Source organism: Bacillus sp. REN10 (genome assembly GCF_016820555.1).
Taxonomy (GTDB): Bacteria; Bacillota; Bacilli; order Bacillales; family Domibacillaceae; genus Bacillus_CE.
In genome coordinates this window covers 71,736-129,406 of the sequence record NZ_JADHDW010000002.1, presented here as the reverse complement: position 1 = coordinate 129,406, position 57,671 = coordinate 71,736, and the positions used below count along the sequence as shown (strand labels likewise).

55 protein-coding genes and 3 riboswitches (1 of these 58 only partly in view) are annotated in these 57,671 nt (G+C 39.5%); of the genes, 24 read left to right on the top strand and 31 right to left on the bottom strand.

The annotated features are described in order from the left end of the window. From IRB43_RS03900 to IRB43_RS03885, 4 genes are all read right to left on the bottom strand, one after another. Positions 1–2,013 carry the 5' portion of an efflux RND transporter permease subunit gene (locus tag IRB43_RS03900; protein ID WP_203362135.1) on the bottom strand. 1,056 nt of this gene lie to the left of the window's left edge, so the window shows 2,013 of its 3,069 coding nt (coding positions 1–2,013); its start codon is at positions 2,011–2,013; its stop codon lies beyond the left edge, outside the window. A 163-nt stretch (positions 2,014–2,176) separates the two neighbouring features. Further along, positions 2,177–3,556 (bottom strand): Na+/H+ antiporter NhaC, encoded by a 1,380-nt coding sequence (gene nhaC / locus IRB43_RS03895; RefSeq protein ID WP_203362134.1) that lies wholly within the window; start codon positions 3,554–3,556, stop codon positions 2,177–2,179. 164 nt (positions 3,557–3,720) lie between these two features. Beyond that, positions 3,721–5,295 (bottom strand): peptide chain release factor 3, encoded by a 1,575-nt coding sequence (locus IRB43_RS03890; protein ID WP_203362133.1) that lies wholly within the window; start codon positions 5,293–5,295, stop codon positions 3,721–3,723. A gap of 79 nt (positions 5,296–5,374) precedes the next feature. Next, positions 5,375–5,617, bottom strand: coding sequence for a YueH family protein (locus tag IRB43_RS03885; RefSeq protein ID WP_203362132.1), 243 nt, complete (start codon positions 5,615–5,617; stop codon positions 5,375–5,377). 163 nt (positions 5,618–5,780) lie between these two features. Here IRB43_RS03885 and IRB43_RS03880 point away from each other — a divergent pair, with 163 nt between their 5' ends. From IRB43_RS03880 to IRB43_RS03870, 3 genes are all read left to right on the top strand, one after another. Next, positions 5,781–6,998 (top strand): NupC/NupG family nucleoside CNT transporter, encoded by a 1,218-nt coding sequence (locus IRB43_RS03880; RefSeq protein WP_203362131.1) that lies wholly within the window; start codon positions 5,781–5,783, stop codon positions 6,996–6,998. A gap of 63 nt (positions 6,999–7,061) precedes the next feature. Next, entirely contained in the window at positions 7,062–7,304 is a 243-nt protein-coding gene (locus IRB43_RS03875; protein ID WP_203362130.1) for a YkuS family protein, read from the top strand. A gap of 244 nt (positions 7,305–7,548) precedes the next feature. Continuing rightward, positions 7,549–7,803 (top strand): GlsB/YeaQ/YmgE family stress response membrane protein, encoded by a 255-nt coding sequence (locus tag IRB43_RS03870; protein WP_203362129.1) that lies wholly within the window; start codon positions 7,549–7,551, stop codon positions 7,801–7,803. A gap of 60 nt (positions 7,804–7,863) precedes the next feature. On the opposite strand, the gene metC is transcribed toward IRB43_RS03870, so the two are convergent. Both metC and IRB43_RS03860 read right to left on the bottom strand, forming a co-directional pair. Continuing rightward, positions 7,864–9,039, bottom strand: coding sequence for a cystathionine beta-lyase (metC, locus tag IRB43_RS03865; protein ID WP_203362128.1), 1,176 nt, complete (start codon positions 9,037–9,039; stop codon positions 7,864–7,866). A gap of 2 nt (positions 9,040–9,041) precedes the next feature. Further along, positions 9,042–10,151, bottom strand: coding sequence for a methionine biosynthesis PLP-dependent protein (locus tag IRB43_RS03860; protein ID WP_203362127.1), 1,110 nt, complete (start codon positions 10,149–10,151; stop codon positions 9,042–9,044). Positions 10,152–10,228: 77 nt separating this feature from the next. Beyond that, positions 10,229–10,334, bottom strand: a riboswitch (SAM riboswitch). A 292-nt stretch (positions 10,335–10,626) separates the two neighbouring features. On the opposite strand from IRB43_RS03860, the gene IRB43_RS03855 reads away from it, so the two are divergent. Then, the gene (locus tag IRB43_RS03855) at positions 10,627–11,883 is read left to right on the top strand and encodes an NAD(P)-dependent malic enzyme (RefSeq protein ID WP_203362126.1); all 1,257 of its coding nucleotides are present in this window, start codon (positions 10,627–10,629) and stop codon (positions 11,881–11,883) included. Positions 11,884–11,957: 74 nt separating this feature from the next. On the opposite strand, the gene IRB43_RS03850 is transcribed toward IRB43_RS03855, so the two are convergent. From IRB43_RS03850 to IRB43_RS03825, 6 genes are all read right to left on the bottom strand, one after another. After that, positions 11,958–13,166, bottom strand: coding sequence for an NRAMP family divalent metal transporter (locus tag IRB43_RS03850; RefSeq protein WP_203362125.1), 1,209 nt, complete (start codon positions 13,164–13,166; stop codon positions 11,958–11,960). A 14-nt stretch (positions 13,167–13,180) separates the two neighbouring features. After that, positions 13,181–13,939 carry a 5-oxoprolinase subunit PxpA gene (pxpA, locus tag IRB43_RS03845; protein WP_203362445.1) on the bottom strand — a complete coding sequence of 253 codons (759 nt, stop codon included), beginning with the start codon at positions 13,937–13,939 and terminating at the stop codon, positions 13,181–13,183. Beyond that, positions 13,920–14,936, bottom strand: a complete 1,017-nt coding sequence (locus IRB43_RS03840; RefSeq protein ID WP_238941821.1) for a 5-oxoprolinase subunit C family protein — start codon at positions 14,934–14,936, stop codon at positions 13,920–13,922. The genes pxpA and IRB43_RS03840 overlap by 20 nt, the downstream gene beginning before the upstream one ends. Beyond that, positions 14,930–15,625, bottom strand: a complete 696-nt coding sequence (pxpB, locus tag IRB43_RS03835; protein WP_203362123.1) for a 5-oxoprolinase subunit PxpB — start codon at positions 15,623–15,625, stop codon at positions 14,930–14,932. Before pxpB ends, IRB43_RS03840 begins: the two co-directional genes overlap by 7 nt. Continuing rightward, entirely contained in the window at positions 15,597–16,382 is a 786-nt protein-coding gene (locus IRB43_RS03830) for an IclR family transcriptional regulator domain-containing protein (protein ID WP_203362122.1), read from the bottom strand. The genes pxpB and IRB43_RS03830 overlap by 29 nt, the downstream gene beginning before the upstream one ends. 167 nt (positions 16,383–16,549) lie before the next feature. Further along, on the bottom strand, positions 16,550–17,392 hold the full coding sequence (locus tag IRB43_RS03825; RefSeq protein ID WP_203362121.1) for a TetR/AcrR family transcriptional regulator: 843 nt from the start codon (positions 17,390–17,392) through the stop codon (positions 16,550–16,552). A gap of 217 nt (positions 17,393–17,609) precedes the next feature. Here IRB43_RS03825 and IRB43_RS03820 point away from each other — a divergent pair, with 217 nt between their 5' ends. The 6 genes from IRB43_RS03820 (at position 17,610) to IRB43_RS03795 (ending at position 23,602) form a co-directional block, all read left to right on the top strand. Then, on the top strand, positions 17,610–19,070 hold the full coding sequence (locus IRB43_RS03820) for a DHA2 family efflux MFS transporter permease subunit (protein ID WP_238941819.1): 1,461 nt from the start codon (positions 17,610–17,612) through the stop codon (positions 19,068–19,070). Between the two features lie 203 nt (positions 19,071–19,273). Then, positions 19,274–19,549, top strand: coding sequence for a hypothetical protein (locus IRB43_RS03815; RefSeq protein ID WP_203362119.1), 276 nt, complete (start codon positions 19,274–19,276; stop codon positions 19,547–19,549). Positions 19,550–19,649: 100 nt separating this feature from the next. Continuing rightward, positions 19,650–20,324, top strand: coding sequence for a response regulator transcription factor (locus IRB43_RS03810; RefSeq protein ID WP_203362118.1), 675 nt, complete (start codon positions 19,650–19,652; stop codon positions 20,322–20,324). Further along, complete coding sequence (locus IRB43_RS03805; RefSeq protein WP_238941796.1) at positions 20,321–21,718, top strand: sensor histidine kinase; 1,398 nt, start codon at positions 20,321–20,323, stop codon at positions 21,716–21,718. The genes IRB43_RS03810 and IRB43_RS03805 overlap by 4 nt, the downstream gene beginning before the upstream one ends. 127 nt (positions 21,719–21,845) lie before the next feature. Further along, complete coding sequence (locus IRB43_RS03800) at positions 21,846–22,925, top strand: ABC transporter permease (RefSeq protein ID WP_203362117.1); 1,080 nt, start codon at positions 21,846–21,848, stop codon at positions 22,923–22,925. Beyond that, on the top strand, positions 22,925–23,602 hold the full coding sequence (locus IRB43_RS03795; RefSeq protein ID WP_203362116.1) for an ABC transporter ATP-binding protein: 678 nt from the start codon (positions 22,925–22,927) through the stop codon (positions 23,600–23,602). Before IRB43_RS03800 ends, IRB43_RS03795 begins: the two co-directional genes overlap by 1 nt. Positions 23,603–23,637: 35 nt before the next feature. Here the strand turns inward: IRB43_RS03795 and IRB43_RS03790 are convergent, their stop codons facing one another. Next, complete coding sequence (locus IRB43_RS03790) at positions 23,638–24,882, bottom strand: AraC family transcriptional regulator (protein WP_203362115.1); 1,245 nt, start codon at positions 24,880–24,882, stop codon at positions 23,638–23,640. A gap of 133 nt (positions 24,883–25,015) precedes the next feature. Here IRB43_RS03790 and IRB43_RS03785 point away from each other — a divergent pair, with 133 nt between their 5' ends. Both IRB43_RS03785 and IRB43_RS03780 read left to right on the top strand, forming a co-directional pair. Next, positions 25,016–25,375 (top strand): hypothetical protein, encoded by a 360-nt coding sequence (locus IRB43_RS03785; protein ID WP_343070796.1) that lies wholly within the window; start codon positions 25,016–25,018, stop codon positions 25,373–25,375. Continuing rightward, positions 25,372–26,940, top strand: a complete 1,569-nt coding sequence (locus tag IRB43_RS03780; RefSeq protein WP_203362114.1) for a sodium/solute symporter — start codon at positions 25,372–25,374, stop codon at positions 26,938–26,940. The genes IRB43_RS03785 and IRB43_RS03780 overlap by 4 nt, the downstream gene beginning before the upstream one ends. Before the next feature lie 52 nt (positions 26,941–26,992). On the opposite strand, the gene IRB43_RS03775 is transcribed toward IRB43_RS03780, so the two are convergent. The 11 genes from IRB43_RS03775 to IRB43_RS03725 all read right to left on the bottom strand — a co-directional run bounded on the left by IRB43_RS03775 (position 26,993) and on the right by IRB43_RS03725 (position 37,870). Further along, positions 26,993–27,889 (bottom strand): diacylglycerol/lipid kinase family protein, encoded by an 897-nt coding sequence (locus tag IRB43_RS03775; protein ID WP_203362113.1) that lies wholly within the window; start codon positions 27,887–27,889, stop codon positions 26,993–26,995. Between the two features lie 103 nt (positions 27,890–27,992). Beyond that, on the bottom strand, positions 27,993–28,751 hold the full coding sequence (locus tag IRB43_RS03770) for a yteA family sporulation protein (protein ID WP_203362112.1): 759 nt from the start codon (positions 28,749–28,751) through the stop codon (positions 27,993–27,995). 130 nt (positions 28,752–28,881) lie between these two features. Next, entirely contained in the window at positions 28,882–30,702 is a 1,821-nt protein-coding gene (locus tag IRB43_RS03765; protein ID WP_203362111.1) for a PAS domain S-box protein, read from the bottom strand. A 356-nt stretch (positions 30,703–31,058) separates the two neighbouring features. Beyond that, on the bottom strand, positions 31,059–31,700 hold the full coding sequence (thiE, locus tag IRB43_RS03760; protein WP_203362110.1) for a thiamine phosphate synthase: 642 nt from the start codon (positions 31,698–31,700) through the stop codon (positions 31,059–31,061). Next, a complete protein-coding gene (gene thiD, locus IRB43_RS03755; protein WP_203362109.1) occupies positions 31,701–32,504 on the bottom strand; it encodes a bifunctional hydroxymethylpyrimidine kinase/phosphomethylpyrimidine kinase in 804 nt (267 codons plus the stop codon). After that, entirely contained in the window at positions 32,491–33,330 is an 840-nt protein-coding gene (gene thiM, locus IRB43_RS03750) for a hydroxyethylthiazole kinase (RefSeq protein ID WP_203362108.1), read from the bottom strand. Before thiM ends, thiD begins: the two co-directional genes overlap by 14 nt. Before the next feature lie 30 nt (positions 33,331–33,360). Continuing rightward, a complete protein-coding gene (locus IRB43_RS03745; protein WP_203362107.1) occupies positions 33,361–34,380 on the bottom strand; it encodes an ABC transporter substrate-binding protein in 1,020 nt (339 codons plus the stop codon). After that, positions 34,377–35,129, bottom strand: a complete 753-nt coding sequence (locus tag IRB43_RS03740; protein ID WP_203362106.1) for an ABC transporter permease — start codon at positions 35,127–35,129, stop codon at positions 34,377–34,379. Before IRB43_RS03740 ends, IRB43_RS03745 begins: the two co-directional genes overlap by 4 nt. Next, positions 35,126–35,887 carry an ABC transporter ATP-binding protein gene (locus IRB43_RS03735; RefSeq protein WP_203362105.1) on the bottom strand — a complete coding sequence of 254 codons (762 nt, stop codon included), beginning with the start codon at positions 35,885–35,887 and terminating at the stop codon, positions 35,126–35,128. Before IRB43_RS03735 ends, IRB43_RS03740 begins: the two co-directional genes overlap by 4 nt. After that, on the bottom strand, positions 35,880–36,554 hold the full coding sequence (gene tenA, locus IRB43_RS03730) for a thiaminase II (protein ID WP_203362104.1): 675 nt from the start codon (positions 36,552–36,554) through the stop codon (positions 35,880–35,882). Before tenA ends, IRB43_RS03735 begins: the two co-directional genes overlap by 8 nt. A gap of 41 nt (positions 36,555–36,595) precedes the next feature. Next, positions 36,596–37,870 carry an acetylornithine deacetylase gene (locus IRB43_RS03725; protein ID WP_203362103.1) on the bottom strand — a complete coding sequence of 425 codons (1,275 nt, stop codon included), beginning with the start codon at positions 37,868–37,870 and terminating at the stop codon, positions 36,596–36,598. Between the two features lie 88 nt (positions 37,871–37,958). Next, positions 37,959–38,062, bottom strand: a riboswitch (TPP riboswitch). Positions 38,063–38,201: 139 nt separating this feature from the next. Between IRB43_RS03725 and IRB43_RS03720 the strand changes: the two genes are divergently transcribed. Then, positions 38,202–38,567, top strand: coding sequence for a YuzC family spore coat inner layer protein (locus IRB43_RS03720; RefSeq protein ID WP_203362102.1), 366 nt, complete (start codon positions 38,202–38,204; stop codon positions 38,565–38,567). Here IRB43_RS03720 and thiW read toward each other — a convergent pair. The 3 genes from thiW to IRB43_RS03705 form a co-directional block, all read right to left on the bottom strand. Further along, entirely contained in the window at positions 38,542–39,051 is a 510-nt protein-coding gene (gene thiW / locus IRB43_RS03715) for an energy coupling factor transporter S component ThiW (RefSeq protein WP_203362101.1), read from the bottom strand. The two genes, IRB43_RS03720 and thiW, sit on opposite strands and share 26 nt — an antisense overlap. Before the next feature lie 72 nt (positions 39,052–39,123). Then, a riboswitch (TPP riboswitch) is annotated at positions 39,124–39,231 on the bottom strand. A gap of 45 nt (positions 39,232–39,276) precedes the next feature. Next, positions 39,277–40,134 carry a superoxide dismutase gene (locus tag IRB43_RS03710; RefSeq protein ID WP_203362100.1) on the bottom strand — a complete coding sequence of 286 codons (858 nt, stop codon included), beginning with the start codon at positions 40,132–40,134 and terminating at the stop codon, positions 39,277–39,279. A 99-nt stretch (positions 40,135–40,233) separates the two neighbouring features. Beyond that, positions 40,234–41,688, bottom strand: a complete 1,455-nt coding sequence (locus IRB43_RS03705; RefSeq protein WP_238941794.1) for an aldehyde dehydrogenase family protein — start codon at positions 41,686–41,688, stop codon at positions 40,234–40,236. 237 nt (positions 41,689–41,925) lie between these two features. Between IRB43_RS03705 and IRB43_RS03700 the strand changes: the two genes are divergently transcribed. Genes IRB43_RS03700 through IRB43_RS03690 form a run of 3 tightly spaced genes read left to right on the top strand, consistent with a single transcriptional unit; the run spans position 41,926 to position 45,669 of the window. Then, the gene (locus IRB43_RS03700) at positions 41,926–43,032 is read left to right on the top strand and encodes a GerAB/ArcD/ProY family transporter (RefSeq protein ID WP_343070795.1); all 1,107 of its coding nucleotides are present in this window, start codon (positions 41,926–41,928) and stop codon (positions 43,030–43,032) included. Next, positions 43,022–44,515 carry a spore germination protein gene (locus IRB43_RS03695; protein WP_203362099.1) on the top strand — a complete coding sequence of 498 codons (1,494 nt, stop codon included), beginning with the start codon at positions 43,022–43,024 and terminating at the stop codon, positions 44,513–44,515. Before IRB43_RS03700 ends, IRB43_RS03695 begins: the two co-directional genes overlap by 11 nt. Next, positions 44,515–45,669, top strand: coding sequence for a Ger(x)C family spore germination protein (locus IRB43_RS03690; protein ID WP_203362098.1), 1,155 nt, complete (start codon positions 44,515–44,517; stop codon positions 45,667–45,669). Before IRB43_RS03695 ends, IRB43_RS03690 begins: the two co-directional genes overlap by 1 nt. Before the next feature lie 53 nt (positions 45,670–45,722). On the opposite strand, the gene IRB43_RS03685 is transcribed toward IRB43_RS03690, so the two are convergent. Continuing rightward, positions 45,723–46,877, bottom strand: a complete 1,155-nt coding sequence (locus tag IRB43_RS03685; RefSeq protein ID WP_203362097.1) for a saccharopine dehydrogenase family protein — start codon at positions 46,875–46,877, stop codon at positions 45,723–45,725. A 286-nt stretch (positions 46,878–47,163) separates the two neighbouring features. Between IRB43_RS03685 and IRB43_RS03680 the strand changes: the two genes are divergently transcribed. The 6 genes from IRB43_RS03680 to IRB43_RS03655 all read left to right on the top strand — a co-directional run bounded on the left by IRB43_RS03680 (position 47,164) and on the right by IRB43_RS03655 (position 52,213). Then, positions 47,164–47,874: a response regulator transcription factor gene (locus IRB43_RS03680; RefSeq protein ID WP_203362096.1), complete on the top strand. Its 711-nt coding sequence runs from the start codon at positions 47,164–47,166 to the stop codon at positions 47,872–47,874. Continuing rightward, positions 47,871–49,328, top strand: coding sequence for a HAMP domain-containing sensor histidine kinase (locus IRB43_RS03675; RefSeq protein WP_203362095.1), 1,458 nt, complete (start codon positions 47,871–47,873; stop codon positions 49,326–49,328). Before IRB43_RS03680 ends, IRB43_RS03675 begins: the two co-directional genes overlap by 4 nt. A gap of 17 nt (positions 49,329–49,345) precedes the next feature. Next, a complete protein-coding gene (locus IRB43_RS03670; protein WP_203362094.1) occupies positions 49,346–49,528 on the top strand; it encodes a hypothetical protein in 183 nt (60 codons plus the stop codon). A gap of 12 nt (positions 49,529–49,540) precedes the next feature. Further along, positions 49,541–50,446 carry a LolA family protein gene (locus IRB43_RS03665; RefSeq protein WP_343070803.1) on the top strand — a complete coding sequence of 302 codons (906 nt, stop codon included), beginning with the start codon at positions 49,541–49,543 and terminating at the stop codon, positions 50,444–50,446. 151 nt (positions 50,447–50,597) lie between these two features. Next, a complete protein-coding gene (locus IRB43_RS03660) occupies positions 50,598–51,080 on the top strand; it encodes an RNA polymerase sigma factor (RefSeq protein ID WP_203362092.1) in 483 nt (160 codons plus the stop codon). Then, positions 51,077–52,213 carry an anti-sigma factor gene (locus IRB43_RS03655; protein ID WP_203362091.1) on the top strand — a complete coding sequence of 379 codons (1,137 nt, stop codon included), beginning with the start codon at positions 51,077–51,079 and terminating at the stop codon, positions 52,211–52,213. Before IRB43_RS03660 ends, IRB43_RS03655 begins: the two co-directional genes overlap by 4 nt. 41 nt (positions 52,214–52,254) lie before the next feature. Here the strand turns inward: IRB43_RS03655 and IRB43_RS03650 are convergent, their stop codons facing one another. The 3 genes from IRB43_RS03650 to IRB43_RS03640 all read right to left on the bottom strand — a co-directional run bounded on the left by IRB43_RS03650 (position 52,255) and on the right by IRB43_RS03640 (position 55,031). After that, positions 52,255–52,950 (bottom strand): YfjL-like protein, encoded by a 696-nt coding sequence (locus tag IRB43_RS03650; RefSeq protein ID WP_203362090.1) that lies wholly within the window; start codon positions 52,948–52,950, stop codon positions 52,255–52,257. Next, on the bottom strand, positions 52,947–53,411 hold the full coding sequence (locus IRB43_RS03645; RefSeq protein WP_203362089.1) for a helix-turn-helix transcriptional regulator: 465 nt from the start codon (positions 53,409–53,411) through the stop codon (positions 52,947–52,949). Before IRB43_RS03645 ends, IRB43_RS03650 begins: the two co-directional genes overlap by 4 nt. Before the next feature lie 414 nt (positions 53,412–53,825). Further along, complete coding sequence (locus IRB43_RS03640; RefSeq protein WP_203362088.1) at positions 53,826–55,031, bottom strand: DUF418 domain-containing protein; 1,206 nt, start codon at positions 55,029–55,031, stop codon at positions 53,826–53,828. Positions 55,032–55,181: 150 nt separating this feature from the next. Between IRB43_RS03640 and IRB43_RS03635 the strand changes: the two genes are divergently transcribed. Beyond that, entirely contained in the window at positions 55,182–55,895 is a 714-nt protein-coding gene (locus IRB43_RS03635) for a response regulator transcription factor (RefSeq protein ID WP_203362087.1), read from the top strand. After that, complete coding sequence (locus IRB43_RS03630; protein WP_203362086.1) at positions 55,892–57,628, top strand: sensor histidine kinase; 1,737 nt, start codon at positions 55,892–55,894, stop codon at positions 57,626–57,628. Before IRB43_RS03635 ends, IRB43_RS03630 begins: the two co-directional genes overlap by 4 nt. Positions 57,629–57,671: the final 43 nt, after the last annotated feature.

Genomic DNA, 57,671 nt, shown 5'->3' with positions numbered 1-57,671 from the left:
CTCCTTGCTTGCGTCTCGAACGTTAAACGTAAGTGTTTGCGGGCTTGTCCCTGACGCAGACTGCAAGTTAAAAGTCACTTCTGCTGTATTATTTACATTTTCCGCGGCTGTTATTACCTCGTTTTTAATCTCATCCACAAAAGCAAAAACAGATCGATCTCTTTTTTCTAGCGGATCTAACTTCACATAAAGTTCAGCCACATTGGCTGATCCTGTCCCTCGGAAAGAATCCTCCTGAGTAGATCCAACTAAACTAACGAACACATCGACATCCTTCTGCTTCTCTAACTTTTGCTCAATCGCTTCAATCACACGATTGGTCTCCTGTAAAGCTGTTCCGTTCTCAAGTTTGACTTTAATGTTGAAAAATCCTTCGTCTGTCGGCGGCAGAAATTGTGACCCAACCGTCGTTAATCCAAAAGCTCCGCCTATAAACAACACAAAGGAGATTGCTAATACGAGAAAGCGATGATGTAAGGACCAGCGAACCGCTTGTTCAAAGCGTGACATAGCAGCGGCTTGCTTCTTACCTGTCGATTCTGACATCTTTAACCAGCGGCTTGCCATCATTGGAATAACAGTCAACGCGACCACTAATGACGCTAGTAAACTAAAGGAAATCGTTAAAGCAAACTCTTTAAAAATTTGACCAAGAATACCCGAGATGAATACAACCGGCAAAAAGACAGCAACCGTTGTTAATGTGGAAGCGGTTATCGCTCCACCTACTTCTTTGGCTCCATCACGCGCCGCTTGCTTGGCGTCTTTCCCCATTGATAAATGTCGATAAATATTTTCAATCACTACAATCGCATTATCAACAAGCATTCCAATGCCAAGAGCCAATGCCCCAAGCGTCATAATATTTAAGTCAAAGTCAGCAAAATACATTAAAACAAAAGTAACAATAACAGAGTAGGGAATTGCGACACCTATAATAAGCGGACTTCTTACATTTTTAAGGAAAATAAATAAGACAAGCATAGCAAACATACCGCCAAGAAGAAGAGAATTTCCGATATTGCCGATGGACAGGCGAATATAATCTCCTTGGTCGAATAGGATATCTGCATCGATTTTTTTGTAACGATCTTCCTTCAAAAGTTCATTTAATTTTTCTTGAAATTGTTTAGAAACTTCCGCTGTATTCGCATCTGCTTGTTGCAATACACTCAGTAAAACGGCAGAATGCTGATTCGCTCGTGTGATCGTTCCTGTCTCTTTTTCTGTTAATTCAACGCTCGCTACATTACCTAACGTAACTTCTTCTCCATTCAGCGGATTCACCGTCAATACTAATTGTTTCATTTCATCGACACTCGTTAATTGACTAACAATCCTCGTCGTTAACGACATTCCATTTGATTCGACTGTATCGCCTGGAAGAGAAATATTATTTGCTTGAATGAGCTGCACAACATCGGATTGCGCTAAATTATATTTTTTCAGCTTTTCTTCTTTTAATTCAATCCTTACTTCTTTTTCTAAAGAACCTGTCACGCTAACACTGGCGACTCCTTCGACTGTTGTTAAGTCTTTCTCTAAATCAGATGCTAACTTTTTTAAATTCTCTTCGTTATCTGTTGACTGAAGTGACAACTGAATAATCGGAAATTGCGATGGATCAAACTTAAAAAACTGCGGTTTACTTGCCTCGTCAGGAATAGGAGTGCGATCAATTCGCTGCAATACATCTGATTGAACGTCATCAATTTTCGTACTCCAAGAAAACTCGAGTAACAATAAATTCGATCCTTCCCTCGTAGTCGAAGTAATATTTTTAATTCCCGGAAGTGTTGATAGGCTTTCTTCTAATGGCTTCGTTACTTTCTCCACCACTTCTGTCGGACTCGCTCCTTCATAAGAAGTGACCACAACAGCAATCGGTGGATTAATATCTGGTATAAGCTTTAATGGAATTTTTAATAGAGACACAATCCCTAAAATAATGACTAAAAACATAATCACCGTAGTGAAAACCGGTCTCTTGATGGAAAAATTACTGATTTTCAAAAAAATTCTCCTTTCCCAATATGCTAAATCTCAACCTTATCCTCCTAACTATAATGTACACATTTACAACGTACAACTTTAATCACTCTTCTATCAAACAAGCCACCCATCCTCTAAAATAAAAGGAGATTAACAGTAAAGTTTGTTAATCCCCTTTTCAGCTTTATTTATTTTTCGTTAATGTCCAGCCTGTTATTCCAAATAAAACAGTTAACATTGGACTTAATAAACAAAAGAAGGCAAAAGGTAAGTAGTCAATCGTAGGAACGCCAAGCATTTTCGTAATAAACACCCCACACACACTCCAAGGAACAAGCGGATTGATGACGGTACCAGCATCTTCAAGTGTTCGTGATAAATTTTTCTTTGCTAAACCTACTCTTTCAAATTGCCGTCCAAACGCTTCTCCTGTTAGCAAGATCGATAAGTATTGTTCGCCAATAATCAAGTTCACGCCAATCGCGGAAGCAGCCGCTGCTGCGATTGTGCTCCATACTTTTTGCAAGCGGTGCTCAATCGCTTCAAATAGTCGGGGAATAATGCCAAGGGAAAACAACAAACCTCCTAAACTTAAAGAAAGCAAGACGAGAGAAACGGTAAACATCATACTTTCCATACCGCCCCTTGATAACAATGCATCTACTTCGGCATTTCCTGTCTCTGCTTTATATCCAGAAAAGATCACTTTCAATACATAAGCGACCGCATGATCCGAATGAATAAATGATAACGCAATCCCTAATATAGAACTTAATGCCAGCGTGACAAAAGGAGATACTTTTTTAATAGAAAGGATAAATAATAGAACAACAGGTAACCAAGAATACCAATGAACTAGATTCATCTCCAACAGCGTCGCTTTAATCCCTTCTATTTTCGGGAAATCAGCTGCCGTCATTTCAGGTGAAATCCCTGCAAATAACAAAACAGTTATGAAAAATGCGGGGATCGTCGTCCATGCCATATTGCGAATATGTTCAAATAAATCAACGCCGACAATGGAAGCAGCTAAATTAGTCGTATCTGATAAAGGAGACATCTTATCTCCAAAAAAAGCGCCAGAAACAACTGCACCAGCTGTCATAGCCACAGAGGCATCCATCGCCTGACTTACACCGATAAAGGCGACTCCAAGCGTGGCTACCGTCGTTAAAGAGCTGCCGATGCCTAAGCCCACAATAGCCGTGACAAGAAACACCACACTATAAAAAAACTTAGGGGTCACTAGCCCAAAGGCTGCGTGAATCATCGTTGGAATCGTTCCGGATAAAATCCAGCTGCTTACTAAAATTCCTATAAAGAAAAAAATAAAGACCGCACCCATTCCACTTTTCGCGCCATCTAGCATGCCTGCTTCAAGCTTTTGAAATGGGATTTTTTTGAGTAGCCCAAAAGCTAACAATAATAAAATCGAAAGAAGAATAGGGATATGTGGCACAGACTCCAATTTAATAATGGAGGTGCTGATGACTGTAATGATTACTCCAATTAATACAAAAGCTTGCATTAACGAAGGTTTCATTAATGGCTCAATTTTAAACATTTTGTACACCTCTGATGTATTCAATCACTTTTTTACTTGAACGCTTTTCTGCATTGAAGCACATAACTCTCATTATTATCTAATCGGACACTTGTGTCAATCAATTCTTTCACATAAATAAAAACCAGCTAGAAAATAAGTTTTCTAACTGGCTTTCATTTCATTTATTCCATAATATTATATAATTTCAAGTGTTCATTCTTATCACTGAACCAACGCAAAGCAAATTCATTTTCAAATAAAAACACAAGGCGGTCATACCGGTCTCTTACAAGCAGACTGCGGGAATTAGACAAACTTTCTTTCACATCTTGTTCATTTTCGATCCAACGAGCAATTTTCGACCCCATCGGCTCCATAATCACTTCTGAGTTATACTCGCTTTTCATTCGATGCTCAAATACTTCAAATTGAAGCTGACCGACCGCTCCTAGAATATAATTTTCTGTGTGTAACGTTTTATAAAGCTGAATCGCGCCTTCTTGGACAAGTTGCTGAATACCTTTATGAAAACTCTTTTGCTTCATCACATTTTTCGCGGATACTTTCACAAAGAGCTCTGGTGTAAACTGCGGTAATTTTTCATATTGAAAGAGCGGTTTTTCTCCGACTAATGTATCGCCAATTTGATAGGTGCCCGTATCGTATAGCCCGATAATATCTCCACTCACCGCTTCATTAACAGTGCTACGATCATCTGCTAAAAATTGTGTCGACTGTGACACTTTAGATGTTTTTCCTGTTCTTGTTAACGTCACGCTCATACCTCGTTCAAATTTTCCTGAACAAATTCGAAAGAACGCAATGCGATCTCGATGAGCAGGATTCATATTCGCTTGGATTTTAAAAATAAAGCCAGAAAATTGTTCGCTAACAGGATCAATCTCTCCCTTGTCCGAACTACGTGGCTGTGGTGGCGGAGCAAACTGCAAATACGTCTCTAAAAAGGTTTGCACACCAAAGTTGGTTAACGCACTACCGAAAAACACAGGTGTTAGCGTACCGTTCGCAATTCGTTCTTTCGAAAATTCATTGCCTGCCTCTTCAAGCAGCATAATTTCCTCCAACGTTTGATCATATAAAGCCGATTTCGTAATTTCATGATCAACCGCTAACTCTCCCTCTTCATTCAAAGGCAGAAAACGATCTTCTTCATTTTCCACACGAAATTGTTCAATCCGCTGATTGAAACGATCATAAATTCCAAAAAACTCTTTCCCCATTCCAATCGGCCAGTTCATCGGATACGACTCAATGCCTAGCACCTCTTCCAGCTCAGCAAGAAGTTCAAGCGGCAATTTCGCTTGTCGATCCAATTTATTAATAAACGTAAAAATAGGAATGCCTCTCATACGACATACTTTAAATAATTTAATCGTTTGGGCTTCGATCCCTTTCGCTGCATCAACAATCATGACCGCACTATCTACCGCCATTAATGTTCGGTACGTATCTTCACTGAAATCTTGATGCCCAGGTGTATCCAAAATATTAACTTTATAATCCTCGTATTGAAATTGCATCACAGAGGAAGTAACGGAAATCCCCCGTTGCTTTTCAATATCCATCCAGTCAGATGTGGCATACTTCCCTGTTTTTTTCCCCTTTACTGTTCCAGCATCACGAATGGCGCCTCCAAACAGTAATAATTTCTCTGTTAATGTTGTTTTTCCCGCATCTGGATGGGAAATAATCGCAAATGTTCTTCTAGAGAGAACTTCTTCTTTTAATGAAGCCATGTAGTAGCCAAATCCTTTCAAAGTTAAAATCCGTCAATTGCCATGAAAAAAATATAGCGAAAAATAATGTGAATGTCTATTACATTTCACACGTCCATTGATAAATTCGATGAGCTAATCCTTCAGCAGATTCCTGATCTAATCCTGTGTTCATTAATGAAGAAAACAGTTTATTGACAAAATGCTCCCCATTTTCTTCATACGTAAAGGAAATCGACCACTCTTGTGTAGGCACCGCCACAACAAAGGTTTCTTCTTTTTTGTTCTCATATATATATACTTTTATTTCTTTTTCGTGCAACAATGTTTTTCTGATTTTCATGTTTATGCTCCTTCATCTAAGACAATTAATTAATAATAGAGTCCCATATTCCCTGTTAAAATTTTCTCTTAAAAATGGACTACTTTATTATTGTATATCTGTTAATCCCATTATAAACTATACAACGGCGCGTACAACAAAGAAATACAGAGAGGTGAGTCAATTGACTTATATTTGGGGTTTATTGGGGATCATCATTGTCCTTGGAATAGGCTATATCTTTTCAACAAACAGAAAAATGATTAAATGGCGGACGGTGCTTGGCGGACTTGCTATTCAGCTTTTGTTCGCTTTCATTGTTTTAAAATGGGACTGGGGTCAAGCGAGAATGCAAGACTTCACGATGCTAGTCAATGCTATTATTGACTATTCAAGAACAGGTATTGACTTTTTATTTGGTGGATTATATACAAAGGAATCAAACATCACCTTTGTCTTCGCTTTAAATGTGCTACCAGTCGTCATTTTCTTCTCTTCTTTAATTTCCGTTCTATATTATTTAGGGATTATGCAAGTGTTCATTAAATTTATTGGAGGGGCACTTGCTAAAGTACTTGGTACAAGAAAAGCAGAATCAATCTCAGCAGCAGCTAATATTTTCGTTGGACAAACAGAGGCACCTCTTGTGATCAAGCCTTATATTAATAAAATGACGGAATCGGAGTTATTTGCCGTTATGACAGGTGGATTAGCTTCTGTCGCTGGCTCTGTTCTTGTCGGTTATTCCCTTCTTGGAGTGCCGCTCGAATATTTATTAGCTGCCAGTTTCATGGCAGCACCTGCAGGACTAATCATGGCTAAGTTATTTGTTCCTGAAACGAACACTGACCCTGAACCGAAAGAATTCGAAATGGAAGTGGATTCTGATTCCACAAACGTCATCGACGCTGCAGCTAGAGGAGCTGCGGTCGGCTTACAGCTTGCTTTGAACATCGGTGCAATGCTGCTTGCTTTCATTGCATTAGTCGCAATGCTCAATGGTTTATTAGGCGTCATCGGAAATGCAGTAGGATTAGAACATTTATCACTTGAGCTCCTGTTGGGCTATATCTTTGCACCGCTTGCTTTTGCCATCGGTGTTCCGTGGGAAGAAGCAATTCAAGCAGGAAATTATATCGGCCAAAAAATTGTGATTAATGAATTTGTTGCTTATTCCAACTTTGCTCCTGAAATTCCAAACTTATCTGAAAAAACAGTAGCGATTTTAAGCTTTGCTCTTTGCGGATTTGCTAACATTTCATCAATGGCGATCTTGCTTGGAGGGCTTGGTAATTTAGCGCCAAGCCGTCGATCAGATATTGCCCGCTTAGGACTGAAAGCGGTTCTTGCTGGTGCACTTGCTTCCTTATTAAGCGCTGCGATCGCTGGGATGCTTATTTAATGAGCATGAATCAAGCATAATATTTGCCCTTTTGGCCAATGATATCATCAGGAGGTGTTATCATTGGCCAAAATCGGTGTTGAACTAGCTCTGCAAAATGTCAAACAAGCTTTGCAGGAAAAAGGTCATCAAGTCGTGGATTTACGCAATGAATCTGATTTCAAACAGTGTGATTGTTGTGTGATCACCGGATTAGATTCAAACGTAATGGGTATGCAAGAAACACTAACGAAATCATCTATTATTGAAGCAAGCGGGATGAGTGCAGAGGAAGTTTGCCAAGAAGTAGAAAATAGAATTTCATAACGCGTTCATTCGCCGTCCGCCAATCATTAAAAAATATGCGGACGGCTTTTATTATATTTCCTCCCCTTTCAGTTGACAATAAAAGTGAAGCTGTTTCCCTTTCAGGTATTTTTTACACCTATTTTAATCAAATTTTTGTCAGTAATTGACGATTGATATAAACAAATAAGGGAATACATAAAGTGAAACTTCAATCAGTGGGGATTTTTTTCATCCCCACTGATGAAAAGAGGAGGAAATCAAAATGGGATTCATTATGTATTTAATTGTCGGAGGACTGATTGGCTGGCTCGCTGGAGCGATTATCGGTAAAGATATTCCAGGTGGCATTATAGGCAATATAATTGCTGGGATTGTAGGAGCCTGGATCGGTGGCATGTTGCTTGGAGATATGGGCCCAAGAATCGCCGGAATTGCGATTATTCCAGCTTTAATTGGATCATTAATTTTAGTGTTTATCGCAAGCTTCTTGTTAAGACGAATGAAGCATATTTCATAAAAACGGTGAGGGTCTGCTTACATAGACAATCGAATGTAGAGCAGACTCTTCCTATCCATTTTATTTGTATACACTTATCGCTCTTCCTTGCTTCAAAGCTTGACAGCAGTCATCAATTAAGTCTGTTGCAGATTCCAAGCCAACAGAAAACCTCAATAATCCGTCTGTAATTCCCCGTTTCACTCTTTCCTCTTTAAGCATTGCCGCGTGAGACATCTTCGCCGGATAAGAAAGAATCGATTCGACCGCTCCGAGGCTAACAGCAAATACCGGAATATTAATATGCTGCACAAACTGCCTAACTGCCTCTTCATTTTTTAGCTCAAATGAAAGGACCGCTCCTGGTCCGCTTGCTTGATACGAATGCACCTCATATCCTGGATGATCCGTTAACCCAGGATAATAAACTTTTTCAACTAGTTCATGCTTTTGTAAATAATGAGCTAATTCCTTTGCTGTTTTAGAAGACTGTTCTAAACGTACATGAAGAGTTTTCAGTCCTCTTAAAACAAACCAGCAATCATGAGCACTTAGTACAGCACCAAATGTATTTTGAAGTTGATATAACCGATTGCCTAACTCTTCATCTTTTGTTACCGCTAGTCCTGCTAGTACATCACTGTGCCCCGACAGAAACTTGGTAGCACTATGGATTACAAGGTCTACCCCTAACTGCAAAGGCTGCTGCAAGACAGGTGTTAAAAAGGTGTTATCGACAAAAGTTAAACATTGATGCGCTTTCGCTAGTTTGACAATTCCGCGAATATCAGTAATCTTTAATAAAGGGTTAGATGGCGTTTCTATATAAATAACTCGTGTGTTTTCCTTTATACTAGAAGCTACTTCATGCAAATTGCTCATATCCACAAACGTATAGTCAATGCCAAAGCGTTTTAACACAGTCGTCACCATTCGATATGTGCCTCCATACACATCTTCTGTAATTAAGACGTGATCACCCTTTGAAAGCAGTAAAAAAGCGGTGGAAATCGCTGCCATGCCCGATGAAAAAGCAAACCCTCTCGTTCCGCCCTCTAATTCAGCAATTGCTTCTTCCAATGCTTTTCTTGTGGGATTGCCTGAACGACTATAATCAAATTCGCCAAATTGGTCAAAATCTGTTTGATGAAAAGTGGAGGCATGATATAAAGGAACACTCACTGCCCCCGTGTCTTTATCGAATTTATGACGATTATGCAGTAATTTTGTTTGAAAAGAATACGTTTTTCTCACCATAATCACTCCTCTTTCATTTTGTTAAATGCCTGTTTTAAGTCAGCTAGTAAGTCCTCTGTATGCTCAATCCCAACCGAAAATCGAAGCAGACGATTGCAAACCCCTCGCTCGAACCGAATTTTTTTCGGCATATCCATATGAGTCTGCGTAGCCGGATATGTAATAAAACTTTCCACTCCACCTAAACTTTCAGCAAAAGTAATCAATTGCAAATTTTTTAGAAATGGATTGATCCAGTTCTCTGATGAAATTCGAAATGACAACATGCCGCCGCGCCCTGGATAAAACACATCCGTTACTTCTGGACAACATCGAAGAAATTCAGCTATATGTTTAGCATTCTCCTCATGTTGTTTCATTCGAAGCGCGAGCGTTTTCAACCCGCGAATTAACAACCAAGAATCAAAAGGAGATAAAACCGCTCCAACCGTATTTTGGGCTTCCGCTATTTTCGCTGCTAACTCCTCACCCTTCACCACTACTGCCCCTGCGAGCACATCATTATGTCCGCCTAAATATTTCGTTGCACTATGAATGACAATATCTGCTCCATCTAAAAGAGGCCGTTGCAGCCATGGCGTATAAAACGTATTATCAACAATCAGCAGCAAGCCAAATTGCTTCGTAAAAGCAGCAAGCTCTTTTATATTCACTTCTTGCAAAAGAGGATTGGTTGGTGTTTCGATAAAGATGAATTTTGTGTTTGGCGACAACTTCTGTTTCGTTTTGGACAGATCTTGAAAGCTGTCGTAAGCAAATGAAACATTATGCTTTCTCCATATTTTCTCAAACAATCGATAAGTACCTCCGTAAAGATCCGCAGATACAAGCCATTCATCTCCAGGCTCCGTCAATGACAAAAGTGTGTGAATGGCCGCCATGCCCGATGAAAAAGCAAATCCGGCATCTCCTCCCTCTAAATCCGCTATGGCTTGTTCTACGATATGTCTAGTCGGATTTCCGGTACGAACATAATCAAATCCAGTTGAACAGCCAACCCCTTCATGACGGTAGGCCGTCGAAAAGTATACGGGTGGGTTCACTGTTCCTGTCTGTTCCTCACTTCTATTTCCAACTTGAGCCAGAATTGTTTCGATATGTTTATTTCCCATTTCATCATCTCCTACTTATAGCTATGTGTATAAAAAAATAAAAGCCTTCTGAAGAAGAAGGCTTTTTTCATTACTTCTCCTCATCTTTCGGATCATTCATCCGCTGGATTTAGCACCTTGACTTATAAATAGCCGGTTGCTGAAGTATCATCGGGCCAGTCCCTCCACTTCTCTTGATAAGAACTTATTCAATTTTCTCGCTACTAAAGTTTTTTGTTTTTTATTAATGTACAGGATCAATCTTTGAATAGCAAGACTTTTTTTAATTTTCATTTTTCTAGCTCAATCGATGTTAAAACGACAGCTAACTACCCACAAACAATTTGTATTCTTTTGTTAATTTTCTGAAAATTTAGTTGATTATCCTTTTAGGCTGTTATACAATAAAAAACATTAACTTATCGCACAGGCTTTTGAAAGCATTTGTTCATAACTGTTTTAGAAAGCCTAAAAAATAAAAAGGAGAGGGTAAAGTATGCAGAATTTGAGAGAAGATGCTTTAGAAATTCATCGACATCACCAAGGGAAACTAGAAACGTCGGCAAAATTGAATGTGAGGAGCCTCAAAGATTTAAGCCTTGTGTATTCTCCCGGAGTAGCAGAGCCATGTTTAGAAATTCATTCTAACCCTGAAAAGATCTATGAATATACGATGAAAGCAAATACGGTGGCTGTGGTTTCAGATGGTACAGCTGTGTTAGGTCTTGGTGATATTGGGGCAGATGCCTCATTGCCTGTTATGGAAGGAAAAGCAATTTTATTTAAAAACTTTGCGGGCGTTGATGCTTTCCCTATTTGCATTGACACAAAAGATCCTGAAGAGGTAATCAAGACGGTCAAATTATTGCAATCTTCCTTTGGAGGTGTCAACTTAGAAGATATTAAAGCTCCCAATTGTTTTTTGATCGAAGAAAGATTAAAAGAAGAAATGGATATTCCTGTATTTCATGATGATCAGCACGGAACGGCTATCGTGACATTAGCTGGCTTAATTAACTCATTAAAGCTCGTTCATAAAACATTTAATGATATTAAAGTTATTATTAATGGCGCAGGTGCGGCAGGAATTGCTATTACGAAATTGTTATACAGCTTTGGCGTGAAGGAAATCATTATGTGTGATTCAAAAGGAGCGATTTACGAAGGAAGACCTCATGGAATGAACCCTGTTAAAGAAGAAATCGCAACATTCACCAATCCGCATCGCATAGAGGGGTCGCTTGAAGAAGTGATCATTAATAGTGACGTCTTTATCGGAGTTTCTGCTGCTGGAGCCTTAACACAAACTATGGTTCGTACGATGGCACAGAATCCAATCGTTTTTGCCATGGCTAATCCTAATCCCGAAATCGATCCGATCGATGCCAAAGCTGCCGGAGTGAAAATCATTGGCACAGGGCGTTCAGATTTTCCTAACCAAGTCAATAATGTTCTCGCTTTCCCAGGCGTATTCCGTGGAGCACTCGATACTCGAGCAACAGACATTAATGAAGAAATGAAAATTGCCGCTGCTCACGCCATCGCTTCCCTCGTAGCAGACCATGAACTTGCAGATGATTATATCATCCCTTCAGCATTTGATGCCCGAGTCGCACCAGAAGTAGCCGCCGCTGTTGCCGCCGCTGCTATTCACTCCGGTGTCGCGCGCCAACATATCAATGTTGACTCCCTACGCCACAAAACCTACCAGTTATCAGCTATTCAAGTAAAGCCTGCTGAAATCATTTTATAAAAAAAGGTCGATCTGCCTATTTCAATGGGCAATGATCGACCTTTTTTATATCACGCTTTAGCAGAGCTTTTCATTTAAGAAGCAAATAATTTAGGTAGTTCATTAAATAACGTAAAACCGCCCATACCTGCCATTAACAGAACGACGACAACCCCAAACACAGTCATCCACAGTGGATGGCGGTACGAGCCGACAATTGATCGCTTATGTGCTGCAATTAACATCACTCCTAAAGCAATCGGTAAAATTAATCCATTTAACGCACCAGCAAGAATGAGCATTTTAACTGGTTTACCGATAGTTGTAAAGATCGTGGTAGAAACAATGATAAATACAACAATAATTGCTTTATGATGACGCTCCAGCCACGGATGAAAAGTACGAATAAATGAAACAGATGTATAAGCAGCACCAATCACAGATGTAATCGCTGCTGCCCACATGACTACACCAAATAGTTTATAGCCAATGTCACCAGCAGCATATTGGAATACCGATGCCGGCGGATTTGCTTCATCTAAGATAAACCCTTGAGTAACCACACCTAAGGCCGCAAGAAATAGAAAAATTCTCATAATAGAGGCAATCCCAATGGCTGAAACAGAGCTTTTCGTTACTTGAGGAATCGCCTCTATTCCCTTCACTCCTGCATCTAACAAACGGTGACCACCAGCAAACGTAATATAACCACCAACGGTACCGCCGACTAATGTCACAATAGCTAAGAAATCGACTTTTTCTGGAGCAAACGTTCGAATTACTGCCTCTGTAGCTGGCGGATCTGCTTTAAACACAACATACACAGTAAGGGCAATCATAACAAACCCCATCACTTGTGTAAATTTATCCATTAAAATGCCAGCTTCTTTTACAAGGAAAATCCCTACGGCAATCGCTGCGCTAATAATGGCTCCTGTGACAGGAGAAACTCCGAAAATAACGTTCGCTCCAAGCCCGGCTCCACCAACGTTTCCAATATTAAAAGCAATACCTCCAAGAACAATGAGGACCGCAATCACATAACCAAGTCCAGGAAAAACTAAGTTTGCCACCTCTTGAGCACGCTTTTCGGAAACCGTTAAAATTCGCCAAATATTTGTTTGAGCACCGATATCCAAAATAATAGAAATTAAAATAACAAAGCCAAAACTGGCAGCTAATTGCTGCGTAAAAACGGTTGTTTGTGTTAAAAAGCCCGGGCCAATGGCTGATGTTGCCATTAAAAATGCGGCACCAAGCAAAACACTCCAATTTAATGTATTTTCTTTTTTGTTTGAATTCATATTGTTTCTCCCTTCTATTCAATCGTTTGGATGATGATTCCTTGATGTTCAAGCTCTTGACGAATATAGCGGGCAAAAGAGAGGGCATGAGGACCATCCCCATGAATACAAATCGTATCTGCTGAAATAGACACCACTTCTCCGGTAACTGCTTGCACAGTTCCCTCCTTCACCATACGAATAGCTTGCTGAATAGCTTCTTTGTCCGTAGCAATAAAGGCTTTCGGCTCTCGTCTGCTCGTTAACGAGCCATCTGCTTGATATGTACGATCAACAAATACTTCTTCAGCTACCTTTAATCCAGCCGCTTTACCCGCTGTAATTAATTTACTTCCAGACAATCCGTATAATATAAGTGAGGAATCAAAATCCACAATAGCTTGAACAATAGCTTCTGCAAGCTGCTTGTCTTTTGCCGCCATATTATACAGAGCTCCGTGCGGCTTTACGTGATGAAGTTTTCCGCCTTCTGCCTGAACGAAAGCAGATAAAGCACCTAGTTGGTATACAACGGATGTGTAAGCTTCTTCAGCAGAAAGATCCATTGGTCGGCGCCCAAATCCAACTAGATCAGGAAATCCTGGATGAGCTCCAATAGCGACCCCATGATTTAACGCAAGTTTCACTGTTTGGCGCATGACAACAGGGTCTCCGGCATGAAAGCCACATGCAATATTGGCAGACGTAATAAAAGGCATAATCTCTTCATCTGCACCCATTTGATAAGCACCAAAGCTTTCCCCTAAATCGCAGTTAATATCTATTTTCATTATGTTTCTCCTTTCTCCATTGCAGCCAAATAGCTGATCGAATCATTTGCAATTCCCGTTCTCGTTGGACATATAATTGTTGCGCTTCTTCTAGTGTGACATGCTCAAAGTACACCTCAGCTCCGGGAGTCTTTTGAGCGAGACTAGAGATATCAACAGTCGTTACATTCGCTATTTTCGGATACCCCCCCGTCGTTTGCCGATCTGCCATTAATATGATCGGTTGACCTGATGAAGGGACTTGAACCGTGCCAATGGCCACAGCTTCAGAGATCATTTCCTTTGATTGACTCATGTCTAAGCGAGCGCCCTCAAAACGAAACCCCATTCGATCTGACTCCGGCATCATCTTATACGGAGTCCGCCAGAAATCTTGTTGGGAGGCAGCAGTAAAACAAGCATACTCACTTCCCTCTATGCAACGAAAATGAGTGTTTTTTAAACATTGATAAACCGATGAAGAAATTCCCCAGTTGGTTGCTAATACACGAGCACAGGCTGTAGGAATGGTCTGAAGCACAGCTTGGACAGTTTCATTTGGGAGGCCAATTGGAAGACTGTCTCCTTTTTTCAAGGCACGACCCTCAAAACCGCCAAATTGACCTCGAGCATAAGTCGATCGGCTCCCTAATACTTTCGTTACGTCGATTCCCCCAGCGATAGACAAGTACACCCTACTTCCTTCTATAAACCGCTTCACGTGCACTTCATTTCCTGCAGGTATATAGACAGGTCGCCACATTGGAACTGGTTTCCCTTGACATTCAATCGTTGCCTCTGCCCCTGTAAAAGCGACAAAGACAGGATCATCGAATTGAACGCTAGCTCCTGTCATCGTCATCTCGAGCGCGCCAGCTCCGCATTCATTGCCAACTAACCAGTTGCCAAGACGAAGCGACAAGTCATCCATCGCTCCAGACACAACGACACCATACTGTCTACTTCCCGTTCGACCGCGGTCCTGAACAGTCGTAAAAAAACCTGGACGAGTAATCAACATTGCCACGGTGCATTCCCCCTTTCTTTGTTGAATTGGCGTTCATCAATCGCAACAAACTTAATTTTGTCCCCCGCATGAAGTAAGCTCGGAGGCTGGTGTCTCGGATTAAATAAATCCCAAGGCGTCCGGCCGATCACATGCCATCCGCCCGGAGATTGAATAGGGTATACGCCCGTTTGCTGACCTCCAATAGCAACAGAACCAGCAGGAATATACAAGTCAGGTATTTCTTTTCTTGGAGTGTAAAGCTGCTTTGATAATCCTCCAATATAAGGGAATCCTGGAGCAAATCCAATCATGTACACAATATATTCGGGTTCCGTATGAAGACGAATCACTTCCTCCACGTCCAGCTGATGAAAAGCGGCTACCTCTTGAAGATCCGGACCGCTTTCTCCTCCATATAAAACTGGGATATGAAGCAGACGCGGTTCTCTTTCTTCCTCGTGAGCCATCTTCTTTATATCTTCTAAAATGAGTTCCTTTAATTTCTGTAAAGTGGTTTGTAAAGGATCATAATAAAGTGTAACGGCAGCAAATGACGGTACCCATTCTTCTACTCCCGACCACTTCTCTACTTCTAAATGCTTAGTAAAAGCACGGACTTTTCGATGTACGTCCATACTAATCTCTTCACCAAACCGAATCGTGACCGCTCGATCACCAAGCGGAATAATTTGTTCTTGCATCTTCCCCTTCTCCTTTCCATCCCATCTTTTTAGAAATCTCCTCAGCTGATTGCTTTAACTGAATAATTAAGGACTGGATATGAGCTTCATCTTGAAAACGCGCTTCAGGTCCGACAACACTAAGCCCGGCAATCACTTTTCCTGTATAGTCAAAAATGGGGGCAGCGATTGCTGATGAATAGTTTTCTAATTCGGAATGGCTAATCGAATAGCCCTTCTCCTTACTTTCTATTAACATTTGCCGAAGCACATGTTTATCCATAATTGTTCCATCTGCATATTTTTCTATGACCGCTTCGTTAATCAATTCCTCTTTTTGCTCATCTGGTAAAAAAGCAAGCAAAATCCGTGGACACGCTCCAGCGTATAGAGGAGCACGCCGGCCAATTTGCGTATACACTCGCACTCGTTCTGTCGTATCTACCTTTTCGACATACACCGCTTCGTCTTTTTCTCTAATAATTAAATTAACAGCTTCCCCTGTCGCGTGTTTTAATTTCTTCATAATCGGTAGCGCCACTTTTCTAATTTCCAACCGTTCCGCCACAAGATGTCCCATCTGTAAAAAAAGCAGCCCCAATTTGTAAGCGCCTTCATCATTCTTTTGTAAGAAACCCAATTCATATAATGACTCTGCCATTCGATATGCAGAGGTTTTTGGTAAATTTGTTTTTTCAACAATTTGCTGTAAAGTTTGATGTTCCTCATCAAAGAATAATTGCAGAATCTCCATTGATTTTAAAACCGTTTTATTCACCGCTCATACCCTCGTTCCGTTATTCGGAATATATATTCCGATATTTAGTACATTAATTATAGAAAAAGAAACAAAATGTGACAAGGTTTTTTTGTCCAATTTTCTCACAATTTAAAATTGGACAAAAAAATAGACGATTACACTGGATAATCGTCTAAACATCAAGCTTATGAATGGATCTCAAAATAATCTTGAATATACCTTTGAAGTTCTGAATGATTAGAAATTGCTGCCAGAATCGCATGGATGACTGCTCGCCGGGGCTCATGCTGACTGAACTCGTTTTGTACAAACAGCAATAATTCGCTTTGCTCCTCATCTGTATGTTTTAACATCCTATTAATTGTTTGAATGATCAGCCGCTTTTTGTGGGCCTTTAACAAACTCGTTTGTGAAAACTGATGATTGAGCATATCGACTTCCAGTAATTGATCCTCCTGTTCTTGCACATCGACAACAATCGCCTCTAACCGCTGCATAGAATAGCGAATGATTTTATCAATATTCATTGCTTGGTCAACTGTCAGGAAGAAATGGATGTAGTTTTGCACCATACCGAATAATCCGACGGCTAAATCAAGTGAATACGGTAAAATATTCTCTCCGTATAATTCCAACACCCGTTTTTGCAGCCACTGTATTTCTTCATAATGATGATTTTTTACTACTTTTTTTAATTCATCATCCTCTGATGCAAATACCCCTTGAAAAAGCACAAATAAATTATTCTCCTGATTTACTTTCATTTTGATAGCGATTTGCTCCATAAATGCTTCCTTATCAGAAGTGGATCTTCCTGCAAGTATCGCTAAACGGCGTTTATTCGTTTCATTTCTAATCATTTCAAATATGGTCATTAATAATTCTTTTTTCGATGAAAAATAATTGTAAAAGGTTCCTTTGGAAATGTTACTTTTCTGTAAAATATCTTGAATGGACGTCGCGGCGTAACCTTTTTCAATGAAAAGAGCATGTGCCACATCAATGACTTGACGCTTCCGATCTATCATTGGATCACCTCATCTATGCAAAATTGGACTAGCTGTATAATTTCATCGTAGCCCATTCTATTAAGGTCTTCAATATACCAAAATATTTTTATTGATTTTTTTATAACACCGGTATATGATAAAAACCTATTATAACACAAGTACACTATTTTATACGAACGGTATAGGAGGGTATCTATTGACTACACAAGCAACCATCAAGAAACCGCCTTATGGGATGATCGCTATTTTATTCATCGGCGCTTTCGTATCGATATTAAACGAAACGTTATTAAACGTCGCTCTTCCATCAATTATGAAAGAATTTGAGGCATCCGCCTCCGCTGTTCAATGGCTATCGACAGGCTATATGCTCGTCAACGGGGTATTGATCCCTGCCAGCGCCTTTTTCATTCAAAAATTCACGAACCGCAAATTATTTATTTTCGCGATGACTCTTTTTACAGCCGGAACACTTCTGGCCAGTCTCGCCCCGTCGCTGAACATGCTGTTAGTCGCACGAATGATTCAAGCATCAGGATCCGCGATGATGATGCCGTTGCTGATGAACGTGATGCTTGTTAGCTTTCCTATTGAACGACGCGGAGCCGCTATGGGAATTTTCGGACTTGTGATGATCACAGCTCCTGCTATTGGTCCCACGTTATCCGGTTGGATTATTGAACATTATTCTTGGCGCACTCTATTTGACGTTGTGCTTCCATTCGCAGCCGTCACCTTACTGTTTGCCTTTTTCAAGCTAAAGAATATTACACCGCAACGCCAAATCAAGCTGGACGTTCTATCCCTTGTATTATCGAGCATTGGATTTGGCGGTTTATTGTACGGATTCAGCTCAGCAGGTGAGAAGGGTTGGGATTCGCTGCATGTCTATGGATCAATTCTCATTGGAGTCCTATCGCTTATTTTATTTATTACGCGCCAGCTCCGTTTAGATGAACCGCTTTTAGAGTTCCGAATTTACCGTTATCCAATGTTTGCATTGTCTTCTGCCATTTCTGTTGTCATTTCGATGGCGATGTTTTCTGCCATGCTACTCATGCCGATTTATGTTCAAACATTAAGAGGGATTTCTCCGCTTCACTCAGGATTGCTCATGCTGCCTGGCGCTATTGCAATGGGAATCATGTCCCCGATTACAGGTAAATTATTTGATAAGTTTGGAGCACGTATATTAGCAGTAACCGGTCTTTCTATTACGATATTAACGACATATATGTTTAGCAAGCTGACACTCGAAACATCCTATAGTTATTTAATGATGCTTTATACCCTTCGCATGTTTGGTATGTCAATGGTGATGATGCCCGTCATGACGAACGGATTGAATCAATTGCCTGCTAGAATGAATCCGCACGGAACTGCCATGAACAACACGTTGCAGCAAGTATCCGGTGCCGTCGGATCTGCTTTTCTTGTGACACTGATGCAAAATAGAACGGAAGTAGAAGCGAAAAGATTATCAGAAGAAGCGATGCAAAACCTTTCTTCTACCGTGCAACCAAACGCCGCTCAATTGAGTGAAATGAAAGCACAATTGATGAATGAAGCGATTCTTCATGGAATTAATTTTTCGTTCTTCGTTTCAGTCGGTATCGCTTCCATTGCGCTCATTCTTGCATTTTTCTTAAAACGTTCACGACCAGCAACAGAACCAGCTATGCAACAAGAAAGTTAATCAAACAACAAAGGGACCCAAACTTTTCGCTCGGGTCCCTTTGTTGTTTAACTATATGAAAGTGAAAAAATAGATACACCTTTTTTGATCTTTTATCACAAAAACAACAAAAAAGAAATAGTTTTATGTTAATTTTTTGTTAATTTTATGTTAAGATATAGTTAGAAACAATCTACAATGTTAGGAGGAAGGAGGAATGAGCTATGACTGTAGCTGAATTCTGTGGAACACTTGATTATTCTGTCTCTCAATTTGCTGTGCAACTTTCTAAAGAGGTAGAAGAAAAAATTAAAAAAAGAGAATTATTTTATCAAGATCAAATGAATCGTTACATCGATCGTCGAACTGAGTTATTTATGAAGACATTACATCTTACTCCAGCGCTCCACTCCGTCTATCGCCGAGAAATTCTTCAACATGTACTCTTCAAAATAAAACCCATTTTGAAAAAACACCATATCTTTCAAGTGATTAAATGAAGACAGCAACGCCCACGGGCGTTGCTGTCTTCATTTTAAATGGTTGTTTTTATCTATGTTTTTTATTAGCATATGATTAAAAACAAAGGAGCATAAGCCAATGATTTCTGTGTTGATTGTGGATGATGATCCGGCTGTTCGCCGGCTTGTAAGTATTCATTTAAATGAGGCAGGCTTCCAAACGGTACAAGCAGAAAATGGGAAAGACGCGTTAACTATACTTCAACAAAAAAAATGTGACGCTGCCATTGTCGATGTGATGATGCCTGAAATGAACGGATTTGAACTAACAGAGGCAATCCGGTGTGATTATGACTTGCCGATTATTTTACTAACAGCTAAAAGCGCTTTAAGTGATAAGGAAAGCGGCTTTCGCTCTGGAACAGATGATTATCTTGTGAAACCATTTGAACCGCAAGAGCTGATCTTTCGACTCAACGCATTGCTCAGACGCTACAATAAACAACAGTCGTCTAATATTCAAATCGGCAACACGACCATTGATACGAAAAGCTATGAAGTGCAAATCGATGACAGTTCTATGCTACTGCCGCTAAAAGAGTTTGAGCTTCTTTCATTTTTAGCCGCCTCCCCCCGTCAGACGTTTTCAAGAGCTCAGCTGATTGATTCCGTATGGGGGCTTGATTTTGACGGCGATGAACGAACGGTGGATGTGCATATTAAACGCTTGCGGGAACGATTTAAAAACAGGCAGCCAGGGTTTAAAATTCTTACAGTCCGAGGGGTAGGTTACAAGCTGGAGGAAACAGTATGATCCGTTCGCTGTATGGCAAAGTTACATTCACAACCATCTTAATTATGTTATTAAGCGGCATCGCTGCTTTTCTGCTCTCAAATATTTATTATCAAATGATCTTGAAACCATATAATGATCAAAAAAACACCATGATCGCACAAGAAATGGTTGACTATGTCAAGCTTCATCCGGAAATGAAATTAGATTCATATTTCGAGCATTTGGCAGCTGTCGGTTACCAAGTATACATAACCGATGGGCAACAAGAACAATTTTACGGAAAAGCCTTTCGAGAAGCAAATTTAGCCACAGAAGATATACAAATGGTTTTAAATGGGGCCACCTTTCACGGAATGCAGCAATTCCCTCATACCTTTTTTGTAACTGGCTTTTTTGCTAATGAGTTAAAGAATACCATCGGTGTTCCATTTATGTATGAGGGGAAAACATACGCCTTATTTATGCGTCCAGATATTAAACTACTGTTTAATGAAATGCATCTTCTGTTCGGTTCCATGCTTTTTATTACCATTTTGCTAAGTATTTTATTTGTCCTAATTAGCGTGAAATTACTAACAAACCCAATTAAGAAACTCACTTCTGCTACCTTTGAATTAGCTCAAGGCAACTTTAATATTCAATTGGACATTAATCGCAAGGACGAAATCGGTGATCTTGCTCAAAGCTTCACGCAAATGGCTAATCAGCTGGAGCAATTAGAAGAATTACGCAAACAATTAATATCGAACATCTCTCATGATATTCAATCCCCCCTTTCTAATATTAAAGGATACACGGCTTTATTAGCCCAACCGGATTTGTCGGATGAAGACAAGCTTCACTACGCTGATATTATCAATAAAGAAGTGTTGCGGCTGTCGATGCTAACGAAGCAAATTTTATTTCTCGCTTCACTAGAACAGGAAGAACAGCCTTTGAAAAAACAAAGTTTTTCTTTATCGGAACAACTAAAGCAAGTGTTAAGACAATACCAATGGAAGATGGAGGAAAAAGGTATCATGGCAGATTATCAGCTCCCTCCTACTGATTTTTATGGTGATCCTGCACAGCTATATGCCGTTTGGGACAATATCATGTCCAATGCCGTGAAATATAATCTAGAAGGCGGCTATGTAAAGGTCTCTTTAACTGATAAACCTGATTATGTGGAAATACGAATAAAAAATTCTGGAGTCGGCATTGATAAGGCGGATCTTTCTCGGATTTTTGAGCGTTTCTATCGGGCAGACACGGCTAGAAGCCGAACAATTGAAGGGACTGGATTAGGGCTCTCGATCGCTATGACGATCGTACACCTGCATCACGGCCGAATTTATGCTAAAAGTGAAAAAGGAGCCGATACTGAGATCACTGTAGAACTTCCAAAACAAAAAACAGCCACTCATCCCTGAAGATTCATCATTTCAGGGATGTTTTTATTTTCTCTTGCGAAATCTTAATTGTAAATTCATGTTCATCTTCTGTTCATTTTTCAATTGTATGATATCCATAGATCAATCGAAAGAAAGGTGAAGAAATATGCTCTCACTCTCTATAAAAGAAATGAAGTTTTTTAAACTAAAATATTTACTCGTTGCATTTATCTTATTCTTTACCGCTTCCCTTGTCTTTATCATCAACGGATTAGCGAACGGGCTGTCACTTGATAATGCCTCAAGTATAAAGAATATGAATGCAGACCACTTTTACATGAAGACAGATGCAGAAAAAAGGTTAGATCGATCAAAAATTAGTGAAACGGAAGCGCTGCAAGCACAATCAAAACAAGGTCTTGAGCCTCTCGGTGTGCAAATGTTTTCTCTAAAAGAAAAAGCACATGATCAAACGATCGACTTAACCTTTATGGGTATTCAAGCAGATGGTGAGCTACATCCGAAAGTAGTCGAAGGACAAACATTAAAAAAAGTGGATGCTCTATCAATCGTAGCTGATGAATCATTAAAAGAAGAAGGAGTTAAACTGGGCGATAAGCTTTATGAAGAAACATCAGGACTCACTTTTACTATTGCAGGGTTTACAAGCGGGCAAACGTACAGCCATACACCCGTCGCTTTTATTAACTTAAAGAGTTGGACTGCATTAACGGAAAGAAACAACAAAGTATACTACAATGCCCTAGTTGCTACCACGAAGGAGCAGGCCACTGGAACTCCTGTAAAAGATGGACAATGGCTACCAAAAGATGAAGTAATGAAGAGCATTCCTGGTTTTGAAGCGGAACAAAGCTCGCTGTATATGATGCTCGGATTCTTGCTTGTGATTACAGTCTTTATTTTAACTGCGTTCTTTTATATTATTACTGGTCAAAAAATGAATCAATTTGGCATTTTAAAAGCAATCGGATCCCGAAATAGCTTTTTAATTGGAACGACTATTATACAAGCGTTCCTATTATCAATCATCAGCATTGGCATCGCTGCTGGATTCGCTATTTTCATGGCAACATTATTGCCAGAAGGAATTCCTTATGTCATTGATACGGAAAATACAATGATGTTAGCTGGAGTATTATTAGCAGTCGCATTAGTTGGATCTCTCATTTCAAGCTTTAATATTGTTCAAGCAGATCCAATTGAAGCGATGGGGAGGGTAGAATAATGACATATCCACTCGTACTAGAAAATATATCAAAATCATTTCAAGATGGCGACTCTACCATCGATATTGTTAAAGGTTTGTCATTTCAAGCAAAGGCCGGTCAATTCACTGCTGTCATCGGTCCATCTGGTTCAGGAAAAAGTACCTTTTTATCTATCGCCGGTGCATTATTAAGTCCTGACAGCGGTCATATTTATATTAATAACAAAGACATTACTCACTTCACTGATAAAGAGAAAGCTCAAACTCGCCTTGCAGATATTGGATACATCTTTCAAAGTTCCAATCTTGTTCCTTATTTAACAGTGAAGGAGCAACTAAAAATTGTACTGCAAATGGCTGATAAGAAAAGCTCACAGCAAAATGAATATATGGAAGAGTTACTTTCATCCGTTGGGTTGTTTTCACGGATCAATCACTACCCTCATCAACTATCTGGCGGTGAGAAACAGCGAGTGGCAATTGCCCGCGCTTTCGCCAACGACCCAGCGATTATTTTGGCCGATGAACCAACCGCAAGTCTTGATCCCAATCGCAGTGTGGACATAGCGACTTTGATTGCTAAGCAAGCAAAAGAAAAAAATAAAGCAGCAGTAATGGTCACACATGATGAAGCAATCTTGCCGCTTTGTGATGAAATATATCGCATGGAAAATGGAAAATTAGTAAAAGTATAATTTCTAAAATTACTGATTTTTATTGATATTTTTCTTTAAACAAAAATAATCTCTTTCGTTAATCGGAATTCCCTCGGGGTAATTCCGATTACTTTTTTAAAAGTGGAACTGAAATAATTAGGCGTGTTAAAGCCTACCTCGTCCGATATTTCTTCGATCGTTTTATCTGTATGCCTCAACATCCAAACAGCTTTTCTTAAACGAACAAATGTAATATATTCAGAGAATGTATTTCCTGTTTCCTTCTTAAATAAGCGAATGAAATGAGAATAGCTCAAATTTACATGATTGGCTACATCTTTAGCCGTCATCTCATCGGAAAAATGATCTTCAATATAATCTGTACTTTTCTTAATATCCGGCTCCTTCGTAATTTCCTCAAAATATCGCAATGACACTTCATGATATGGCGGAAGCGCCCTAGCAATTTTTGATTCTTTAAAGGAATGATGCAAAAGTAGCGGATCATTGTAAAGCGATCCAACACCAATATATATTTGAATGCGATATTGTTTTAAAAGACGTTCGACGATTTTTTCAAAGGTTGCTCGTCCTTCTTTCCAGTTTTTCACACAGCAAATATTATCTGTTTGGCGAAATAACACAATTAAAGACTTGCGAAAAGGAAGGAAATATAATCTGGGAACAATCCCTTTAAATTCTTGTTTAAAGTTGGAGCAAATAAGTTGCACAGCACGATCTTCATCAATCGGATGACCATCGAGATGAGTAAAGCCCTGCACATAACAAACTGTATTCGGAAACTCATTTTCATTAAACAGGGATAATAGTTCCATCATCTCATTTTCCGAATGAATATCCTCATGCAAGAGCCTTCTTAACATATAGTTTTCCAATGATTCGTTCAGCTTCATTTTTGTTTTATGTACGGAGATTACCTTTTTCCCCTTTACTTGAATCAACGCAATTTTTTGCTGGTCTAGCACTTTAATAGCCTCGCTGATGCTACGAAAAAAAGCTGATTTCTTCACTGGATTTAATAATAATGACTGAATTTGCAATCGAATGGCTAACGGAGAAGTTTTGATCCATTCTTCATCAAGCAGTAATATGTAATAGCAATCGTAATGCTTCTTTAAACGGTTTACCTTGACCCAATCATATAAGTGGCTCACCTGCACGATTTTTATATGAATCGGTTCATCCGAATAAGCCTGATCTATCAAAGACAGGCGATCTTTAAACCTTTCTTCTATCCACTCTTTTAATATAGAATAAATAGGTAGACTTACATGAGAAAGACATACATTATACTTCATACCCTCCCCCCTTTATTTAATCATAACTTGCTCAAATGACAAAAACAAGCAATTTTTTATAATATTCAGACATTATATTGTAAGGGTTTTCAATGGATTTTTATATATAATTTGAGAAAAGGAGGAGATATATGTGGAAAAAGAATATGAAATGACGGATCAGTCACATGGAACGATTGATGTAGCCAACTTACCCCCCCTAGATTCCGACACAAGTGCCATTATGAAGTCAGAGCTTCGAACAGGAATAGGACTTTCTTCTTTTTATTATGCGTTTATCTTTTTCATCCCAGTCATTAATTGGTTTTTGAAAGATCTTGCCTTTTTCGAGTTTTGGGGCGGAATGTCTGTTACTTGGTTTTTAACAACGATTGTTGGAATGGGTATGGCCTTCTTAATTGCTTATATTCATACGAAGCGTTACGAAAAACGATTGGCACAATATGATCAATCCGTTAATGGAAATCAAGTTAAAGGAGGAAATACTGCATGATCCAAACTTTACTAGAGCCTAAATATTTGTTCACTATTATCTTGATGGGTACAATTATTTATATTACGTACTTATCAAAAAAGAATTCTAGCGCTAGTGATTTCTTCGTTGGGGGCCGATCATTCGGCTGGTTTACAAACGGTTCTGCCATCGCTGGAGACTATTTAAGTGCGGCTACTTTTCTAGGACTAGCTGGTTTAACTTTTTCTATCGGTTATGATGGAGCCTTCTATACGTTTAGCTTTTCCATTGGTCTAACTCTTCTCGCTATTTTCGTTGCTGGTCCATTAAGAAGATTTGGCGCTTATACAGTAGCTGACTTTGTTGCCTATCGTTTCCACAGTAAACGAGCTCGTTTAGTAGCCGTGCTAGTCGTCCTTTCGATTTCAGGCTTCTATGCCGCTCCTCAGTTGCTCGGTGCTGCACAAATTTTAAGTATGTTTTTCGGCACTTCTTATGAATTCGGTATTATTTTTACTTGTTCCGTTATGATTCTTTATGTCGGTGTCGGTGGCATGAAAGGAACAACGCTGAACCAGGCATTAGAACTATGGATTCGTCTCGGTGCTTTCGTCATTATGGTAGGAGCAGCCATTTACGGTGGATTGCATTACCAAAAAATCTTAGCGGCTATCACTGAATTTAGCGGGACTATTGCTAATACAGCTCAATTTACGCCAGACGGAAAAGATGTCGCAGTAGATGGACAAGCTTGGTCAACTTCAGGAGTCCTTACACCTAACTTCATACACACCGTGTCACTCATCATTGGTTTATCTTTAGGAACCATTGGCCTGCCTCACATTTTATTACGCTTCTATACAAATCCAAGCGCTAAAGCTGCTCGTAAATCCGCTTTAATGGCGATTGGTATTGCTAGTGTCTTCTTCTTATTTGCCGTTTACCTTGGGGTTGTAGGAAGAGCCTTATTTATTGAAGGAAACGTAAGCCCAGAAGTCATGAAAAACTTAATTACAGGTGGAGACAATATGGTGGTTCCATCTATCGCTGAAGCCTTAGGTGGAAAATGGCTGCTCGGACTCGTAATTGCCGGTGCCTTTGCCGCGATCTTCTCTAACCTTTCCGGTTTATTTATTGCCAGCTCTGGAGCTCTTGCTCACGATCTATATGCTTCTTTCTCTAAAAAAGAATTAACACAAAAGCAACGTGTAATCGCCGGAAAAGTGTCTATCGCCATTCTTGGTGTTCTATACGGCGCCTTAGGCTTATTAGTAAAAGAAGCTTCCATCGGTCACTTAGTTGCACTCGCATTTACCGTTGCTGCTAGTACATTTACACCCATTTTCCTATTTGGCATTTGGTGGAGAGGTATGACGGAAAAAGGAGCTATTGCCGGTCTTCTTGTCGGACTTGGGGTTTCAATGTTTATGATCTTCTTCGCTTCCGCTCTTCCGCCTGCTTTACAATTTAAAGTACCTGGTATTGTTACTGTACCCATTGGCTTCTTAACAGTTTATATCGTATCTAAACTGGATCGCCAAGTACCGAAAGATGTCAACTTATTCATGAAGAAAGTCCACTCGAAGCAAAGCGAAGTGGCTTAATAAATGGTAGCTAACGAAAAACTGGAGCGGCAAATAGCACTCCAGTTTTTCGTTATGTGACAATGAATTTAATGGCCTTTTCCTTTACTCGAATGGCTACCGGCGTTTCCCCGATAATTTCTCCATCTGCAATCACCTTCAATGGCCGGTCACTTGAAATGTGAATATTCCGCCCTTTCAAATAAGTGACACCCTCTTTATTAATATGCTTACCCGAGTACACTTTAGGCAAAAGTTTACCGATAATGGTCCGCCGATTGACTGTATGCAAAAATACAAGATCGATAATTCCGTCAATTGGATGGGCAAACGGACAAACCATCATTCCCCCTCCATAACTTTGAGTGTTTCCACAAGCAACCATCCACACTTTTTCGGTGATATATTGATCATCATCAATTCGAATCTCTACATGAAAAGGTTTATACCTAGGAATGACTAACAAAGCACTAAGCACATAAGTAAGTGCACCTACTCGCAAAACATTGAGCCACCGCTTATAAAACGAGCGGGCAGCATGATCAGTAACTGCTGCATCCATACCGACCGCTGCAATGGTTAAACAATAATTCCCATTGACATGAAGTACATCTAATTCCCTTATTTCCAGTTTTAGAAGTGCTTCAGCTAGCTTGTTTGGATTGTTCGTGAGCTTTAAGGCTCTCGCTAAATCATTACCAGATCCTGCTGGCAACAAAGCAATAGGAATATTGCTTCCTGCTAAGTCTTGAATAACAGTATGAACAGTTCCATCTCCACCCACGACAAGAAAAGCCGTCAAACTCTTCTTCTCTTTACATTCCCAAACAATCTCGCGAGTCTCCTGTTCAGACGAGGTGACAAAGGCTCGATACGCAATATTTTTGCTTATAAATACTTGCTCCAACTTTCTCCATTGCTTAACACCCTGATTATTTCCTGCTTTTGGATTCACCAACACCACATACATATGAACCGACCCCTGCCATGACTTATTTATCTCATCATATCATGATTTGAGCAGTCGATTGATAAAATGTTCATGCGAATAAAGACTAAATTTTAGACAAACTTTACCTTTTTCTTTTCGTATAAGGTTCTCGTTCATACGGAGGCAAATCTCCAAATGAAGTCATTATTCCTTCTTCATCTAGCTCCTCTTCATATTGTTTATGTTGTTTATTCGGGTAAATGGTTAGATTTTTTCCTTCAATGTCTACTCCAACAAAGTTTTCATATGCTTCTACATATCCAACATGTTCATCTGATTCGATATACATATCATTATAGTCAGTCGGAGCATTCAAAAAGTCAGATGGTGATTCAGATGTACCCCAGCTAGCTACATCTTGCCACGCATCTTCCGCATCATAAATAATGGATTCATTTGGGTGACCATCGTATTCAAATTGCCCAAAAGGCGGACTCAACACTTCTTCTTCAACTGGCCGATGACGAGAAATGGTTCGATCGGGAGTATGTTCAATACAATAAACAGTTGATGGTAACGCTTCTAGCCTCTCGATCGGAATGTCTTGACCACATACAATGCATGTTCCATATGCGCCCTCTTCTATCGCCTGTAACGCACGATTAATATTGGCTAACTCATATTGTTCGTGTTCACTTAATGCCCAGTCTTTTTGTCTTTCAAACAATTCTGTTCCTTCATCAGCAGGGTGATTATCATAACTTGACAACTCCCCTACAGAATCATGAGGGTGGCTTCTTTCTAGACCAAAATGACCATGCTCTTGAAGTCGATGTTCAAGCTCTTGTTTCTCTATCATTAATTGTGACTGAAAAGCGGCTAATTTCTCAGCTGTCAACAACTCGGTCACTCCCTTATACAAATTTCCGAAACATTTTTAGTATGGGTTAAAACGACAGACTCATACTAACACTTTCAAAGTGAGGGGAATAAAATAAAAACAGGCTAAACATTGATCGTTTAGCCTGTTTTTATTTCACTAGCGGCAATAGTATTTTCACTGTCGTTCCCTTGCCTTCTTCACTAAAAATTTGAATCGTTCCTTTGTGATTTTCAATAATTTTAAAGCTAACCATCAATCCTAGTCCTGTTCCCTTTTCTTTGCTGGAATAAAAAGGTTCTCCCAGTCGTTGAACCCTCTCTTCCGAAACACCAATTCCATTGTCCTCTACTTCTATACAAATAAATCCATTCGACTTTACGATCGTTCGAATGAAAATCTGTCCACCTGAAGGGATCGCTTCTATTGCATTTTTAATTAAATTAATAAATACTTGCTTTAGCTGTTTTTGCTCACAAATCACCATCAGCGGCTCATCTGTAAATTCCGTAATAATTTCTACTTGATTTAAGATCGCCTCTGGATTCATGAAGGTAATCACTTCTTTTAACACATCAATGATGCTTCGTTCTTCCATTCTCATTTCCTCATGAGGCTTAGCTAGCATTAAAAACTCATTCATAATAAATTCAATTCGTTCTAATTCAGTAAGAATAATATCAGCATACTTCGTTTTTGTTTCTTGACTTAATAATTGTAAAAACCCTTTGACAGCTGTTAAAGGGTTGCGGATTTCATGGGCAATTCCAGCCGCCAGTTGGCCAACCACACCAAGCTTGTCCGATTTCTTGATTAACTGCTCTGTTTCTTTGATTGTCGATATATCTTGAGAAATACTAAGATGCCGAATGACATTCCCACAATTATCCTTAACTGGTGTCATTTTTGTGCGTATCCACTTTACATCTCCGCTATTAGTGACTATACGATATTCTAATTCTTTCGCCGTGGGACAAGGCGTTAGAAAAAAGGCTCGAGCTTTATCAATATCCTCTGGATAAATACTATCAAATACAGTATTTACATCCTTGTATAACTGTTGTAAATCAAATCCCCACACTTTTTCATAAGAAGGACTAATATACATATATTTACCCGTATTAATATCATACAGGCAAATAACTTCGTTAATATTATCAGAAATATTCCGAAGTAAATTCTCTTGTTCGATCATAAACTCACTTTGTTGCTCAACAATTTTTTGCGTGTTCACGAGCTCCGTTAAATCTTTAATGATCGCAGAAAGAGCAATAATTTTGCCCTCATCATCACAAACTTTGGAATAAGTCACTGATACGGGAAAAGTGGTGCCGTCTTTCTTCACTCGAACGGTTTGAAAGTTAACAATTAGGCTACCGTTCATTACTTCTTCTTTCGCTTGATCAAATTCACATTGTCGGTCTGGCGGAATGATTTTTAGTATTTTCCCCACCATTTCTTCCGCTGTCCAGCCAAATAACTTTTCAAACGCTGTATTGACAGCAATCACTCGGCCTTCGAGATCAAACATATGGGCTGCTTCCCCTGAATAGTCATAAAAAGAGTTATACCAGGCACGAGCTGAAATAACTTGTTCTTGGTTGCTACTGTATTCAATCGGACGTACCACAGCTTGAATGTAATCGCTTTCTGAAATAGCCGCCATAATCCAATGTAGACGATAGTATGTACCATCTTTCCTTCTACATCGATTGATAAACGGGATAAATTGATCTTTTTTTAATAAATTTATATGTTCAAGCGTGTGTTCACGATCTTGACTATGAACAAACTCTAAATAACTTTTATTTTTGATTTCTGATAAAGAATATTGAATCACTCGCTCAAAGGAAGGATTGATGTATTGAATTTGTCCTTCTTTATTTAATAAAATTAACAGGTCGTCAGTTACCGTAGTAAACCATCTTGCTGTCAGTTCTACTTCTTTCATGTTCATACTTAAATTGTTCACAAACTATTCCCCCCCCCTTATTCATTATGTAAGACCTGCCCAAAGATTTCACCAAAAATTTTCCGACAAAATTATACTTGTTTCTCCATGAATGTTTCTCGACACAAATTGATCTTTTTATAGAAAAAGCTACCCCAATCGCACTTGATGTTTGGAGCAGCCTATATGAGAGCTAAATAGTATTATTTTTTTATTTGATTTGTGCTTGTTTTATTGTTAGATACTTTTCTCTTTCGTCCGCATCCACAGCCTGACTTCTTTTTTTTAGGACGGCTTGTCATTTTTTTAACCTCCTACCAATCATATACAATAACATATGAAAAATAAAGGTTTTTGTAAACAACAGCCACCTAATTCTACCTATTTCTAACTGCAAGGGATAATTGTTGCGCCGCGATAGCCGGAGACGAGTGTCGGCTAATTGCTGTAATCACCGAAACTCCATCCGCTCCTGCACGAATAACTGCTGCTGCATTTTCAGCAGTTATTCCACCAATACCTACAATCGGAATAGCCAGCCCTTTTGCACGAATCTCTTCAATCAATTTCGTTCCTTGGACTTCTTTCGCGTCTGCTTTTGTGTTTGTAGGGAATACTGGTCCTATTCCTAAATAATCGGCTCCATCTTTAATGGCGGCCTCTACTTCTTCGATCGTGTGAGCGGACACGCCAATAATTTTATTTGGAAATTTCTTACGAACGACAGCTACTTTTTCGTCATCCTGGCCAATATGAACACCATCTGCATTTAATTGAATGGCCAAATCAATATCATCATTCACAATGAAGGGGATGTTATGTTGTCGGCAAATAGCTTGTAACTCTTTCGCAAGTTGAAGCTTTTCCTCCCCTATTAAAGCTCTATCCCCTTTTTCACGAAATTGAAACATCGTAATGCCACCTTTAATAGCCTCTTTTAATGTTTCTAGAAGAGGCATCTTACTATTGGCCGTCCCCATAATGAAGTATACTTTCAACTGTTGTCTTAACTGTGCCATTTACTGATGCCCCTTTTTAAACGCCCAATGATTAGTCGGTCCATGACCGCTGCCAATATGTAAATCATGTTCAATCGCTGCATGAACGAAAGCGGACGCAGTTTCTACTGCTTGTTGCACCGTTTGACCTTTTGCTAATTCAGCCGTCATGGCTGCTGCAAATGTGCAGCCTGTTCCATGTGTGTTTTTGGTGGAAATTCGCGAATTTTTGACATAAGTAAACTGGCTGCCGTCGAATAAAAGATTGATTAATTCCTCTCCATCATTCGCATGTCCGCCTTTTATGACAACATTCTTCACACCGGCATGATATAATTTTTCGGCGGCTATTTTACGATCTTCGAGAGTATCAATCGTCATATCCGCCAGCACCTCAGCTTCAGGTATGTTAGGCGTAATAACGAGCGCACGCGGAAGCAATACTTCTTTCATTGCTTGAATCGCCTCTTCTTGTAATAAAGATGCTCCCCCTTTAGCGATCATCACTGGATCAATGACAACTTTTTCCCAACCGTACTTTTCAATTTGCTTTGCAACCGCTCGAATGATTTCACCGCTGAATAACATCCCAGTTTTTAAAGCATCTGTTCCCATATCTTCTCCAATAGCCTCAATCTGTTTTTCAACGGCTTCAATAGATAAAGGGTATACACCATGAACACCTAATGTATTTTGAGCCGTGACAGCGGTCAAAGCAGACATTCCGTACACTTCAAGTTCTTGAAACGTTTTTAAATCCGCTTGTATTCCCGCTCCTCCACCGCTATCTGACCCAGCAATCGTCAACGCTTTATATACTGTCATGTTGATTCACCTCAAATAATTGTCTTTCTTCAAATACAGCTGCTGATTCAATCTGCTCTTCTGTCACTTTTGACAAGCTGTTTAAAAGTTCGATTTGAAAAGTTCCCGGGCCTTTCTCTCCACTCATTTGAATCGCTTGTTCAGCTGCCACACCATAAGTGACAACAGCTGATAACGCTGCAGATAGTACATTTTTTTCTACCGCAGCAAAAGCTCCGATCACAGAAGTTAATAAACAGCCAGCTCCCGTCACTTTTGTTAACATCACGTCACCATTATGAACTAAATAGGTCGTTGCTCCATCTGTAATGACATCCATCTTACCTGTAATGACAATCGACGTTCCTAAGCTTTTCGCCGCTTCTTGCGCTAATTGAACAGTATCTCCTTGCCCTTCTTTCGCGTCAACACCTTTAATCTCCCATTTATGCCCTGTCACATGAGCAATCTCCGCAGCATTCCCTCGAATAACTGCTACGTTTACTTCACGAACAATTTTGCGTGATGCTTCTGTTCGATAGGCCGTCGCTCCAGCACCTACTGGATCAAAAATAACAGGCACACCTGCTTCATTGGCGGCTTTCCCAGCGATGATCATCGCTTCCACTTTCTCCTCATCCAATGTACCAATATTCAAAACTAGCGCACCGGCAATCCTCGCCATGTCCGCAACTTCTTCTTTCGCATACGCCATCACTGGAGATGCACCTAATGCCAATAATCCATTTGCGGTAAAATTCGTGACGACCACATTCGTAATGTTATGAATAAGCGGTTGTTTCTCACGCAATTTTATCAATGTCTTTCCAATGCTAGATTTGTCCATGCTGTTAACATCCTTTCCGCTTTATTGATTTCACTCAGAAATATTGACAAACAACTCATCGATGTTCGGGTCCTTCTTAATGAGCCCAGCTTCTTTCATCCACTTGCTTGTTTCTTCCCAAGATGTTTTTTCCTGACTACCAAATCCATGTTCCGATGTCATTTTTGGTAAAAGAATCTCAAGGCTTTGCTTTTCTACTTCTTCGATCAGCGGGAAGTTCGCTTCATCTTGTTTACTTAATAAAATTTGCAGGGCCTCATCCGGATTTTTCTCCGTAAATTCGAACCCTTTCTCAGCTGCTCGCCAAAATGCTTGAATGACATCTTGTTGCTCATTCCATGTTTGATCACTTGTTACAGCAACGAGCTCATAAAAGTTCGGAACACCATATTTTGAAGGATCAAAATTGCGAGTTTCAAATCCTTCATACTTTAATAATGGCACTTCATGATTAATATAGGCACCAACGACTGCATCTGCTTTTTTGCTGACAACAGCCGCATTTAACTCAAAGCCAACATCGACCATTTTGACTTTCTTTGAATCACCTTTATCATGCTGCACCATCGTATCAATAATTGCCTCATTTAAAGGAATACCCGAAAACCCAACCGTTTTTCCTTCTAAATCTTTCGGTGTTTGAATCTCGCTGTCTTTTGGAAACATCACTCGATTTAATGGGGAGCGAACAATGGCACCTACCGATTTTACGGCGATATTTTGATCTGTACGCGCCATCACGACATCCGGCTGATAAGAAATACCAAGTGTCACTTTATTAACAGCCGCTAATTGAATAGGGTCGGTTGGATTGGCTGGAAACTGAATATCCAGATCAATCCCTTCCTCTTCAAAATAGCCCTTTTCTTGTGCTACGTATAAAAAGCTATGTACAGCATTCGGATACCAATCAAGCATAATGCTGACATCCTTCAATTCTTTTTTCTTTTCATTTGAAGCGGCCGTCTTCTCTTCTTTTTCTTTTGAACCGCACGCTGTCAGCATCGCTGCTAAAATAACGCTAACGGCAACTAATAACCATTTCTTCATTCCGTTTTCCTCCATTTTAATGATCGTTTTTCTAACATTTTTACAATCGTAAACATCATAATTCCAACTGCTGATAATAAAACAATCGGCGCAAACACAGCCGCTCCATCAAACTGCGTCATCATCCTCCGGCTAAAGTAGCCTAGTCCTGCTTGAGCTCCTAGCCATTCCCCAATTGCTGCCCCGATGACGCTTAATGTCACCGCCACTTTTAATCCTGAATAAAAATAAGGCAAAGCCGAAGGAACACTTAGTTTAAAGAAAATCTCTTTTTTCCTAGCCCCCATCGTTAACAGCAGTTCTTTCAACTCTTTACTGCTTGAACGCAAACCGTCAAACGTGCTGACGGTAATCGGAAAAAAGGTGATCAATACCGTTACTACAACCTTGCTCCAAATTGTATAGCCAAACCACAAAATAAAGATCGGAGCGAGGGCAATAACTGGAATCATTTGTGAAGAGATAATGATTGGATAAAAAGCTCTCTCTGCTGATTGACTGACGTTCATCCAAACCGCCAATCCAACACCAAACACAATAGAGATCGAAAGCCCGATCGCAATAATTAACAAAGTAGCCGGTAAATGCTCGGTAAAAAGCGGGACTTTTAACTCCCACAGCTTAGAAATAATACCGGTTGGCGGCGGTAAAATAAACACCATCTGCATCGAGCGAGCCACAACTTCCCAAACCAGTAAAAAGACGAATATGACAAACGCAGCAGGCATCCATTCCTTACTCTGTTTCATGTTGTCACCTTCTTGCGTAGCTGTTCAATTAATTGATCTTTCATCTCAAGAATCATCGGATCATTTAAGTCCCGTAAACTTCTAGGTCTTGGCAAGGCCACCTTGACTTCTTTTAATTGCTGTACAGGCGTTTCAGTGAAAATAAAAATACGATCAGATAAAAATAACGCCTCATTCACATCATGCGTAATGAAAAGGACCGTCGTTTTTCGCTTTTCCCATTGAGCCAGCAGCCATTCTTGCATCGACAGTCTCGTAATGGCATCCAATGCACTAAACGGCTCATCCAACAAAAGTACATTCGAACCACTTAGTACAGCTCGCAAAAAAGAAACTCGTTGCCTCATCCCTCCGGACAATTCACCTGGGTAACGACTTTCCACACCCTTTAAGCCAAATTCCTCAAGCATAGGAAGTACTCGATCTCGTGATTCCCCTTTACCCATTCCTTTTACTTCAAGCGGAAGGGCTGCATTTTCTAAAATCGTTCGCCACGGCATTAATAAATCTTGCTGCGGCATATAACCAACTTGTCCTAATCGACTCGCATGTTCTTTCTCATTAATGAAGATTTTTCCTTTGTCAGGTTGTTCCAAGCCAGTAATTAATCGAAACAGCGTGCTTTTCCCTGAACCGCTTGCTCCGACAATACTAATAAACTCCCGATCGAATACTTGCACATTTAAGCCATTAAGAATGGCGCCCTTTTGATCATACGAAAAGGTCACATCTTGAAACGTTAATACGGGCTTATTCATTCCCCGGCCACATCTCTTCCTTGTAGGCCATGTCCCAGAACATATATTCAAAGCGAGTTGTATTTAAGAAAATTTCTTCTAGTTTATCCAGTTCTGCTTCTGTTTTTCCTTCTGTATGTTGATCAAGAAGGTCGATACACCACATGGCCAACTGACCAAATTCCTCCGAGCTATACATTTGAATCCAGTTACCATAAAACTCATGCTCACTTGCTCCTGGAATTTCGTTTAATTCTTTACCAATTTCCCAATAGCTCCATGCACAAGGTAATACAGCAGCTAATACTTCTGGTAAACCGCCTGTTTGACTAACAGATAGCATATAATGATTATAAGCAAGTGTAATCGGAGAAGGCTGAGCCTGTTCTAATTCCTCTTTTGATATCCCAAAGCGAGCGGCATATTGACGATGAAGCTCCATTTCCATATTAAGCGTCGAATCTAATAAAGCAGCAAATTTACCCATCGTTGCTAAATCATTCGCTTTCACTGCCCCTAAAGCAAACACTTTTGCATAATCAATTAAATACAAATAATCTTGAACCATATAAAAGCGAAATTTTTCTTGATCGAGCGTTCCATCGCCCATTCCTTTTACAAAAGGGTGATTATGATTTCGTCTCCAAATCGGCTGTAATTTCTCATGTAATCGTTCACTAAATTTCATTGTTCTCCACTCCTTGAATGATTAATTTATGCATTTTATAACTACTTTTTCGTATGTCCCCACTGGTAAATAAAACGAATCATGACCTTTGTAAATTGAATCAGCTGATCAATCGATAATTGCTCATTGACTGAGTGAGCATTTTCTAAATCGCCAGGACCGTAAAGAGCCGTCGGAATCCCAGCATCGGCAAGCCAACCACCGTCTGTAACAGTTGGTGATACATCTAAAACTGGCGATTGAGTGAAAACACTTTCATGTGAATGCATCAATGTATGAACAGCTGGATGGTTGGGATCGACCTCAAAAGAAGGGAAGATTTCTCCTCGATCTTCAATCATCGATGTTCCTCCCCACTCAAATATCGGGGGATTGTTTCGCAGCCATAAGTCACTCTTTGCCACTATTCTAATATGGTCTTCCACTTCTTTTGCAACTTGCTCATATGTTTCGTTCGGATAGTAATGAACGGTAATCCAAAGGCGACATTCGTCAGCAACAAAAGCGGCATGACGCCCTCCTTCGATCACAGCAGGGTTAATTGTATTGGTTCCTGGCAGGAATCCCGGATAACTTTTCATGACTGCCCAATGCCGTTCTAGCTCCTGCAACCCTTCAATAACCTTCATCATTTTTTCAATCGTACTAGCCGCATGTAAACGACCGCCCGCATGAATCATCTTTCTTCTTGTTGCATCGTGATACGTCTGTTTGCTCTTTAATGTGATCCAGCCAGTGATCACTCCCCCTTGACCTTGGATATGCAAATCACTTGTATCTACCACAACCGCAAAATCCGCTTTATATCCACGTTTGCAACACTCCAACGTACCGGCTTCTCCAACTTCCTCACCAATAACTGATTGAAAAATCAAATCACCAGGAAGCTGAATTCCCGCTTCATTCAGCAATTGAATCGCAAATAAAGCGCCTGCCAACCCGCCTTTCATATCGGCAGCCCCTCGACCAATAATCGCTCCATCCTTCACAACAGGATCAAATGCCCCTGTTTCCCAAGCTTCATCATCATTTACTTCAGCCACATCTATATGACCATTAATAATTAAGCTTTTGTAATTCTCTCCATCTCTTCCCTTTAATGTACCGACAACATTCGGATCATTAGGATAGATGTCCCACATATCAACTGAAAATCCTAAGTCTTTCAACAAATTGGCAATATACTGTTGAGCCTCTTTCGTATTTCTAGCTGGGGGCGCTGGCGTTTGATAAGTAATCAATTTTTTTAAAAGGGAGATGAGTTCCTCCTGTCGATCTTCCACTTGCTTCATTAGAAACTCTATATTTTTTCCCATGTGTTTCACCTCCAAATACAAAAAGCCACTTCTTAGAAAAGAAGCAGCTGTAAAAAATACATAGTCCTCTACCACATAGTAGATACTCATCGTTACAACACCGCTTCCCTCCGCTAGTATTACCTAGTTCAGGTTATAAGGGTTAAGACAATGAGCCTCTCTCAGCTTTCAAAAGCACCCCTAGTGGTGAACCTTATTTAATTGAACTTGTCTTAGTTTTACCACAACGAAACACAATCTTCAATAGATTTCGAATGTTGCGTTACCAGTCACTTATATCCTTCTTGCTCGTATATTATAGAAAATCAATCATTAGGAGGAATAATGGACAATGTATCCTTCCTATCCAAATCACTACTTATATCACGGTTATCTGTACTATCCAGCTCTTCACGAACGAGTGTACCCGCAAGTCAATGTCACTTTGTTTAAGCAATCGGCTCAATCAATGAAAAATTTATTAAGGGAAACAACTTTACTAGTAAATAAGCTTTCTGATTCCCCCGGTTTTGCTTATCAAGTGATGAATGCCGCCCAGCAAGCCAATCAAAAGGAAGTAGAACGATTAATCAAATCGGCAGGCGTCACATCTAAAGCAACCATCTCGTTCAATCCCGATAGCATCCATCTTGAATTAAGCTCGAAAACAGGAAGTACGAATTGCTGTCATCTTACTGTTGCCCTTCGCTGGCAATAGTCTTTTTCCATACCTTTAATTTCACAAGTCGCTTCACTAACAAAAGGCCGATGACTGCCCCAGACAGACTGCTTACAAGAAAAGGCGGTAAGAAGAAAAAGGCACCAACTGTCGTTCCCATAAAGATTTTGGCATAAGGAACAGCAAATAGTGAAGCAAGCATCCCTGTTCCTATCACTTCACCGAGAGGAGCTGTCCACATTCGGTTCGTTTTTTGATAAAGATAACCAGCAAAAAAGGCACCAATCATACTTCCAGGAAAAGCAAGCAACGAGCCTGTTCCTATTAAATTTCTAAGCAGGCTCGTAACAAAAGCGATCAAGACTGCCGGAACAGGCCCAAATAACACCCCTGCAATCACGTTTATCGCATGTTGAATAGGATAGGCTTTCGCAACTCCCGCTGGAAACCAAATAAGAGCAGAAGTATAAGTAGCAATAGCGACAAATACGGCCATATAAGTTAATTTATTCACATGATTCATTCAAACACTCCCTTTTCAAACTCAAAAAGCCGGATCCAATCAAACCTGGATCCGGCAATAGTTCATGAACTCAACATTCATCCACTACTTCCCTACGCTGGCATCATCCAGATCAGGTTCAAAGAGTTGAAAAACACCCGTTTTTCTCTCAGCCATTATTAGGCACCTCTAGCAGTTTTCATATTTTTTCTCCATTATAAAATAAAATTTTAAAAGATTCACGTTTTATTTTTTCGCCTCGGCTAATCGCTTTGCTACCTCATCCCAACAAACAACATTCCACCAATTATCAATGTACTCTTTTCTCTTCGACTGATACTTTAAATAATAAGCATGCTCCCACACATCAAGAACAAGTAAAGGAATAACATCCCATTGACTGAGATTTTGATGTTTTTCCGCTTGGAGAATTTCGAGGCGCTTCGCCTGTCGCGACCAAATAAGGATGGCCCAGCCAGATCCCTCCACCTTTTCAGCAGCTGCGGAAAAATGATTTTTAAAAGAAGAGAATCCACCAAAAGAATGTTTAATTTCTCGCTCCAGCTCACCGGTAGGTTGGCCGCCACCTTTTGGACACATTACTTTCCAAAAAATTGAATGTAAATAATGACCGGCTCCATTGAAAGCCGCTTCTCTTTCCCAATGTTTGATCAAGGCATAGTCATTCTTTTTTCTCGCTTTCTCCATTTCCTTTTCCGCCTTGTTTAACCCATCAACGTAGCTTTGATGATGAATATCATGGTGGAGCCTCATCGTCGCTTCATCAATATAAGGCTCTAACGCATCGTATCGATATGGTAGTGGCGGAAGCTTATGAACACCTATCGGAACACGATGAAATTCATTTCTTTCCTTATTGAAATGATGATACCACTCGTCCCATTCTCTATATAAAGCAGCCATTTTCATTTGCCGTAACTGTTGGTCAACCACTGTCTCCAATTCAGCTAGCTGCTCTTCCCATCTTGTTAATCGTTCCGCTTCTACTTCTCCTTTTTGCTCACGGCACCATTGTTTCGCCTCTGTTATAAATTGCTGATAGTTTGTCAAAGTGAACTCCTCCTTTCTAGGCACTGTTATCATATGTATGAAAATGATTTCATGTTCATCGTGAGAAAGACGTTCAGATAAAATGAGTGGAAATAAGAAAACCCCAGACTCGGAAGCCTGGAGTTTTCTTTCTTATAGTTGATATTTAATCGCACAAGTTTTCACTTGAGAATAGAAATCTAACGCCGCTTGTCCTTGTTCTCTTGTGTGGGAGCTAGACCATTTCATTCCGCCGAATGGAGCTTGGTATTCTACGCCAGATGTTTCTTGATTCACGCGTACCATTCCAGCGTCTACCTCATCAAGGAAACGCATTGCTTTATTCATGTCATTTGTAAAAATAGCTGCACTTAATCCGTACAATGAATCGTTACACACATTAATTGCTTCTTCAAAGTCCTCTACTTGCACGACTGCCGCCACTGGACCAAAGATTTCTTCTTGGAATAGACGATGCTCGGCTGTGATGCCATCAACAACGATTGGTTGAATAAAGTAACCTTGCTTATCTGTTTGTAGCGGACCTTCTCCGATCACATTTGCTTCTTTACGAGCCAAATCTACATATTCAGAAACTGTCTCATATTGGCTTTTAGAAGCAACTGGACCTAAATATGGGTTCTCGCTCGCTTCACTTACAACCACTTCACTTAAAGCTTTTTGAAGCGCCTCAATAAACTGTGGATAAATCGCTTTTTCCACAATCATTCGGCTCGTTGCTGTACATTTTTGGCCAGCTGAACGGAAAGCACCGCCTAAAATAATTGGGACAGCTTTTTCTAAATCAGCATCTTTTAACACGATCGCCGCATTTTTCCCGCCCATTTCTGTTTGATATTTAATGTTGCGCTGTGCACATGAAGCAGCTACACGCTTACCTGTCGCCGTAGAACCTGTAAAGCTAACTGCGTCAATTTCCGCTTTTTCTAGCAATACATTCCCGACAACTCGCCCTTTACCGATGACTAAGTTTAATACGCCTTTTGGTAAGTTCGCTTCTTCAAATACTTCCATTAATAATGTAGCTGTTAATACACCCTGTTCTGCTGGCTTCCATACAACCGTATTGCCGCAAATAAGGGCAGGAGCGATTTTCCAAATCGGAATCGCTACTGGGAAGTTCCATGGCGTAATAATCGCCACAACTCCAAGCGGAACTCTTCTAGAATATTGAACGACATTTTGCTCACTTGAAGGGATTAATTGTCCATCAGGACGAACTCCTTCCGCTGCATAGAAACGAAGTAAGTTCACACCGCGCATGACTTCTCCACGCATTTCGCCAATTGGTTTTCCCATTTCACGGCTAGCTAATGAAGCAACTTTTTCAACTGATTTCTCAAGTACTTCAGCCATTTTGTATAAAATAGCTGCTTTTTCACTTCCGGATTTCTTCTTCCAAGCAGGCAACGCTTCGCGAGCAGCCGCTACCGCTTCAAACGCTTGCTCTTCTGTTGAAAAGCGCATCTCTCCTACTTTCTCAGAAGTATTAGATGGATTATAGACAGCTACACTCTCTCCTTGAAGCTCCTGCCACTCACCTGCAATATAATTTTTTGTTGTAACTTCTAAATTTTCTGTAATCAATGCTATCACCTTTCTCCTATTGAATGTAAGAAATGAAAAAGAGAACCATTTCTCTCCCGTTCTTTATGTAATGTTCATAACAAATCTTCTTTAGTTTAACATAAATTTATTTTTTGAAAATAGATAATCTTAGATTTTAATTAGAAAATTATTTGAATTCTGAATGGATATACAAATGTTTTTTGATACATATTTCATCCTTTCTGGTAAAAACTATCCCCATCAAACATTTTGTAGGTGGTTACTATTTATAAATCAGACACGATCACTCCATTTCAATTAATCCTACTTGCTATGACATGCATTGGATTAAAAAATCATGTTTTTGCGATTTCTCCATTAATCTCCTCAGCGGGGAGAGATGCTTGGATAACTGTAATTATAACAATGGTACTGACATTTATTTGGGTGCTGTTAATATTTTTTGTTCATAAAAAAACAAATAATCAACCACTTATGGAATGGCTTTCCCAAACGATCGGGAATAAAGCAACAAATTTTGTTATCTTGCTCTTCGTTCTCTATTTACTTTTTATGTGCGGCATTTCTTTAAGAGAAACAATGAGTTGGACAAAAATCGCTTATTTACCTGAGACACCGACTTGGATTTTGACTATCATGTTTCTGTTCATCTGTTGGTATTTAGCGAAAGAAAGTATGCAAACCCTTAATAGAATAAATATTTTTCTGTTGTTTTTTATCATCATCTTCGGTTTCTTCGTGGCAACAGCAAATATCAAGTTTAAAAATCATTCATTACTGCTGCCTATGCTTGAACATGGTATCCGACCTGTTCTGAACGGAATTATTTTTCAAGCTTCTGGCATGGTGGAGATTTTTATTTTTCTTTTATTGCAGCATAAATTAAATAACCCGTTAAAGTTTCGGCATTTTTCCATCACCATTCTTCTATTAACAGGATTAACACTTGGTCCTCTCATTGGGGCCCTTATAGAGTTTGGTCCAAGAGAAGCCACAATACAAAGGTTTCCTCCATTTGAAGAATGGGCGCTTGTCTCCATCGGAAATTTTGTTGAACATGTGGACTTTCTCTCCATCTATCAATGGCTTTCCGGCGTGTTTATTCGTATTTCGCTCCTGCTCTTTTTAATCAAAGAACTGTTGCCAAGTAGTATACAAAGAAAAAACCTGATCTTGTTTCTTTTTTTATTTATCATTGCTTTCATTGTTATTGTGCCTATTTCAGACTTTCAATTTAATTATTATTTACGAACATACATATTGCCGACTACCTTTTGCTTCTTCTTTAGCTTTTCGATCTTAATTAGTGCACTTGTTGCGATTCAAACTCTACGAAAACGGAGGACATCCAATGAAGTTTAAGAAATCTCAAAAACTTGATGAACTCATTAAAAAAAAGCCTGCAACCTCAACATTTAATGAACAAACATTAAGGGATACATTTAAACATTGTTCGGATGTAACTTTTTCTAATCTGCAATTTCATAAAGAGTCGGTCACCCTCGTCTATTGTACGGGATTAGTTAGCACCGATATGCTTTATAAAACTGTGCCTAAGAAATTAGAGAGTTTTTTACAAAACCCACCTAACGAATTTACTGAAGAAGCGTTACAGGCACTCCAGCTTCCTACCTTACAAATGATTAACAGTAGTGAAAAAGCTGAGACAGAGATTTTCTTAGGCAAGTTGTTGCTCATTTTCTGCTCAGGTACAGTCATTTATTCAGTAGATGTATCAGATCGGCCGCAACGAAGTACAGAAGACTCCAATATGGAAATTTCGATCAAAGGTCCGCGGGATAATTTTATTGAAGATATTACCGTGAACCATGCATTAATTCGAAAACGATTGCGCACTACCAGTCTCAGAAGCGAGCAATTTGAGGTGGGAACACGCTCAAAAACAAAAATTTCTCTGCTTTATATAGAAGATATTGTCGGCGAACAAGTATTAAACGATATAAAAGCGAAAATTTCTTCTATAGATATCGACAGCTTATATAGTGGCACTCAACTCGAAGAATTAATGAACGATGATCATGCGTTTGCTTTCTTCCCTAGACATAGTTATACAGGCCGACCTGATTTTGCCGTACAGTCATTGCTAAGCGGTCGCTTTATTATTCTCATTGATGGGGTAGCCTTTGCTTATATTACGCCCGTCAACTTATTTTTCTTATTAAAAACGGCCGAAGATAGCGAATCCAGTTATATATATAACTCCTTTGAACGGTTAATGAGAGTGCTAGGCATTTCTACGGCAACATTTCTCCCAGGGTTTTGGGTCGCATTAACAGCCTTTCATCAAAATCAAATTCCTTTCACTTTATTAGCTACCGTCATTGAATCGAGGCGAGGAGTACCTTTACCAACAGCAGCAGAAGCTTTTTTAATGCTGATTTTATTTGAGGTGTTTCGCGAAGCAGGCATGAGACTGCCGCTAGCAATCGGACAGACATTGAGTGTCATTGGAGGATTAATTATTGGCGATGCCGCTATCCGAGCAGGATTAACCAGTCCAGCGATGCTAGTAGTTATAGCCGCATCAACGATTGCTACCTTTACATTGGTCAATCAATCATTAGTAGGAACCGTCTCTTTAATTCGTTTTGGGGTAATTATAGTAGTCGCTTTTTTCGGCTTATTTGGTTTCTTTGTTTCCCTCTTCTTTATAGGGACATATATCGCTAAATTTCACTCTTTCGGCGTTCCCTATTTACAAATTGCCAGTAAGATGAGTTTCAAAAACACATTGAAAGCAGTACTTAAGTTGCCAGCTAAATTGGATAATAAGCGTCCTAACGCCACCAATCCTAGAGATGCAACTAAACAAGGAGAATCCTGATGAAGCAGTGTAGTATATTGATCATTTGTCTATTATTGATCCTGCCTTTAGCTGGCTGCTGGGATGCCAATGAACCTGAACGAATGGTATACATTGAAGGACTAGGTGTCGATTATAAAAACGGCGAATTCATCGTTTACTTGCAAGTGATTAACCCTGGCTTACTGGCGAAATCTGAATCCACAAGCGGGATATCCCAATCGAATGTTGTTGTTGGGCGCGGCAAAGGAAAAACAGTCAATGAAGCGGTGTTTGATATTTACCGTTCCTCTCAGCGCCGTTTATTTTGGGGCCACTTATCCTTTTTTATTTTTACAGACAAAGCATTAAAAAATAAAGGGTTAGAAGCAACCATTGATTTATTTGACCGCTACCGTGAAACGAGATATGGAACGTATATTTTCGCCACGAAAGAGCCGCTATTTAATATTATGACAACACTGCCTCCTTTAAAATCATCAACCGTGTATTCTAAATTAAGTACACCTGAACCATCATATAAACAAAGCTCATTTATTAAGCCTGTTGACATGAGAGAAGCATTGATAGCATTGAATGAACCTCCACATCAAGCAGTGATTCCATACGTCAGATTGGTGAGAAAGACATGGAAATCTGACGAAAAGATGAAAACAGCTGTCCAATTAGATGGGGTGGCTTCCATAACAGAAAAAAGATTAAAGGATATTATCTATTACCCAAAAATGCGAGGGTTAAGATGGTTGAATAAAGATTTAAAACGGGAGGAGGTAAGCATAACAGTAGAGGAGGTGGACATCAGTTTACTAGTCGACAAAGTCAAAGTCAAAACCAAACCAGTCGTAAAGGAAGAGAACGTTCACTTTAACATGTCGATAGATGCCACTATCTTATTAAGAGAAATCCCCACGGATAAAAGTATAAAGAAGATCGAGAAAAAAGCTGCGAAAGTATTAAAGCAAGAAATATTGGAAACATATAAGGAAGGATTGAAAACAGATTCTGACCTTTTTCGACTATCTGAAGTTTTATATCGCGATAATGTTCAAGCATGGAAAAAAATACAGCACAATGGGCAAGTTCCTTTAACGACAGACAGCTTAACGTTGGATGATATTAAAGTAAAAGCAAAAATAAAAGGAGGAGAACGACAAAGAAGGCGCTCAACTCTTTAAGTAGGAGAGAGCTGATTTTTTTTAGAAGTCAGCTCTCTTCCTATTGAGATTTGTTAATGATGATTGATCTGTTCCTTAATCAGCACTCCTCGCTTTTCCATTTCTTTAATATATAACGCTCCGGGAACGATTTGCTCTGGAGGGCAGACTCCACGTTTCGTGATGATCCCTTCACCAATCATTTGCGCCACAATAGAAATCGTATTGGCGGTAGCCTGTGCCATTGCGGTTACATTATTCTCTTGATCTTTATAAGTAATCATTTCATAACGATAACTAGTTGTTTGTCCTTTCTTCTCTCCCATTGTTAATACGCTTAACAAGACTACATCTTCCCCGCCCTTTAAATCTACAATCGGGGCAAGCACCTTCAAGAAGACATCTCTAGGTCTTACTTGCTGACCGTTGATTTCAACAAAATAATCATTGCGCGTTAAGTTCAAATCGACAAGCAATTGAAATTTCTCCGCATGCCCAGGATAGCGAATCGTTTTATATTCTAAACAATCTAAATCAGGATAAGAATAAGCGAGCGTCGATGTGCCTCCAGCTGTGTGAAATGCTTCAAGTGGACCGAATTTATCAAAATAAACCGGCTCCACTTCTGATAAAGAGTCAATCTCTTGCTTCTTGCCATCCCTAATAATAAAGGATGGATCCGTATAATGATCCAATACCCCTTCCATCGAAAATACATGATTATACTCAAGAGGAGGTTTAGGTCTTAACGGAATCCCACCTACATATAATTTGATCTGTTGGACTTTATCCAATCGACTTGCTCCATAGCCTGATAAAATGTTAATCGCTCCCGGGGCCACCCCTAGATCGGGAATGATGGTTACTCCCGCTGCTTTTGCTTCATTATTCAGCTGTAAAACCCGTTCTGTCGCATGACCGATATGACCGCCCAAATCCACACAATGCACACCAGCAGAAATCGCTGCCTTTGCCACACTTTCATTAAAAGAGTAAAAAAGAGCATTGACGACAATATCATGCCGTTTCATGATATGAAGCAACTGCTCCTCTTTTTTCGCATTGACAAACGCCACTTCGAGCTTCGCTGATTGTAAAACGCTACATATTTTTTTCGCTTTTTCCATATCCATATCAGCAAGCGTCACCTTCAACACTCGTTCACTTTTCACTAAATCTCTGGCTACTTCCTTCCCCATTAAACCTGCTCCTAATACTAATACGCGCATATAAATCCCTCCTTTATTTTCGGGAATTTTTATTGTTGCGTCTTTCATTTATGCCCATACACCGTTCACTCTGTTTCATATCTATTCTAATATATACTGATTTTTTCCCTATTATCCCTATTGACCAAACCTAAATGAGTTGTAAGTTGTTAAGAGAAGGCTGTTATTATTGTAGTAGAGTTTTTCAAGAAAAAATCAATATTCTTATAAATTATTAAGAGAATATTAAATTTGAAAGGTGATGGATGATTTTTCTTACAATAGAAACAGAAAGAAGGTTCAAACGATGGAGCAACAAGAAAAAATATTATTGGTGGAAGATGATTATGAAATTGCTCGTATTGTTTCTGATCATTTGCGTCAAGAAGGCTATTATGTGACATGGGCTTCTACTGGAAAAGAGGGCATGAAGGATTTTCGCCAAGAGTCATACAGCCTAGTATTGGCTGACTTAATGCTTCCAGAAATGGATGGCTACACATTATGTGAAGCCATTCGTCTTGAAAGCGATATCCCGTTATTAATCATTAGTGCTCGACATGAAGATGACAGCAAAATCAAAGGGCTAGGTCTCGGGGCAGATGACTATGTAACGAAACCGTTTAGCTTGGAGAAATTAAGTGCTCGTATTCGATCCCATTTGAGAAGATATCGTCGCTTTAATCAACAATCCACTAAACAAAACCGTGTAGAATATCGCGACGGACTAGCAGTTGATTTCACGAAACAAGCCGTTTATTTGCAAGGTAAACCTCTACTTTTAACAGCCAAAGAAAAGGAGTTGTTTTTTCTATTTGTGAAACATCCCTTTCAAACCTTTGCTAAGCAAGATCTCTATCAATGGATATGGCAACAAGAAAACATTGACGCCAACAATACGGTCACTGTTCACATTAAATCTTTGCGAACGAAACTCTCAGATAACAGCCGTTCCGCTAAATTTATTCAAACAGTATGGGGAGAAGGATACCGCTTTATTGGAGAACCGCTATCATGAAAATTAAATATTGGCTCATGGGTGTTTTTCTTGCAGCGATGCTCCTTCCTATCATCGCTCTTTACCTTTTGTATATCAGCTTAAACAGCTATCATGAAAATCTGTTTATGAAGGAACACTTTGAATTGGAGAATCAAATCGCTACCATCGAGCCACATTTGCAAGATCCTTATTTATATCAGCTTCATACACCTGAATATTATGAATCACTGAAAAAACTAACTAACGCCAGCCAGAAGATCTCTCTTTACCGACCAGACGGCCTAGTCTTGTATGAATCGATGAAGCCAACGACAACAAATGCTAGTTTTGTAGACCGCCAAAAATTATACCAACATGTAAATGAGTTGCAAAAAAAGTCGCGTTCCTACACGATCAAAAAAACGTTATTTCATAATGGAGAACTTATCGGGCTTTATGAAATAACGATCGGGCGGGATCATTGGGTGGAAGGTGTTAAATATCGTACATTTATTTTGACAGCATCACTAGCTTTGTTTATCGTGATTCTTTATACAGTCATTCTATTATTGGTCAATCGCAAATTGAACAAGCCGTTAAAAAAGCTGAGTATTCAAATGACGGCATTTGCTGATGGAAAAGACATCAAAAATACCTTGTATGCCAATAAAGATGAGATCGGTGAATTAATCACACATTTTAATCAAATGAGAGAAAAGATCAATGACTCCAATCGTCTTTTGAACAAGCAGCAGCAAGAAAAAGAATTCATTGTCGCTTCGCTCTCTCATGATTTAAAGACACCGCTCACCACGATTCAAACGTATACGGAAGCATTGCAAAATAACCAAGCATTAACAGAGACCGAAAAGGAGGAGTACAGACAAATTCTATTCGACAAAATGGCATACATGAAGCAAATACTCGATGATTTATCGGTTTACACGTCTTTGCAATCAGCAAAGACGACATTAAATCTTGTTGAAGTAGATGGGGAAGAATTTTTCGACATGTTATTGTCCGGCTATGAAGAACAATGTACGCGTAAAAGAATTACTTTGCTAACTGAACAACAGATACATAGCAGTTATCGAGTGGACCCAAAACAAATGATGAGAATTATGGACAACCTGATGGCAAATGCCATCCGTCACACGAACGAACATCGACAAATTGGGCTAGCAGCCATCGAAACTCACTGCCCTCTTCCGGACTGGGTGTTTCATCCAATCGCTCCAAAGCTTGACGCATGGAGAAAAGACCGAACCATCTTAATAATTCAAAATGAAGGTCTAGCTATTCCCTACTCACTGCAAAATAAAATCTTTGAACCGTTCGTTCAAGGTGATGATGCTCGAGCAAAAGGAAGCTCAGGACTTGGCTTAAGCATTGTCAAAATGCTCATTGAACAGCATGGCGGTTCCATTGCCCTCTGGTCAGAACCAGGATACGGAACACTCATTGCTTGTTCACTAAAGACAAATATTAATTAATTGAAAGGTTGATAATGATGAAAAAACACACATGGACAATGATGGGCTTAAGCGCCGTTATTATGTTAGGCTCGATGACTGGATGTTCAAATAACGTAACAGCCTCAGCTGATGAATTGATTGCCAATGTCATCGAATCGGAGCAAACACCTGATTCCTATAGTGCCGATATGGAAATGAAGGTGTTTGAAGGTGTTTGAAGGTGTTTGAAGGTGTTTGAAGGTGACAAGTTAATCGAGCATGCCACTGTAAAAGAATTTTCCAACAAAGACGGCCAAAAAAAGGTGATCACCGAAAATGAAATGACAAAGAAAAAAGCGATAGCCCTCAATGACGGCAAACAAGTTCTTGTGTATGACGAAGCAACAGGAAAAGCTCTCAGCATGGATATGACAGAAGAAGCAGCAAATAACATGTCGCCAAAAGACCAAGTGCTTACCATGCTCGATGCGATGAAAAAAACCCATGACAAAAAAGTCGTAGGAGAAGAAGAAATTAATGGTACTAAAACTCAGCATTTAAAATTAGAACCAAAGTCTAAAAATACGTTAATCGGAGAAACAGACCTTTGGATTGATCAAAAAACGTGGTTTGTATTAAAAACAACGATGGTCACTGAAGATATACGTACAGAAACAACTTACAAAAATGTAGACTTCTCTCCTTCTTTCAAGGAGGATACATTCACTTTAGACATTCCTAAAGGAGTGAAAGTAGACTCTATGGAAGATATGCAGCCGAGTACAACTACTATAGAAGAAGCGGAAAAAGCGCTAGGCAAACCATTTCTTCTCTTCCCTGAAGACATTGCTCAAATCGCTTCTATTACAGCGGATGAATTAAAAGGCGAAATTAACCGGACAGAAGTTAATATTGAATATAAAAAAGACGAAGAACCTTATGTTTCATTGAGTATTTTCCCGACACCTGAAGGAAAAGATGGTGAATTAAATGAAGATGGCCCTACAGTACGCGGACATAAAGCCGAAGTCATGGAAGAAATTAATTCCGTCAGCTGGGATGAAGATGGCTTACGTTATGTGTTGATGCCGATGCATCCGGATTTAACAGTAGAAGACATGATCAAGCAGGCGGAAAAGATGGAGCTTGCTAATTGATCAGCTAGACTTAGGAACTACCCCTACCTTAAATAACGAATTGAGAAGAGAAGCACAGCTCTCTTCTCTTCTTTTATTTCCAAAAGAAAACTCTTCAAAAAATGTAACTTTTCTTCCTTCTTTCCGTTATGTTAATAAGGGAGGTTGATCAATGTCGATTGAAGATTTATATCGCACTTATTTTCAAGATCTATATGCTTACCTGCTCTCCCTTTCTCGCAATCGGCATATCACTGAAGAGCTTTTGCAGGAAACCTTTTATCGCGCTTATATTCATCTGGACAGTTATCGAGGCGAAAATCCTAAGCCGTGGCTATTTAAAATTGCTTATCACACATTTATCGACTGGACACGAAGCGAAAAGAAATGGCATCAACAAGAAATAACGGAAGCCATGCTGCCAACCGTTCAGAGTACTGAACAAATCTTTTTGACTCAAGCTAAAATTAACAACTGGCTTCGTATTGTCCAGCAATTGCCTTTAACAAAAAGGCACGCCATTTTACTGCGTGATTATTATGGTTTTTCTTATGAGGAAATTTCGTGGTTTTTAAACTTGACCATTGCGAACGTAAAAGTCATTTTGCATCGGACGAGAAAAGAGGTAAGAAAAAGACTGGGGGAAGAAGAATGATGGAAAAAGATTCATGCCCATATTTTCGAAGCTTACTAAAGAAGGATGAGCTTTCACAGGAAGAAGAGAAACAGTTGATTAAACATATTGAAACATGCCAGCGCTGTCAGAGTTATATGGATATGTCCGAAAAGAAAGAGCCTGTACTCCCTTTGCCAAACGAAAGGAACATCTTACGAAAAGCGAAATGGAAGCACCGTTGGAATCAACTTTCCTTTTTCATTGGTCTTGCTCTGTTTGTATATCTTGTTGGAAGTCTGTTATCAGCCGCTTATTACGCAATTGGCGATCGTGGAGAGAAAATTAATGCGGTATCTAGCCTAGCATTCCAGGCACTAAACCCTGGTTTGGAGGTTGGATCGAGCACCATGAGTATAAGTCCACTCTTTAGTCAGCAGCGAGTAGCCGAGTTAAGACAAACGATTGGAAGAGAGCAGCATTCAGTTGGAAAGTTGCACACAAACGCGCGGTTTTCTTTCGTAAATCAATCAATTGAATGGAATAACGGTAGCACGAAAGATCAGTTCGCCTTTGTTCATCCAGATTACCAAGAAAAATTAGAAGATGATATTCAAAAAGAATATTGGAGAGTGTTAGAAAAGCTACCTGAAGGCACTGTCACTGAGTTGGCTATTTCTTTTAAACATATGCTGACATTAGAAGAAGTGTATAAGGAGATCAATAAAGAAGCTTTAAACGAAGATTTATATGACATCACTTGGTACGCACTAGATACCGGCTATGAGTATCAGAGAAAAACAGATGACCCCTTTTTAATTCGCGAACAAATTTTTGGATTTGCTTCAAACATTGAGCTCTATCCAAGTAGAGAAGAGTATAGCGATGAAACACTAGAAGAAGATGCTGTCAAAATGATGAAGTTACTAAAGGAGCATCAAAAATGGGTCGAACCATTTTATAATGGTGGAGAAAATCAGGAAATAAAATTAAATGAACGGTACGAGTATGTAAAGAAAAATGGCGTAAAGACATATGGAATTGTAATTACCGGCCCTACGAAGGAACTGTTAAAGCTTAAAAATAGTCCATTCATCACCTTCGTTACAATAGGAGAAGTTGAATTTTGGAACTGGTATTCTCCTCACTTTCAAGGACAGAGATTCTCCTACTAGTTATAGCCTGACAGACACTTGCTCCGTCAGGCTATTGGTTCCTAATCAAAACGAGTCACTTCACAAGCGTTTTTCGCATCTTCTACACTTTTTACTTGAAAAGCTTCCGCTGGCATACAAGAAATATACACTTCCACATCTTCTTTCTTTCCATGTTTTTCATCGAAAGAAAAGGATACTTCCGCTGTGCTTGTTAGCTTTTGTGCTTCATGCACAAGTTGATAAATTTGTTCCCACTGCTGCTGTGAATCGTTAAAAATTCCTGCTTTATTCACCTCTACCCACATAAAGGCACCTGCTTCTTGATAGGACGGGATGTTTGGACCTTTTACTAGCTCACCGCTTTGCCCATAAGCTGTACCAACATACCAGTCTGCTAAATTGGGAAAGTGTTGTCTGACGGCTGGTTCAATATCCTCTTGAAATTCTCTTTGCCATACGCCTTCTGGATAATCATCCATATATGTACGTTCTCTAGACTCTTTTCTTGCATTAAAAGCCATCGATTGATCCCTAACTGGTGAAAAAACCGCTCCATATGTTCGTTCTTTAGCATCAAAAAACGTACTCTTTACAACAAAGGATTCATCATATCTTTCTTCAAGATATTGCTGAAGCTCCCTTGCCACTTGCTTCTCTTTCCAAGGCACTCCTTTAAAATACGCATAAACTAAGCCACCGATACTAACGAGTAGAATGAGACTAATAGCTAAAGTCTTTTGTTTTCTCTTTTTCATTTATTTGCCTCACCTTCACAAATAGCTTGCCATTCTCGATCCGCTTCTTCCTTGTCATATCCACTAAATAAGCGATAATCTTCCTCATCTAAAATACGAAAATGACCACTAATCACATTTTGCTGCAAACGAATCCCTTGACTAGACTTAACTTCTCGCCACCAAACTCGCCCTCCCATCGTCTTCTCTTTGGGGGTACTAATGCTAGTATGAGCAATCGTCTCCACCATCTCTACCGGATCATCACCAAGGCAACCTTGGAGAATTTCGCTTTCCCTAAATAAAGCGCATAAAGCAACAACCGTTGTCCAACCGGCAAGTGTTCTCCCTTTTTCAATTTGGACGAGCGTCTTTTTAGAAATGCCCAGCACTTCTGACATTTTATCTTGCGTATATCCTTTTTCTGTGCGGATGAGCTTTAATTTGCCTGATAGTAGTTCATTTACTTGCTGTTTATCCATATGTATCACCTTCATTACGTTTCTGTATGAGAAATCATTTAAATATTTTCGCGAATTTTAATGATATTACAATAATTCTAGTGTAATTTTATACTAAAATAAACATTTTCCCAACAAAAAAAGCATCTGATTCATCAGATACTAAAAAACCCCTGTCATAACCAAGACACAACCGAGTCTTTGCGATAAAGTGAAACTTCAATCAGCGGATCGCCCACTGATTGTTAGTTGAACAGGTCGGACGTTTACGAGCTATTGATCCCCCGCCTACACATCTGCGCTTCTTTCTGCCGTGTTGAGGTGGGGGGTCTTACAGCCCGTTAATGAGGGATAAGTGATAGTCAACTGGAAAGGAATAACTGTAAAAATTAAGAATCCTCCATTGCTGCAAGCATTAATCCAAAGACTAGTCGCTTAGGCACTTTCCATTCCTTCCGCTTTTTTTAGCTTTTCCTCTATTGAAGCTCTTCTTCCCTTCACATAACCATTCCATGAAAAGTTCGTCCACATCCTTAACAATTGTTCGACTGGGCCTCTATTGAATAGTTTTAAATAATAATGACTACAAATCGCTTGCAAAGCGTAAATCACGACGGCTAACAAGATACCCCAAATCATTCCTAGTTTTCCAAACAACCCAAAACCATACCCATAAAAAATGGTTGTGCAAATGACTGTCTGCATTAAATAATTCGTTAATGATAGCTTGCCGATGTTTTCAAACGCAGCCGAAAATCGTTTATTTGTCTTCCTTGTATACAACAGAGCAAATAGGAAAATATATCCGAGAGCTAGTAAACTGGCACCTAGCATTTCTGCTACACCGCTCCAGCTAGATTCAGTAACATGTGGAATTATCTTTAATATGATGCCAATTGGCAAGAATAAAATAGCACCTTTTACATACAATAAACGCTCTTTTTGCAAATAAACAAATGCATTCACTTTTGCAGCAAACATCCCAAATAAAAACAGCGGGGCAGTCAGCAGCGGCGCAAAAATTAATAGTACTACATAAAAAGCATCCGGCAAATTAAGTGGATCCTCGTTATTTCGGTGATTCATAATATCCACATAACTACCGCTACTGTACACGATCTTTGTTTTCTCGATATATTCAGCCATGATTTTTTTATCTTGAGCGGACTCTTCCATATTGCCATATCCTAAAAATGACATGATGATTAATAAAGCCGTTCCCCAAATCAATAATGTTTTCTTGCTACGATTCATAAACAGCAAAAGAAAGAAACCCATCAAACCGTAAAAGAAAAGAATATCCCCTTCCCATAAAAAGGTAGAGTGCAGCAGTCCGGCGCCTATCAAAAAGAAGAATCGCCGCATAAAATACCGTTTCACCGGTACCCCTTTACGCTCTAAACTTTCCTTCATTTTAATCATGGAGTAGCCGAATAGAAATGTAAAGATTGGCATAAAGCTGCCTTCTACTAACACTTTCACTAGTTTATAAGCCGCTGTATCCGTTGCTGACAGCGAGTAAAAAACAATTTCATCTTTTCCCCAAATACCATATTGAAAGATCAGCATATTAGCTAATAAAATCCCTAACAGACTAAAGCCTCGCATACCATCAATTGCTGAAACTCGATACTTATCCATCAAATTCTCCTCACATCATTTGTTACTATAAATTTACATGAACAATATTTCTCATAGTCAAACAACAGATTAACGTTTCATAAATTTTCTCTGATCTGTTCAAGTTCTCGTAATCTTTATATGTTAGTATGAATAGCGAGGTGCATACACATGGAAACAAGAAACATTTTGCTCGTTGATGACGAAAAAGCAATTGTGAAAATGATTGAAACGGTTTTGCGTAAAGAAGGCTTTAAACATATTTACACTGCTCATACAGCGACTGATGCTCTAGCGATATTAGAAAAAAGATCGATCGACTTGATCGTGCTTGATGTGATGCTGCCTGACTATAGCGGATTTGAATTATGCCCTAAAATCCGGGAAATGTCAGATGCCTATATTTTGTTTGTGACGGCGAAAGTATCTGATCTTGATGTACTAACAGGATTCGCGATCGGCGGAGATGACTATGTCACAAAGCCGTTTAACCCCCTAGAAATTGCGGCAAGAATTAAAGCTCATTTCCGCAGAATCTTATCGGTTGAACATGTATCTATTGCCAATAAAAAGAGGCAGTATGACTTCGGAAGATTTTTAGTCGATGAAGACAAAGGCGAGTTATTAGTAGATGGCCAAATTGTTTCATGTCCAACTCAAGTATATTTACTGTTGCTCTATTTTTGTAAACATCCCAATAAAGTATTCTCTAAATCTCAATTACTAGAGGCTGTCTGGGGCTTTAACCATTATGCCGATGATAATACAGTACCGGTTCATATTAGACGAATTAGGGAACGGATTGAAGAGGATCCCAGCCGGCCACGATATTTACTTACAGTTCGAGGATTGGGTTATAAACTCGGATATGGGAACGCAAGATGAAATCATTAAGAAGACGATTAATCTTTCATTTTTCAATCCAATTCATCACTTTAACGATCGCCATTATTGTGATCGTTTTTGCTCTGCTATTCTTACTACTTCAGCATTTAGCCGATGAAGACGTGAAGAAAAACTTTCCAGTAGGCGTATTAGAAAACATTACTGTAGAAACAACTATTGAGAATAACATTGCTCATATCGATGACAAATGGGAAGCTAGATTAAAGCAAAAAAATATGTGGATACAAATCATTAACCATAAAGGCAACGTGATCGGCTCCATTAATACACCTGCAACCTTGCCTGAAAAGTATACGGTCAATGATATTTTACAAATAGAAGAAACAAAACAATTTCACGAGTACACGGTGTTAGCAGAAATTGACGATACATATAAGCACCCTATGATTTATATTATAGGCTATGAAGATCAGCAGCAAAACCGATTAAAAAAATTAGTAGAAACATATAGTCACAAAGGGCTCGTATCTGAAACAAACAAGAAGCGGATAGAGGAGCAATTAAATCAAATCAACGGATCGCTTCATATCATTGATGAAAAAGGAGACATCATCTTTGCCGCTGGGAAACCGATGAAGAAACATAAGTACGATCCACTGGACATTTTATCTCAAAAAATGGCGCCTGGAACTTACTCTACAGCAACCGCTACTTATAGTGACCCACACTCTCGTCAAACATGGATTTTACATACGCCAAAAAAGAAAGAAAAACACGAAAAATTATCCATTTTAGAGGAAGTATTAGTCGGATTTGGACTAATTGGTGCATGTTTTTTATTCATTACACTTAGCCTCTCTTTTTGGAACGGCTTCCGTTACGGCCGCCCGCTCCTTCTATTTACGAGCTGGCTAGAGCGAATGAAACAAGGAAAATACGATGAAGTACTGACAGAAAAAGAACGAAAGAAAATTTTCCGAAAGAACGGGAAAATAAAAATTCGCTATCGTTTGTACAAAGAAGTCATTAACGCCTTTTATTCAATGGCGGAAAAATTGGATTTGTCCATAAAAGAAAGAGCCAAACTTGAAAAAACGAGAGAGGAATGGATGACTGGGATCTCACATGACCTGCGTACTCCACTATCCACCATTCAAGGATACGGACATTTACTAGAAAGCGGCCAGTATAATTGGTCAAAAGAAGAACTGGAAGAAATGGGCCAAACGATACGTGAAAAGGGAGAATACATGCTTCATTTAATTGAAGATTTTTCACTTGCCTTCCAATTAAAAAATAATGGGCTCCAGCTTTCAAAGGAAACGTTCGAAGTAAATCAGCTCCTCGAAACCATCGCTTCTAAATTTATTCATGATCGAACATTGCAGGAGTACCATTTTCATTTTGAGCCATTAACAGTAAAAGCAGAAATAGAAGTCGATCACAAATGGTTTGAGCGCATGATGGACAATTTAATTTCTAACGCAATGAAGCATAATCCAAATGGAACAGCGATCACCATCCGCGCCTTCCAATCTACCAATGGTTTGAATATTGAAATTCAAGATAATGGTGTCGGTATGGACGAAGAAACGATGGAACAATTATTCGAACGCTATTATCGCGGAACAAATACCGATGAACGCACGGAGGGGGCAGGCCTTGGCATGAGCATCGCCAAGCAAATTGCGAATCTTCATGGGGCTAGCGTCGAAGTCCATTCAGAAGTAAGCAAGGGAACAACCGTGGCTATTTTCTTCCCGAAAGGATGAATTCTTTCTCGGAAGGCCGAATTCTTTCTCGGAAGGCCGAATT

Bases quoted from the DNA above. Each gene is read 5' to 3' on its own strand.
- nhaC (WP_203362134.1), bottom strand. From the start codon at position 3,556: ATGTTTAAAATTGAGCCATTAATGAAACCTTCGTTAATGCAAGCTTTT.
- IRB43_RS03890 (WP_203362133.1), bottom strand. From the start codon at position 5,295: ATGGCTTCATTAAAAGAAGAAGTTCTCTCTAGAAGAACATTTGCGATT.
- IRB43_RS03885 (WP_203362132.1), bottom strand. From the start codon at position 5,617: ATGAAAATCAGAAAAACATTGTTGCACGAAAAAGAAATAAAAGTATAT.
- IRB43_RS03870 (WP_203362129.1), top strand. From the start codon at position 7,549: ATGGGATTCATTATGTATTTAATTGTCGGAGGACTGATTGGCTGGCTC.
- metC (WP_203362128.1), bottom strand. From the start codon at position 9,039: ATGGTGAGAAAAACGTATTCTTTTCAAACAAAATTACTGCATAATCGT.
- IRB43_RS03860 (WP_203362127.1), bottom strand. From the start codon at position 10,151: ATGGGAAATAAACATATCGAAACAATTCTGGCTCAAGTTGGAAATAGA.
- IRB43_RS03855 (WP_203362126.1), top strand. From the start codon at position 10,627: ATGCAGAATTTGAGAGAAGATGCTTTAGAAATTCATCGACATCACCAA.
- IRB43_RS03850 (WP_203362125.1), bottom strand. From the start codon at position 13,166: ATGAATTCAAACAAAAAAGAAAATACATTAAATTGGAGTGTTTTGCTT.
- IRB43_RS03840 (WP_238941821.1), bottom strand. From the start codon at position 14,936: ATGTTGATTACTCGTCCAGGTTTTTTTACGACTGTTCAGGACCGCGGT.
- pxpB (WP_203362123.1), bottom strand. From the start codon at position 15,625: ATGCAAGAACAAATTATTCCGCTTGGTGATCGAGCGGTCACGATTCGG.
- IRB43_RS03825 (WP_203362121.1), bottom strand. From the start codon at position 17,392: ATGATAGATCGGAAGCGTCAAGTCATTGATGTGGCACATGCTCTTTTC.
- IRB43_RS03820 (WP_238941819.1), top strand. From the start codon at position 17,610: ATGATCGCTATTTTATTCATCGGCGCTTTCGTATCGATATTAAACGAA.
- IRB43_RS03815 (WP_203362119.1), top strand. From the start codon at position 19,274: ATGACTGTAGCTGAATTCTGTGGAACACTTGATTATTCTGTCTCTCAA.
- IRB43_RS03810 (WP_203362118.1), top strand. From the start codon at position 19,650: ATGATTTCTGTGTTGATTGTGGATGATGATCCGGCTGTTCGCCGGCTT.
- IRB43_RS03805 (WP_238941796.1), top strand. From the start codon at position 20,321: ATGATCCGTTCGCTGTATGGCAAAGTTACATTCACAACCATCTTAATT.
- IRB43_RS03800 (WP_203362117.1), top strand. From the start codon at position 21,846: ATGCTCTCACTCTCTATAAAAGAAATGAAGTTTTTTAAACTAAAATAT.
- IRB43_RS03795 (WP_203362116.1), top strand. From the start codon at position 22,925: ATGACATATCCACTCGTACTAGAAAATATATCAAAATCATTTCAAGAT.
- IRB43_RS03790 (WP_203362115.1), bottom strand. From the start codon at position 24,882: ATGAAGTATAATGTATGTCTTTCTCATGTAAGTCTACCTATTTATTCT.
- IRB43_RS03780 (WP_203362114.1), top strand. From the start codon at position 25,372: ATGATCCAAACTTTACTAGAGCCTAAATATTTGTTCACTATTATCTTG.
- IRB43_RS03775 (WP_203362113.1), bottom strand. From the start codon at position 27,889: ATGTATGTGGTGTTGGTGAATCCAAAAGCAGGAAATAATCAGGGTGTT.
- thiE (WP_203362110.1), bottom strand. From the start codon at position 31,700: ATGGCACAGTTAAGACAACAGTTGAAAGTATACTTCATTATGGGGACG.
- thiD (WP_203362109.1), bottom strand. From the start codon at position 32,504: ATGACAGTATATAAAGCGTTGACGATTGCTGGGTCAGATAGCGGTGGA.
- thiM (WP_203362108.1), bottom strand. From the start codon at position 33,330: ATGGACAAATCTAGCATTGGAAAGACATTGATAAAATTGCGTGAGAAA.
- IRB43_RS03745 (WP_203362107.1), bottom strand. From the start codon at position 34,380: ATGAAGAAATGGTTATTAGTTGCCGTTAGCGTTATTTTAGCAGCGATG.
- IRB43_RS03740 (WP_203362106.1), bottom strand. From the start codon at position 35,129: ATGAAACAGAGTAAGGAATGGATGCCTGCTGCGTTTGTCATATTCGTC.
- IRB43_RS03735 (WP_203362105.1), bottom strand. From the start codon at position 35,887: ATGAATAAGCCCGTATTAACGTTTCAAGATGTGACCTTTTCGTATGAT.
- tenA (WP_203362104.1), bottom strand. From the start codon at position 36,554: ATGAAATTTAGTGAACGATTACATGAGAAATTACAGCCGATTTGGAGA.
- IRB43_RS03725 (WP_203362103.1), bottom strand. From the start codon at position 37,870: ATGGGAAAAAATATAGAGTTTCTAATGAAGCAAGTGGAAGATCGACAG.
- IRB43_RS03720 (WP_203362102.1), top strand. From the start codon at position 38,202: ATGTATCCTTCCTATCCAAATCACTACTTATATCACGGTTATCTGTAC.
- thiW (WP_203362101.1), bottom strand. From the start codon at position 39,051: ATGAATCATGTGAATAAATTAACTTATATGGCCGTATTTGTCGCTATT.
- IRB43_RS03710 (WP_203362100.1), bottom strand. From the start codon at position 40,134: ATGATAACAGTGCCTAGAAAGGAGGAGTTCACTTTGACAAACTATCAG.
- IRB43_RS03695 (WP_203362099.1), top strand. From the start codon at position 43,022: ATGAAGTTTAAGAAATCTCAAAAACTTGATGAACTCATTAAAAAAAAG.
- IRB43_RS03690 (WP_203362098.1), top strand. From the start codon at position 44,515: ATGAAGCAGTGTAGTATATTGATCATTTGTCTATTATTGATCCTGCCT.
- IRB43_RS03685 (WP_203362097.1), bottom strand. From the start codon at position 46,877: ATGCGCGTATTAGTATTAGGAGCAGGTTTAATGGGGAAGGAAGTAGCC.
- IRB43_RS03680 (WP_203362096.1), top strand. From the start codon at position 47,164: ATGGAGCAACAAGAAAAAATATTATTGGTGGAAGATGATTATGAAATT.
- IRB43_RS03675 (WP_203362095.1), top strand. From the start codon at position 47,871: ATGAAAATTAAATATTGGCTCATGGGTGTTTTTCTTGCAGCGATGCTC.
- IRB43_RS03670 (WP_203362094.1), top strand. From the start codon at position 49,346: ATGAAAAAACACACATGGACAATGATGGGCTTAAGCGCCGTTATTATG.
- IRB43_RS03660 (WP_203362092.1), top strand. From the start codon at position 50,598: ATGTCGATTGAAGATTTATATCGCACTTATTTTCAAGATCTATATGCT.
- IRB43_RS03655 (WP_203362091.1), top strand. From the start codon at position 51,077: ATGATGGAAAAAGATTCATGCCCATATTTTCGAAGCTTACTAAAGAAG.
- IRB43_RS03650 (WP_203362090.1), bottom strand. From the start codon at position 52,950: ATGAAAAAGAGAAAACAAAAGACTTTAGCTATTAGTCTCATTCTACTC.
- IRB43_RS03645 (WP_203362089.1), bottom strand. From the start codon at position 53,411: ATGGATAAACAGCAAGTAAATGAACTACTATCAGGCAAATTAAAGCTC.
- IRB43_RS03640 (WP_203362088.1), bottom strand. From the start codon at position 55,031: ATGGATAAGTATCGAGTTTCAGCAATTGATGGTATGCGAGGCTTTAGT.
- IRB43_RS03635 (WP_203362087.1), top strand. From the start codon at position 55,182: ATGGAAACAAGAAACATTTTGCTCGTTGATGACGAAAAAGCAATTGTG.
- IRB43_RS03630 (WP_203362086.1), top strand. From the start codon at position 55,892: ATGAAATCATTAAGAAGACGATTAATCTTTCATTTTTCAATCCAATTC.